Origin of the sequence: Klebsiella sp. GW_Kp182 (assembly GCF_040062275.1) — a bacterium.
Taxonomy (GTDB): domain Bacteria; phylum Pseudomonadota; class Gammaproteobacteria; order Enterobacterales; family Enterobacteriaceae; genus Klebsiella; species Klebsiella michiganensis.
On sequence record NZ_JBEAFQ010000046.1, the window covers coordinates 1 to 57,671 of the forward strand.

43 protein-coding genes and 1 pseudogene (1 of these 44 running past the window's edge) are annotated in these 57,671 nt (G+C 55.7%); 30 read left to right on the top strand and 14 right to left on the bottom strand.

Going from position 1 to position 57,671, the window contains the following annotated elements:
* The 8 genes from ftsK to ABLU88_RS19935 form a co-directional block, all read left to right on the top strand.
* Positions 1–2,610 (top strand): DNA translocase FtsK (gene ftsK, locus ABLU88_RS19900; protein WP_348837708.1); only part of this gene is annotated, 2,610 nt, incomplete at its 5' end.
* A 121-nt stretch (positions 2,611–2,731) separates the two neighbouring features.
* Positions 2,732–3,343, top strand: coding sequence for an outer membrane lipoprotein chaperone LolA (gene lolA, locus ABLU88_RS19905; RefSeq protein ID WP_004130911.1), 612 nt, complete (start codon positions 2,732–2,734; stop codon positions 3,341–3,343).
* An 8-nt stretch (positions 3,344–3,351) separates the two neighbouring features.
* Positions 3,352–4,695 carry a replication-associated recombination protein RarA gene (rarA, locus tag ABLU88_RS19910; protein WP_004849446.1) on the top strand — a complete coding sequence of 448 codons (1,344 nt, stop codon included), beginning with the start codon at positions 3,352–3,354 and terminating at the stop codon, positions 4,693–4,695.
* A gap of 91 nt (positions 4,696–4,786) precedes the next feature.
* Positions 4,787–6,079: a serine--tRNA ligase gene (gene serS / locus ABLU88_RS19915; protein ID WP_009653254.1), complete on the top strand. Its 1,293-nt coding sequence runs from the start codon at positions 4,787–4,789 to the stop codon at positions 6,077–6,079.
* Positions 6,080–6,280: 201 nt separating this feature from the next.
* Complete coding sequence (gene dmsA, locus ABLU88_RS19920; RefSeq protein WP_032720981.1) at positions 6,281–8,719, top strand: dimethylsulfoxide reductase subunit A; 2,439 nt, start codon at positions 6,281–6,283, stop codon at positions 8,717–8,719.
* Positions 8,720–8,729: 10 nt separating this feature from the next.
* Positions 8,730–9,347, top strand: a complete 618-nt coding sequence (locus ABLU88_RS19925; RefSeq protein WP_009653301.1) for a DMSO/selenate family reductase complex B subunit — start codon at positions 8,730–8,732, stop codon at positions 9,345–9,347.
* A gap of 1 nt (position 9,348) precedes the next feature.
* On the top strand, positions 9,349–10,212 hold the full coding sequence (locus ABLU88_RS19930; protein WP_285924811.1) for a dimethyl sulfoxide reductase anchor subunit family protein: 864 nt from the start codon (positions 9,349–9,351) through the stop codon (positions 10,210–10,212).
* Between the two features lie 274 nt (positions 10,213–10,486).
* Positions 10,487–11,635, top strand: coding sequence for an MFS transporter (locus ABLU88_RS19935; RefSeq protein WP_009653261.1), 1,149 nt, complete (start codon positions 10,487–10,489; stop codon positions 11,633–11,635).
* 39 nt (positions 11,636–11,674) lie between these two features.
* Here ABLU88_RS19935 and ABLU88_RS19940 read toward each other — a convergent pair whose 3' ends face one another.
* From ABLU88_RS19940 to ABLU88_RS19960, 5 genes are read right to left on the bottom strand one after another with little or no spacing between them, the layout of a single operon-like run.
* A complete protein-coding gene (locus ABLU88_RS19940; protein WP_025107511.1) occupies positions 11,675–12,112 on the bottom strand; it encodes a PTS sugar transporter subunit IIA in 438 nt (145 codons plus the stop codon).
* A 52-nt stretch (positions 12,113–12,164) separates the two neighbouring features.
* Positions 12,165–13,076, bottom strand: a complete 912-nt coding sequence (locus ABLU88_RS19945; protein WP_025107510.1) for a transketolase C-terminal domain-containing protein — start codon at positions 13,074–13,076, stop codon at positions 12,165–12,167.
* A complete protein-coding gene (locus ABLU88_RS19950; protein WP_154919380.1) occupies positions 13,076–13,873 on the bottom strand; it encodes a transketolase in 798 nt (265 codons plus the stop codon). Before ABLU88_RS19950 ends, ABLU88_RS19945 begins: the two co-directional genes overlap by 1 nt.
* 12 nt (positions 13,874–13,885) lie before the next feature.
* Positions 13,886–15,151, bottom strand: a complete 1,266-nt coding sequence (locus ABLU88_RS19955; protein ID WP_014228634.1) for a PTS ascorbate transporter subunit IIC — start codon at positions 15,149–15,151, stop codon at positions 13,886–13,888.
* Between the two features lie 17 nt (positions 15,152–15,168).
* Complete coding sequence (locus ABLU88_RS19960) at positions 15,169–15,444, bottom strand: PTS sugar transporter subunit IIB (RefSeq protein WP_014228635.1); 276 nt, start codon at positions 15,442–15,444, stop codon at positions 15,169–15,171.
* 122 nt (positions 15,445–15,566) lie between these two features.
* Here ABLU88_RS19960 and ABLU88_RS19965 point away from each other — a divergent pair, with 122 nt between their 5' ends.
* The gene (locus ABLU88_RS19965) at positions 15,567–16,424 is read left to right on the top strand and encodes a MurR/RpiR family transcriptional regulator (RefSeq protein ID WP_025107508.1); all 858 of its coding nucleotides are present in this window, start codon (positions 15,567–15,569) and stop codon (positions 16,422–16,424) included.
* A 54-nt stretch (positions 16,425–16,478) separates the two neighbouring features.
* On the opposite strand, the gene pflA is transcribed toward ABLU88_RS19965, so the two are convergent.
* The 4 genes from pflA to ycaO all read right to left on the bottom strand — a co-directional run bounded on the left by pflA (position 16,479) and on the right by ycaO (position 22,760).
* Positions 16,479–17,219 (bottom strand): pyruvate formate lyase 1-activating protein, encoded by a 741-nt coding sequence (gene pflA, locus ABLU88_RS19970; RefSeq protein ID WP_004871674.1) that lies wholly within the window; start codon positions 17,217–17,219, stop codon positions 16,479–16,481.
* A 203-nt stretch (positions 17,220–17,422) separates the two neighbouring features.
* Complete coding sequence (gene pflB / locus ABLU88_RS19975) at positions 17,423–19,705, bottom strand: formate C-acetyltransferase (RefSeq protein ID WP_014228637.1); 2,283 nt, start codon at positions 19,703–19,705, stop codon at positions 17,423–17,425.
* A gap of 51 nt (positions 19,706–19,756) precedes the next feature.
* A complete protein-coding gene (gene focA / locus ABLU88_RS19980; RefSeq protein WP_004849465.1) occupies positions 19,757–20,614 on the bottom strand; it encodes a formate transporter FocA in 858 nt (285 codons plus the stop codon).
* Positions 20,615–20,999: 385 nt separating this feature from the next.
* The gene (gene ycaO / locus ABLU88_RS19985) at positions 21,000–22,760 is read right to left on the bottom strand and encodes a 30S ribosomal protein S12 methylthiotransferase accessory factor YcaO (RefSeq protein WP_014228638.1); all 1,761 of its coding nucleotides are present in this window, start codon (positions 22,758–22,760) and stop codon (positions 21,000–21,002) included.
* Positions 22,761–22,874: 114 nt separating this feature from the next.
* On the opposite strand from ycaO, the gene ABLU88_RS19990 reads away from it, so the two are divergent.
* The 13 genes from ABLU88_RS19990 to ABLU88_RS20050 all read left to right on the top strand — a co-directional run bounded on the left by ABLU88_RS19990 (position 22,875) and on the right by ABLU88_RS20050 (position 37,954).
* A complete protein-coding gene (locus ABLU88_RS19990; RefSeq protein WP_014228639.1) occupies positions 22,875–23,567 on the top strand; it encodes a DUF421 domain-containing protein in 693 nt (230 codons plus the stop codon).
* 186 nt (positions 23,568–23,753) lie between these two features.
* Positions 23,754–24,842, top strand: coding sequence for a 3-phosphoserine/phosphohydroxythreonine transaminase (gene serC / locus ABLU88_RS19995; protein WP_004849472.1), 1,089 nt, complete (start codon positions 23,754–23,756; stop codon positions 24,840–24,842).
* 73 nt (positions 24,843–24,915) lie between these two features.
* Positions 24,916–26,199: a 3-phosphoshikimate 1-carboxyvinyltransferase gene (gene aroA, locus ABLU88_RS20000; RefSeq protein WP_014228640.1), complete on the top strand. Its 1,284-nt coding sequence runs from the start codon at positions 24,916–24,918 to the stop codon at positions 26,197–26,199.
* A 292-nt stretch (positions 26,200–26,491) separates the two neighbouring features.
* Positions 26,492–27,175 carry a (d)CMP kinase gene (cmk, locus tag ABLU88_RS20005; protein WP_004849475.1) on the top strand — a complete coding sequence of 228 codons (684 nt, stop codon included), beginning with the start codon at positions 26,492–26,494 and terminating at the stop codon, positions 27,173–27,175.
* A 137-nt stretch (positions 27,176–27,312) separates the two neighbouring features.
* Positions 27,313–28,986, top strand: coding sequence for a 30S ribosomal protein S1 (rpsA, locus tag ABLU88_RS20010; RefSeq protein ID WP_004100702.1), 1,674 nt, complete (start codon positions 27,313–27,315; stop codon positions 28,984–28,986).
* 150 nt (positions 28,987–29,136) lie between these two features.
* Positions 29,137–29,424: an integration host factor subunit beta gene (gene ihfB, locus ABLU88_RS20015; RefSeq protein WP_004100704.1), complete on the top strand. Its 288-nt coding sequence runs from the start codon at positions 29,137–29,139 to the stop codon at positions 29,422–29,424.
* A 215-nt stretch (positions 29,425–29,639) separates the two neighbouring features.
* Positions 29,640–31,895: a ComEC family protein gene (locus ABLU88_RS20020; RefSeq protein WP_109240765.1), complete on the top strand. Its 2,256-nt coding sequence runs from the start codon at positions 29,640–29,642 to the stop codon at positions 31,893–31,895.
* A 45-nt stretch (positions 31,896–31,940) separates the two neighbouring features.
* Positions 31,941–33,689: a lipid A ABC transporter ATP-binding protein/permease MsbA gene (gene msbA, locus ABLU88_RS20025; RefSeq protein WP_004849478.1), complete on the top strand. Its 1,749-nt coding sequence runs from the start codon at positions 31,941–31,943 to the stop codon at positions 33,687–33,689.
* The gene (gene lpxK, locus ABLU88_RS20030) at positions 33,686–34,666 is read left to right on the top strand and encodes a tetraacyldisaccharide 4'-kinase (RefSeq protein WP_025107505.1); all 981 of its coding nucleotides are present in this window, start codon (positions 33,686–33,688) and stop codon (positions 34,664–34,666) included. Before msbA ends, lpxK begins: the two co-directional genes overlap by 4 nt.
* 45 nt (positions 34,667–34,711) lie before the next feature.
* Positions 34,712–35,941 (top strand): winged helix-turn-helix domain-containing protein, encoded by a 1,230-nt coding sequence (locus ABLU88_RS20035; RefSeq protein ID WP_064375369.1) that lies wholly within the window; start codon positions 34,712–34,714, stop codon positions 35,939–35,941.
* A gap of 52 nt (positions 35,942–35,993) precedes the next feature.
* Complete coding sequence (gene ycaR, locus ABLU88_RS20040) at positions 35,994–36,176, top strand: protein YcaR (protein WP_004130952.1); 183 nt, start codon at positions 35,994–35,996, stop codon at positions 36,174–36,176.
* Complete coding sequence (gene kdsB / locus ABLU88_RS20045) at positions 36,173–36,919, top strand: 3-deoxy-manno-octulosonate cytidylyltransferase (RefSeq protein ID WP_032748911.1); 747 nt, start codon at positions 36,173–36,175, stop codon at positions 36,917–36,919. Before ycaR ends, kdsB begins: the two co-directional genes overlap by 4 nt.
* Before the next feature lie 141 nt (positions 36,920–37,060).
* Positions 37,061–37,954 carry a YcbJ family phosphotransferase gene (locus tag ABLU88_RS20050; protein WP_014228646.1) on the top strand — a complete coding sequence of 298 codons (894 nt, stop codon included), beginning with the start codon at positions 37,061–37,063 and terminating at the stop codon, positions 37,952–37,954.
* Here ABLU88_RS20050 and elyC read toward each other — a convergent pair.
* The gene (gene elyC / locus ABLU88_RS20055; RefSeq protein WP_048261063.1) at positions 37,931–38,710 is read right to left on the bottom strand and encodes an envelope biogenesis factor ElyC; all 780 of its coding nucleotides are present in this window, start codon (positions 38,708–38,710) and stop codon (positions 37,931–37,933) included. The genes ABLU88_RS20050 and elyC overlap by 24 nt on opposite strands.
* A gap of 121 nt (positions 38,711–38,831) precedes the next feature.
* Here elyC and cmoM point away from each other — a divergent pair.
* The 7 genes and pseudogenes from cmoM (at position 38,832) to ABLU88_RS20090 (ending at position 49,560) form a co-directional block, all read left to right on the top strand.
* A pseudogene (gene cmoM / locus ABLU88_RS20060) lies at positions 38,832–39,618 on the top strand (tRNA uridine 5-oxyacetic acid(34) methyltransferase CmoM).
* Positions 39,615–40,937: a chromosome partition protein MukF gene (gene mukF, locus ABLU88_RS20065; protein WP_014228648.1), complete on the top strand. Its 1,323-nt coding sequence runs from the start codon at positions 39,615–39,617 to the stop codon at positions 40,935–40,937. The pseudogene cmoM and the gene mukF overlap by 4 nt, the downstream one beginning before the upstream one ends.
* Positions 40,918–41,622: a chromosome partition protein MukE gene (mukE, locus tag ABLU88_RS20070; protein ID WP_004100725.1), complete on the top strand. Its 705-nt coding sequence runs from the start codon at positions 40,918–40,920 to the stop codon at positions 41,620–41,622. Before mukF ends, mukE begins: the two co-directional genes overlap by 20 nt.
* Positions 41,622–46,070 carry a chromosome partition protein MukB gene (mukB, locus tag ABLU88_RS20075; protein ID WP_348837725.1) on the top strand — a complete coding sequence of 1,483 codons (4,449 nt, stop codon included), beginning with the start codon at positions 41,622–41,624 and terminating at the stop codon, positions 46,068–46,070. Before mukE ends, mukB begins: the two co-directional genes overlap by 1 nt.
* 183 nt (positions 46,071–46,253) lie before the next feature.
* Positions 46,254–48,047 carry a L,D-transpeptidase gene (ldtD, locus tag ABLU88_RS20080; RefSeq protein WP_046878173.1) on the top strand — a complete coding sequence of 598 codons (1,794 nt, stop codon included), beginning with the start codon at positions 46,254–46,256 and terminating at the stop codon, positions 48,045–48,047.
* A 300-nt stretch (positions 48,048–48,347) separates the two neighbouring features.
* Complete coding sequence (locus tag ABLU88_RS20085) at positions 48,348–48,899, top strand: YcbK family protein (RefSeq protein WP_004130967.1); 552 nt, start codon at positions 48,348–48,350, stop codon at positions 48,897–48,899.
* Between the two features lie 13 nt (positions 48,900–48,912).
* Positions 48,913–49,560: an MBL fold metallo-hydrolase gene (locus tag ABLU88_RS20090; RefSeq protein WP_014837967.1), complete on the top strand. Its 648-nt coding sequence runs from the start codon at positions 48,913–48,915 to the stop codon at positions 49,558–49,560.
* A 59-nt stretch (positions 49,561–49,619) separates the two neighbouring features.
* Here ABLU88_RS20090 and ABLU88_RS20095 read toward each other — a convergent pair whose 3' ends face one another.
* The 4 genes from ABLU88_RS20095 to pncB form a co-directional block, all read right to left on the bottom strand.
* Positions 49,620–50,810 (bottom strand): amino acid aminotransferase, encoded by a 1,191-nt coding sequence (locus tag ABLU88_RS20095; protein WP_009653304.1) that lies wholly within the window; start codon positions 50,808–50,810, stop codon positions 49,620–49,622.
* Positions 50,811–50,997: 187 nt separating this feature from the next.
* On the bottom strand, positions 50,998–52,083 hold the full coding sequence (locus ABLU88_RS20100) for a porin (protein ID WP_014228653.1): 1,086 nt from the start codon (positions 52,081–52,083) through the stop codon (positions 50,998–51,000).
* A gap of 591 nt (positions 52,084–52,674) precedes the next feature.
* Entirely contained in the window at positions 52,675–54,075 is a 1,401-nt protein-coding gene (asnS, locus tag ABLU88_RS20105) for an asparagine--tRNA ligase (RefSeq protein WP_348837729.1), read from the bottom strand.
* Positions 54,076–54,378: 303 nt separating this feature from the next.
* Entirely contained in the window at positions 54,379–55,581 is a 1,203-nt protein-coding gene (gene pncB / locus ABLU88_RS20110) for a nicotinate phosphoribosyltransferase (RefSeq protein ID WP_025107499.1), read from the bottom strand.
* 327 nt (positions 55,582–55,908) lie between these two features.
* Between pncB and pepN the strand changes: the two genes are divergently transcribed.
* Positions 55,909–57,671, top strand: the 5' portion of a protein-coding gene (pepN, locus tag ABLU88_RS20115; protein WP_070596095.1) for an aminopeptidase N. The gene runs 853 nt beyond the window's last position; the window shows 1,763 of its 2,616 coding nt (coding positions 1–1,763); it begins with the start codon at positions 55,909–55,911; its stop codon lies beyond the right edge, outside the window.

Below are 57,671 nucleotides of genomic sequence, written 5' to 3' on the forward strand. Positions count from 1 at the left end.
TATCAGCCGGAACCGGCTTACCAGCCGCAGCATGCGTACCAGCCGGAACAGGCCCCGGTACAGCAGCCTGAGCCTTACGCCGCCTCCGTTGAGCCTGAGCCTCCGCAAGAGGAGGTGAAGCCTCAGCGTCCGCCGATGTACTACTTCGAAGAAGTGGAAGAGAAACGCGCGCGTGAACGCGAGCAGCTTGCCGCATGGTATCAGCCGATTCCGGAGCCGGTCAGTCCGGTTGCGACAAAACCGATCTCGCCTCCGCCTGCTCCGGCGGCTGATGTTGCCGCGGTGAGCGCGCTGGCGTCTGGCGTCCATCAGGCCACCGGGGCGGCCTCCGTCGCATCTGCCGCATCCAGCGCCGCGCCGCTGTTTAGCCCGGTGTCGGGCGGCCCGCGTGCGCAGGTAAAAGAGGGCATAGGCCCGAAATTGCCGCGTCCAAACCGCGTTCGCGTGCCCACGCGCCGTGAGCTGGCTTCCTATGGCATTAAGTTGCCTTCGCAGCGGTTGGCTGAAGAACGTGCGCGTCAGGCAGAGCATCAGCACTATGATGACGATGCGCTGACGGACGAGGAAGTTGCAGAGCTTGAGCAGGGTGAGCTGGCGCGTCAGTTCGCGGCTGCGCAAAATCAGCGCTATGGCGATAGCTACGCTGCGGAAGAGGCTGATGTAGACGAGGATTCTGCCGCTGAAGCCGAACTTGCCCGTCAGTTTGCCGCTTCCCAGCAGCAGCGCTACGCCAGCGAGCAGCCGCCGGGATCGCATCCGTTCTCTGCGGCGGATTATGAATTCTCGCCAATGAAAACGTTAGTTGATGATACGCCGAGCGAGCCTGTCTTCACGCCGTTGCCGGAAGTACAGCAGCCTGCCCCGCAGAATCAGCAGCCGGCCCAGCATTCGCAGCCCGTACAGCAGCCGATGCCGCACCCGCAGATGCCTCAGCCGCCGCAACATGCGCAGCAGCAGTCTTATCAACCCGCGCCGCAGCAGCCGGTTCACCATCAGCCGATGCCGCAGCAGGCTCCTGGCAGCTATCCGCAGCAGCAGGCTCCGCAGCAGCCGATCCCGCAGCCGCAGGAAAGTCTCATTCACCCGCTGTTGATGCGCAATGGCGACAGTCGCCCGTTACAGAAGCCGACAACGCTGCTGCCCTCGCTTGACCTGCTCACGCCGCCACCGGCTGAAGTTGAGCCGATCGATACCTTTGCGCTTGAGCAAATGGCGCGTCTGGTTGAAGCTCGTCTGGCCGATTTCCGCATTAAAGCCGATGTGGTGAACTACTCACCTGGCCCGGTTATTACCCGCTTTGAGCTTAACCTGGCGCCGGGCGTGAAAGCGGCGCGCATTTCCAACCTGTCGCGCGATCTGGCCCGTTCTCTGTCCACTGCGGCGGTTCGCGTGGTGGAAGTGATTCCGGGTAAACCCTACGTTGGCCTGGAGCTGCCTAACAAAAAGCGCCAGACCGTTTACCTGCGCGAAGTGCTGGATAATGCGAAATTCCGCGATAATCCTTCACCGCTCACGGTGGTCCTCGGGAAAGACATTGCGGGCGAACCTGTCACTGCCGATCTGGCGAAGATGCCGCACCTGCTGGTAGCGGGTACCACCGGTTCCGGTAAATCCGTTGGGGTCAACGCCATGATCCTCAGCATGCTCTATAAAGCGCAGCCGGAAGACGTGAAATTCATCATGATTGACCCGAAAATGCTCGAGCTGTCGGTCTATGAGGGAATACCGCATCTGTTAACGGAAGTCGTGACGGATATGAAAGACGCGGCCAATGCTTTGCGCTGGAGCGTCAACGAGATGGAGCGCCGGTATAAACTCATGTCTGCGCTGGGCGTACGTAATCTCGCGGGTTATAACGAGAAGATTGCTGAAGCCGCACGTATGGGACGGCCCATTCCGGATCCTTACTGGAAGCCTGGCGACAGTATGGATGCGACGCATCCGGTACTGAAAAAAGAGCCTTACATCGTGGTGCTGGTCGACGAGTTTGCCGACCTGATGATGACCGTCGGCAAGAAAGTGGAAGAGCTGATTGCGCGCCTGGCGCAGAAAGCGCGCGCCGCGGGGATCCATCTGGTGCTGGCGACCCAGCGACCGTCGGTTGACGTTATCACCGGCCTGATTAAAGCCAACATCCCGACGCGTATCGCCTTTACCGTATCGAGTAAAATTGACTCGCGTACTATCCTTGACCAGGGCGGTGCGGAATCTCTGCTGGGAATGGGCGATATGCTCTACTCCGCGCCTAACTCGACGATCCCTGTGCGCGTCCACGGCGCTTTTGTACGCGACGAGGAAGTTCACGCCGTCGTTCAGGACTGGAAGGCGCGCGGGCGTCCGCAGTATGTCGATGGCATCACCTCCGATAGCGAAAGCGAAGGCGGCGGCGGTGGCTACGAGGGCGGTGAAGAGCTCGATCCGCTGTTCGATCAGGCCGTCAACTTTGTGACGGAAAAACGCAAAGCCTCCATATCTGGGGTACAGCGTCAGTTCCGCATTGGCTATAACCGCGCCGCGCGTATCATTGAGCAAATGGAGGCTCAGGGGATCGTGAGCGAGCAGGGGCATAACGGTAACCGTGAAGTGCTGGCGCCGCCGCCTTTTGAGTAACCGCAAAGTTGGGTAAATAAGTGAAAATCAGCCTGTTCTGCTGTTTTACGGCCGTTGGCCGTTCTACATTAGCAGCAGACCAGGCTCCCGCGTCGGGAGTGACGCACATTAAGGAATAACAATGAAAAAACTCGCAATCACCTGTGCATTACTGTCCAGTTTTGTCGTCAGTCAGGTATGGGCGGATGCCGCCAGCGATTTAAAAAGCCGCCTTGATAAAGTGAGCAGCTTCCACTCCAGCTTTACGCAGAAAGTGACGGACGGCAGCGGTAATGCCGTGCAGGACGGGCAGGGAGACCTGTGGGTCAAGCGGCCTAATCTGTTCAACTGGCATATGACCCAGCCGGATGAAAGCGTGCTGGTGTCCGACGGCAAAACGCTGTGGTTTTACAACCCGTTTGTTGAGCAGGCTACCGCTACCTGGCTGAAAGATGCGACCAGCAACACGCCGTTTATGCTGATTGCCCGCAATCAGGCCAGCGACTGGCAGAACTACAACATTAAGCAGAACGGCGACGATTTTGTTCTGACGCCGAAAAACGGCAGCGGTAATCTGAAGCAGTTCACCATCAACGTGGGTCGCGACGGTACGATTCATCAGTTCAGCGCCGTGGAACAGGACGATCAACGCAGCAGCTATCAGCTGAAATCGCAACAAAATGGTGCCGTGGATGCATCTAAGTTCACCTTTACGCCGCCGCAAGGGGTTACGGTGGACGATCAACGTAAATAGAGGCGAACGTGAGCAACCTGTCGCTCGATTTTTCCGATAACGCGTTTCAACCTCTGGCCGCCCGTATGCGGCCAGAAAATTTAGCGCAGTACATTGGCCAGCAGCACCTGCTGGCGCCGGGTAAACCCTTACCGAGGGCGATTGAGGCCGGGCATCTACACTCGATGATCCTCTGGGGGCCGCCCGGGACAGGAAAAACCACCCTGGCCGAAGTGATTGCGCGCTACGCCAGCGCCGACGTTGAACGTATTTCAGCTGTGACCTCCGGGGTGAAAGAGATCCGCGAGGCCATTGAACGCGCGCGCCAAAACCGCAACGCGGGTCGCCGCACGATCCTGTTTGTCGACGAAGTGCACCGTTTCAATAAAAGCCAGCAGGACGCCTTTCTGCCGCATATTGAAGACGGGACCATCACCTTTATCGGCGCGACGACGGAAAATCCCTCCTTTGAACTCAATTCCGCGCTGTTATCCCGCGCGCGCGTTTATCTGCTGAAGTCGCTGACCAGCGACGACATCGAGCAGGTGCTCAACCAGGCGATGAGCGACAAAACGCGCGGCTACGGCGGGCAAAATATCGTCCTGCCGGACGAGACGCGCAAGGCCATCGCCGACCTTGTCAACGGCGATGCGCGCCGGGCGCTGAATACGCTGGAAATGATGGCCGATATGGCCGAAGCCGACGCCTCCGGCAATCGCGTGCTGAAAGTTGAGCTGCTGACTGAAATTGCCGGTGAGCGCAGCGCGCGTTTCGACAACAAAGGCGATCGCTTTTACGATTTAATCTCCGCGCTGCACAAATCGGTTCGCGGCAGCGCCCCGGACGCCGCCCTCTACTGGTACGCGCGGATTATTACCGCCGGCGGCGATCCGCTCTACGTTGCCCGCCGCTGCCTGGCGATTGCCTCGGAAGATGTCGGCAACGCCGATCCGCGCGCGATGCAGGTTGCGATCTCCGCCTGGGACTGCTTTACCCGTGTCGGACCGGCGGAAGGCGAACGGGCGATTGCTCAGGCCATTGTCTATCTTGCCTGTGCGCCCAAAAGCAACGCGGTTTACACCGCGTTTAAAGCGGCAATGGCCGACGCCCGCGAACGTCCCGATTACGACGTCCCGGTTCATTTGCGCAATGCCCCAACGAAGCTGATGAAAGAGATGGGCTACGGGCAAGAGTATCGCTATGCTCACGATGAACCGAATGCTTATGCCGCCGGGGAGCAGTACTTCCCGCAGGAAATGGCGCAAACGCGCTATTATAAGCCGACAAACCGGGGGCTGGAGGGCAAAATAGGCGAAAAGCTCGCCTGGTTAACCGAACAGGATCAAAATAGCCCGATAAAACGCTACCGATAATTGAGGCGTTGCGGTAAGGTTGTCACACTATTTCCGTGGTCGCGCTCTGCGGCCATTTTTCTTTTATTAATTCGATAAGCACAGGATAAGCATGCTCGATCCCAATCTGCTGCGTACCGAGCCAGACGCAGTCGCAGAAAAACTGGCACGCCGGGGCTTTAAGCTGGATGTAGATAAACTTCGCGCTCTGGAAGAGCGTCGTAAAGTTCTGCAGGTTCAAACTGAAAACCTGCAGGCGGAGCGCAACTCCCGATCGAAATCCATTGGCCAGGCGAAAGCGCGCGGGGAAGATATTGAGCCATTACGCCTGGAAGTGAACAAACTCGGCGAGCAGCTTGATGCCGCTAAGACCGAGCTGGACGCGCTGCTGGCGGAGATCCGCGATATCGCGCTGGCTATCCCTAATATCCCGCACGACGACGTTCCGGCCGGTCGCGACGAAAACGACAACGTTGAAGTCAGCCGCTGGGGAACCCCGCGCGAGTTCGATTTTGACGTTCGCGATCACGTCACGCTGGGCGAAATGCACGGAGGGCTGGATTTTGCCGCCGCCGTGAAGCTGACCGGTTCTCGCTTTGTGGTCATGAAGGGCCAGCTGGCACGCCTGCACCGCGCGCTGGCGCAGTTTATGCTGGATCTGCATACCGAACAGCACGGCTACAGCGAAAACTACGTCCCGTATCTGGTTAACCAGGACACGTTGTATGGTACCGGTCAGCTGCCGAAATTCGCCGGCGACCTGTTCCATACCCGTCCGCTGGAAGAAGAAGCCGACAGCAGCAACTACGCGCTGATCCCGACGGCGGAAGTTCCGCTGACCAACCTGGTTCGCGATGAAATCATTGATGAAGACGATCTGCCGATCAAAATGACCGCGCATACGCCGTGCTTCCGCTCTGAAGCCGGATCTTACGGCCGCGATACCCGCGGTCTGATCCGTATGCACCAGTTCGACAAAGTCGAGATGGTGCAGATTGTACGTCCGGAAGATTCCATGGCGGCGCTGGAAGAGATGACCGGCCACGCCGAGAAAGTGCTGCAGCTGCTGGGTCTGCCGTATCGTAAAGTGGCTCTGTGCACGGGCGATATGGGTTTCAGCGCATGCAAAACCTACGATCTGGAAGTGTGGGTGCCGGCGCAGAATACCTATCGTGAGATCTCTTCCTGCTCCAACGTCTGGGATTTCCAGGCGCGTCGCATGCAGGCACGCTGCCGCAGCAAATCTGACAAGAAAACTCGCCTCGTACACACGCTGAACGGTTCTGGCCTGGCGGTTGGACGTACGCTGGTCGCGGTGATGGAAAACTATCAGCAGGCGGATGGTCGCATCGAGATCCCGGAAGTTCTGCGCCCGTATATGCGCGGCCTTGAATTTATCGGCTGATTTTTCAACGCTCTTCTCAAAAGCGCCTGCGGGCGCTTTTTTTTTTACCCCCTTCTTGATACCGGGCAATAATCGCCTTCGCGATTACGAAGATACTCCCTTTGGATTAAACAGGATAAAAAACTAATAAAGGTTAATTTCGTTGTATATATAACTATATAACGGCATTAAGTTAATTGTGAGCAACCAAAGCGAGTATCTATGAAAACCAAAACCTCCGATGCTTTACTGGCTGCTGAGGTGAGCCGGCGTGGTTTAATGAAAACCACGGCGATTGGCGGGCTGGCGATGGCCAGCAGCGCTTTTACCTTACCCTTCACGCGCATTGCCCAAGCCGCAGACAACCTCAACCCCGCCAGCGAAACGGTCACCTGGAGCGCCTGTACGGTGAACTGCGGCAGCCGCTGCCCGCTGCGGATGCATGTGGTGGGTGGTGAGATAAAATATGTTGAAACGGACAATACCGGCGACGATAGCTACGACGGTCTGCATCAGGTTCGCGCCTGTCTGCGCGGCCGCTCGATGCGTCGACGCGTCTACAACCCGGACCGCCTGAAATATCCGATGAAGCGCGTGGGCAAACGCGGCGAGGGCAAATTCGAGCAAATCAGCTGGGAAGAAGCGTTCGATACTATCGCCAGCAATATGCAGCGTCTGATAAAAGAGTACGGTAATGAGTCCATCTATCTGAACTACGGAACGGGAACCCTCGGCGGAACCTTGACTCGCTCATGGCCACCGGGGAAAACCCTGATTGCCCGCCTGATGAACTGCTGCGGCGGCTATCTCAACCATTATGGCGACTACTCCACCGCGCAAATTGCCGCGGGACTGAACTACACCTACGGCGGCTGGGCCGATGGCAATAGCCCGTCGGATATCGAAAACAGCAAGCTGGTGGTGCTGTTTGGCAACAACCCCGGGGAAACCCGCATGAGCGGCGGCGGGGTGACCTACTACCTGGAACAGGCGCGGGAGAAATCCAACGCCAGGCTGATTATTATCGATCCACGCTATACCGACACCGGCGCCGGACGCGAAGACGAGTGGATCCCTATCCGCCCGGGAACCGATGCCGCGCTGGTCTCCGCGCTGGCGTGGGTGATGATTAACGAGAACCTCGTTGACCAGCCTTTCCTCGACAAGTACTGCGTAGGCTATGACGAGAAAACGCTGCCGGAAGGGGCGCCGGCCAATGGCCACTATAAGGCCTATATTCTCGGTCAGGGCAAAGACGGTATCGCGAAGACCCCTGAGTGGGCGTCGACGATTACCGGCATTCCCCAGGCGCGTATCGTCCAGCTGGCGCGCGAAATCGCCAGCGCTAAACCTGCCTATATTTCTCAGGGGTGGGGCCCACAGCGCCATGCCAACGGTGAGCTGGTTTCCCGCGCGATTTCCATGCTGGCAATCTTAACCGGCAACGTCGGGATTAACGGCGGCAATACCGGCGCGCGTGAAGGTTCTTACTCCCTGCCTTTTGAACGTATGCCGACGCTGGATAATCCGGTGGAAACCAGTATTTCCATGTTTATGTGGACCGATGCGATTGAGCGCGGGACGGAAATGACCGCACTGCGCGACGGCGTGCGCGGCAAAGATAAGCTCGACGTGCCTATTAAAATGGTCTGGAACTATGCCGGTAACTGCCTGGTCAACCAGCATTCAGAGATTAACCGTACCCATGACATCCTTCAGGATGACAAGAAGTGCGAGATGATTGTGGTCATTGATTGCCATATGACCTCCTCGGCGAAATATGCCGATATTCTGCTGCCGGACTGTACGGCTTCGGAGCAGATGGATTTTGCCCTCGATGCCTCCTGCGGCAACATGTCATACGTGATTTTTGCCGATCGGGCCATCAAGCCGCGTTTTGAATGCAAAACCATCTATGAGATGACCACGGAGCTGGCGAAGCGCATGGGCGTTGAGCAACGTTTCACCGAAGGCCGCACTCAGGAAGAGTGGCTGCGTCACCTCTATGAGCAATCCCGTAAAGCGATCCCGGCGCTGCTGCCGTTTGATGAATTCCGCAAGCAGGGAATCTTCAAACAGCGCGATCCGGAAGGCCACCACGTTGCCTATAAAGCTTTCCGCGAAGATCCCGCCGCCAATCCGCTCACGACGCCGTCAGGGAAAATTGAAATCTACTCTGCGCAGCTGGCGGAAATTGCCGCGACCTGGGAGCTGAAAGAAGAGGATGTTATCGACCCGCTGCCGATATACAGCCCTGGGTTTGAAAACTATGACGATCCGCTGGCGAAAAAATATCCGCTGCAGCTGACCGGTTTTCACTATAAAGCCCGCACGCACTCCACCTACGGCAACGTTGACGTACTGAAAGCCGCCTGCCGTCAGGAGATGTGGATCAACCCGCTTGATGCACAGAAGCGCGGTATCGCCAATGGCGATCGGATCCGCATTTTTAACGATCGCGGTGAAGTGCATATCGAGGCCAAAGTGACCCCGCGCATGATACCGGGCGTGGTCGCGCTGGGTGAGGGGGCCTGGTATAACCCGGACGCAGGCCGCGTGGATCAGGCTGGCTGCATTAACGTGCTGACCACCCAACGCCCGTCGCCGCTGGCGAAAGGCAATCCATCGCATAGCAACCTCGTCCAGGTTGAAAAGCTGTAAGGAGTAACCGATGACAACTCAATATGGATTTTTTATTGATTCCGCCCGTTGCACCGGTTGCAAAACCTGCGAACTGGCTTGTAAAGACTATAAAAACCTCACGCCGGAAGTGAGCTTCCGTCGTATCTACGAATACGCCGGCGGCGACTGGCAGGAGGATAACGGCGTCTGGCAGCAAAACGTCTTTGCCTATTACCTCTCTATTGCCTGCAACCATTGTGAGGATCCGGCCTGCACCAAAGTTTGCCCGAGCGGGGCGATGCATAAACGTGAAGATGGCTTTGTCGTTGTCGATGAAGATGTCTGTATCGGCTGTCGTTATTGCCATATGGCCTGCCCGTACGGCGCGCCGCAGTACAATGCGACAAAAGGTCATATGACCAAATGCGACGGCTGCCACGAGCGCGTCGCCGACGGCAAAAAGCCGATTTGCGTGGAATCTTGCCCGCTGCGCGCGTTAGATTTCGGCCCGATTGAAGAGCTGCGCCAAAAACACGGCCAGCTGGCCGCCGTTGCGCCGCTGCCTTCGGCCCACTTCACTAAACCGAGTATCGTGATTAAACCTAACGCCAACAGCCGACCGTGTGGAGATACCACCGGCTACCTGGCCAACCCGAAGGAGGTGTGAGATGGGGAGTGGATGGCATGAATGGCCGCTGATTGTTTTCACGGTCTTTGGTCAGTGCGTGGTGGGCGGCTTTATTGTGCTGGCTCTGGCGCTAATAAAAGGCGACTTATCGCGTGAACAGCAACAGCGCGTCGTGTGGAGCATGTTTGGCCTGTGGGTGCTGATGGGCGTGGGCTTTATTGCCTCAACCCTGCATCTTGGGTCGCCCATGCGCGCGTTTAACTCGCTTAATCGCGTAGGCGCCTCGTCGCTCAGTAACGAAATCGCCAGCGGGGCGCTTTTCTTCGCCGTTGGCGGCATTGGCTGGCTGCTGGCGGTGGTCAATAAGCTACCGGCGGGGCTGCGTCATCTCTGGCTGGTCATTACCATGGTGCTGGGGATTATCTTCGTCTGGATGATGGTCCGCGTCTATAACACTATTGATACGGTACCCACCTGGTATACGGTCTGGACGCCGCTTAGCTTCTTCCTGACGATGTTTATCGGTGGTCCGCTGCTGGGATATCTGCTGCTGCGCGTTGCCGATGTCAACGGCTGGGCGATGCGCCTGCTGCCGGCTGTGACCCTGCTGGCGCTGGTGATTAGCGCCATCGTGGTGCTGATGCAAGGCAGCGAGCTGGCGACAATCCATAGCTCTATTCAGCAGGCCTCGGCGCTGGTGCCGGCCTACGGCTCGCTGATGGCGTGGCGCCTGGTTGCGCTGGCGTTGGCGCTGGTCTGCTGGATTGCCCCCCAGCTCAAAGGCTACCAGCCTGCGCTGCCGATGCTGGGGCTGGCTTTTGTGCTGGTGCTGATCGGTGAGACGATCGGCCGCGGCGTCTTCTACGGCCTGCATATGACCGTTGGAATGGCAATCGCCAGCTAATCGCCCTTTATCGCGCCAGAAACCCTTATTCTGGCGCGATAAAAAGTGCGGTCGATTCATGAAATATTTCTACCGATATTCCCACCGCTATTTTCCAATAAATTAATAAAAACAATGGAATAATATAAATAACTATTCTGTTGTCGATCCGCTGGATAAAAAACTTCTATCGTTCCCCCGCAAACCGCGTCACGCCTGATTTCAGGCGGATTGACAATGTTTGCAGCAGTGGCATGATGCGCACGAAATCTGAACTCCATCACGGTTTATATCCATGACCATCTACACCCGGCCAGTGCAAATGCTGCTCTGTGGCCTGCTTTTGTTGACCCTGGCGATAGCGGTTTTAAATACGCTCGTCCCGCTTTGGCTCGCCCATGAAAATATGCCGACCTGGCAGGTCGGGATGGTGGGCTCGTCCTATTTTACCGGTAATCTGGTGGGAACATTGCTTGCCGGATGGGTAATTAAGCGTCTGGGCTTTAACCGCAGCTATTACCTGGCATCGGTTATTTTTGCCGTGGGCTGCGTGGGTCTTGGTATTACGCTGGGCTTCTGGAGCTGGTTCAGCTGGCGCTTTATCGCCGGCGTCGGCTGCGCGATGATTTGGGTGGTGGTGGAGAGCGCGCTGGTCTGTAGCGGCACTTCGCGGAGCCGGGGTCGCCTGCTGGCGGCGTATATGATGATTTATTACGTCGGCACGGTGCTGGGCCAGTTAATGGTCAGCAAGCTGCCGACGGATCTGATGAGCGTTCTGCCGTGGGTGACGGCGCTGGCGCTGGCGGCCATTCTGCCGCTGCTGTTTGCTCGCGTGGCGACTCAGGCCGATGAGCCGCACGAACCGGCGCGTATCTGGCCAATGTTAAGGCTGCGTCAGGCCCGTCATGGCGTCAACGGCTGCATTATTTCCGGCATTGTGCTCGGTTCGCTGTATGGCCTGATGCCGCTGTGGCTCAACCACCAGGGCGTTAGCGATTCCGGCATCGGCTTCTGGATGGCGGTGATGGTGAGCGCGGGTATCGTGGGGCAGTGGCCGATTGGCCGGCTCGCCGATCGCTACGGCCGTCTGCTGGTCCTGCGCGTTCAGGTGTTTGTGGTGATTCTCGGCTGTCTGGCGATGTTAAGCCAGGCCGCAATGGCGCCCGCGCTGTTCGTGCTGGGCGCTTCCGGCTTCACGCTCTATCCGGTGGCTATGGCCTGGGCCTGCGAAAAAGTTGAGCGTCATCAGCTGGTGGCGATGAACCAGGCGCTGTTAATGAGCTATACCGTGGGCAGCCTGCTTGGGCCGACGCTGACCGCCATGCTGATGCAGAACTTCTCTGACAATCTGTTGTTTATCATGATTGCCAGCGTGTCATTCATCTACCTGCTGACGCTGCTGCGCAAAGCGGGGCACCATCCTACGCCGGTGGCGCACGCCTGATTTTTCAGAACATAGCCAGGGCACGACCCTGGCTATAGATTAATGCGACGCAAGAAGCGCAATAAACTGTGCCCGGTTTTGCACCGTGCTGTATCGCTGAAGTCTTTCCCCCTCATCCAGCCAGCAGACTAACCGCTGGATAGTCTGGATATGCTGTTCACTATCGGCCGCCGCCAGTACGACTATCAGCCGAATGCCGGGATGCTCCGGAAAATCAACGGCCTCGCTACAGCAAAGCAGCGAAAGCGCGCTGTTTCTGCTCAGCACGCCGGCTTCCGGACGCGCGTGCGGTAGCGCAAACGCCGGGCTCAATATATACCAGGGGCCATCCTGCTCCGTGGCGCTGATAATAGCCCTGGCATAGCCCCCGGTGATTTTTCCCTGCTCCTCAAGCGGGCGGCAGGCGAGATGAACGGCGCTGCGCCAGCTCAGGCAGTCGCTGGTGAACTGACAGGCGGAAAATAGCCTCTCTTCCATAAACGTTCCCTTAAACGCGAGCCGACCGCCAACTGACCGGCTCGCCTGGTGGTTAGCGTAGCGCGTTAAACAGCGCGTCTCCCGAGATGCCATATTTCGCTTTTAGCTGCCTGCTATTACCCGATTCGGTAAATGTGTCCTGCGTTCCCAGACGCGTAAGGCGCGCCGGATGTGCCTTTTGCGCCAGGGTTTCCGCGATCAGGCCGCCGAGGCCGCCGTTGACGGTGTGATTTTCAAGCGTAGCGATAAGCGGGCAGCCTTCGACCAGCCGATAAAACGCCTGCTGGTTGAAGGGTTTGACGGTTGCAACGTGAATAAGCTTGCCCTTTTTGCCGCTGGCGAGCAGCTTTTCATAGCCGTCGGTAGCCTGTTCCAGTACCGTTCCTTCAAACAGAATCGCAAAATCCGTGCCGCTGTCGGCGATGGCGGCGATATCGCTGACCCGGGGAACGACGCTTTTGTCGCGAACCGGCATCGGCTCGCGCGCCACGCGAATATAAACGGGTCCCTTTATTTTTGCCGCCTGCTCGAAAGCCTCGGCGATTTCTTCCGCATCTGCCGGGGTCAGGACGGTTAATCCCGGAAGGACGCGGGTCAGCGCTAAATCCTCCAGCGCATGGTGCGAAGCGCCGTCCGGGCCATCATCCATACCGGGGTGGCTACCGACGAGTTTAATATTGGCTTTGGCATAGCAGGCCTGCCGCAGCTGGGTCCAGGCGGTGCCGGTGACGAACATCGCAAAGTTAACATAGAAGGGCATAAAGCCCTCCAGCGCCTGGCCGACCGCGAAGCTCATGGCGGAACCTTCCGCAATGCCCATTTCGAAAAAGGCCTCAGGATAGACGGCCTGAAACTGGTCGGTACGGGTAGAGCTGGCTAAATCGCTGTCGATAACAACAACGGGATAGCCCTTTTCTTTTAGCGCAATCAGGGCATGCCCGATCTCATCACGGGGTGCTTTCATCACTGTAACTCCTCCATCGCCTGCTGAAATTGTTCTTTGCTCGGGGTTTTTGAGTGCCAGTCGCCGTTGTTTTCCATATAGCTGACGCCGGAACCTTTGGTGGTGCGCGCCACGATGGCGACAGGTTTACCTTTCAGGTGACGGGATAGCATCAGGGTATCGGCAACCTGATGCATATCATTGCCGTTGTGCAGTTCCAGTACATGCCAGCCAAAGCTGCGGATTTTGTCCGCCAGCGGCTCGAGATTAACGACGTCATTGACCGGATCGTGGGAAGAGAAGCCGTTGTAATCGATGATGGCGACCAGATTATCCATTTTCATATGCCCGGCCTGCTGTAAGGTTTCCCAGATTTGGCCTTCATGCATTTCGCCATCGCCAATGATGGCAAATACCCGGTGCGGATCGTTGCGCCGCTTTTTGGCGACCGCCATACCAAAAGCAATCGACAGCCCCTGGCCAAGCAGTCCGGTTGTCGCATCGACTTCCGGCAGCGACTTAATGCTCGGGTGCCCCTGCAGGCGCGAGTTGATCTGTCGGAACGTATTGAACTCGCTGCGCTCGATCTTGCCTTGTTGATACAGCATGGCGTACTGCGCGGCGACGGCGTGGCCTTTACTCATCACCACGCGCGAGCGGGGGGAGGCGGCCAGATCGACTTCCTGGTAATAGAGCCAGGTAAGCACGTCGATTATCGACAGCGCCCCGCCCGGATGGCCAATTCCGGACTCGTAAATCATGGTGACGATCTCGCGGCGGGCGGCAAGCGCGTGGGATTTCAGTTCATCAATGTTCATGTTCATTCCTTCTTAGGGCAGCATTTTACCGATGTAGTACACGACCAGACCCAGAGCGACGAAGTCGGTTTCCGGGAAGCTGGTGCCTGAAAGACCGACGGATTCCATAATCGGGTAAATCAGCGCCGGGCCGATGCCGATCAGGATCCCGGTGATAAAGCTTCCGGCAATCGCGCCTTTCCAGCCGCCGGAGGCATTACCAAATACCGCTGCGGTCGCGCCAATGAAGAAGTAGGGAATGGCTACCGGGATAATCACGGTTTGGCCAAGGATCGCCAGAAAGCCCATCACCACCAGCCCGCCGACAAATGAAGAGATAAACCCCAGCACGGTGGCGGTCGGGGCGTAGGGGAAGACCACCGGGCAGTCGAGCGCGGGTTTGGCGTTAGGAATAAACTTCTCCGAGATGCCGAGGAAGGCCGGAACAATTTCTGACAGCAGCAGGCGTACGCCGGTAATGATGATGTACAGCGAAGCGGTAAAGGTCAGAGACTGAAAGAGCGGATAAACCAGCCAGTGCATCCCGCCTGCCGCTGCGGTGACCGCGGCTTTTCCGGCAGCGAGCGCGGCGATGTAGTAGAAGATGCTCACCGAGATCGACACCGAGACGATGTAATCTTTAAAGATCCCCAGCCAGCCGGGAAGATTCAGCTTTTCGGTGGATTGTTTCGGATCGCCGACCTTTGCGCCAATCCAGCCGGAGGCGGCGTAGGCCAGGGTGACGTAGTGCCCCATCGCTATCTCATCATTACCGGTAATTTTTCGCATCCACGGCTGCGCAATGGCCGGATAGAGGCAGGCGGCGAGACCCAGCAGCACGGAGCCGACAATGATGGTCGTCATGTCGCTGTAGCCCAGCGCCTTCAGCGTTACGGTAAGCAGCGCGGAGAGATAAAGATTATGTTGCCCGGTAAGAAAGATGTATTTAAACGGCGTCACGCGGGCAAAAAACAGGTTCCAGCCAAAACCAATCACCATGATCAGCGACACGCACATGGCGAATTTGGTTTGCGCCAGTCCGGTTAGCGCTTCTGCCAGCGGCATGACGCCCTTCAGGCCAAAGCCATCGCTGAATAAGGTCTGAAAGTTACCCAGGGAAGTGACTGCCAGACCGGCGCCGCCGGCAAAAACCAGAAAGCCGACGATGGTTTTGAAGGTGCCGGAAAGGACTTTTTCAATCGGCTTGCGTTGGATTAACAGGCCGATTAATGCAATAAAGCCAACTAAAAGTGGGGTTACGCCCAGAATGTCGAATACAATAAATCTGAGGAAATCCATATTGCCTCCGGGAGAGGTTAGTTGCTTTGAACGATGTCGGTGAGCGCAGACTCCATCTCTTCACTGTTCATCAGGTCGGTGATGCCGACCGCTCTGAATCCGGCGGCTTCGACTTCGTCGGTGAGATCGCGCATAGTGATGACAAAATCAATATCTCGCCAGGTGCGTAACCCTGAGAGGACATCGTGCTCCAGCTCGATATTCCAGCCGTGCTTGTCGATGATTTTTTGTGCTTTGATTTTGAGCATTAAGGAGCTGCCCATACCGGTACGACAGACTATGAGACCTTTCATTCGATGTTCTCCTGTTTGTAAAAATAATTATTTTTATTTATTTGTATGAGATAATAATTATTATCTTTGCAGCAGGACGAAAGATGTGACTGTGTTTGCATTTTGAGCAAATAAGGCAAAACATGAGCCAGATAGACAATAACTTGTTGATAAGCATAAGAAACGGAGCTTCAGGGCTAAGCCCGATACTGGAGAAAGTTGGCCGTTTTATTACGGAAAATCCTGACTTTGTGATGCGTCACACGATTTCAGAACTGGCCGACTCCATTGATACCAGTGAGGGGAGTATCACCCGTTTTTGTCGGGCCTTTGGTTTTAAAGGTTTCTCGGATTTCAGAACCGCGCTGGCGATGGAGCAGGGCGCCGCGCGCTCGGAAGACCACGGTACCAACGAGAGCGAAGAGATTGCGCCGGTGCTGGCGAGCATTCGCGACAGTAATGCCATTGTCGATAACCAGGAGCTGAAAGCCGCGGCCGACTGGCTTAACACCCTGAACAGCATTGCTATCTATGCCGTGGGCACGGCGGTGCCGGTGGCGTTGTTCCTGCAGATGAATTTAATCAATATGGGTAAGGCGGCCAGCTTTATCGATCGCTCCTATCCGGCGGCGATGCCGCTGCTTTCGGATAACCAGAAAACCGGCATTATTGTGGTGCATAGCGAACAGGCGTCGGCGGATATGATGCAGGCCCTGTCGCTGGCAAAGCAGCAGGGCGTTAAAATTTTATCGCTGACCCGCGGGACGTTTGCGCCGCTGGCCCGTTTATCTGACTGGAATCTTCAGGCGGCGGTGGCTTTACAGGGGGAAGGGGAGTCGGGGTTTGCGGAAATCGCTGGCGCAATGATGGTGGCCGACCGGATCCTCAGCGCGCTGGAAGAGCAGGATGAACGCTATGCGGAATACCGAAAAGCGCATCAGAAGCGCATTTTCTCGATTGAGAGCGTGGCGAATAAGCTGTCGGAATATTTTATGTCCTGACGCTGATTTTGTTGAGGAAACACCCGGTAGCGCAATCTCTACCGGGCGGGGATTTTAGTACATCACTTTATGACCGTACTGTTCCAGAATGCCCTTCACGCGTTCCATGGTCTCTTTCTTTGGCGGATGGACGCCGTCCAGCTTGTACTCTTCGCCCATGGCTACCCATTTGTGCTTGCCCAGCTCGTGGTACGGCAGCAGTTCGATTTTCTCGACGTTGCCCATGTCACGAGTAAACTCACCCAGGCGATGCGCGGAATCATCATCGTCGGACCAGCCCGGAACCACAACGTAGCGGATCCAGACGTTGATGTTTTTGTTTGACAGGTAACGGGCAAACTCCAGCGTCCGATGGTTAGAGACACCAACCAGATTCTGGTGAATTTCATCATTCATTTGCTTGAGGTCGAGCATCACCAGATCGGTGACTTCCAGCAGTTCATCAATAACCGGGTCGTAGCGGCGCACAAAGCCGTTGGTATCGAGACAGGTATGAATACCTTCTTTCTTACAGGCGCGGAACCAGTCGCGAACAAATTCGGCCTGCAGGATAGCCTCGCCGCCGGATGCCGTCACGCCGCCGCCGGAAGCGTTCATAAAGTGGCGATAGGTCACCACCTCTTTCATCAGCTCTTCAACGGTAATCTCTTTGCCGCCGTGGGTATCCCAGGTATCGCGGTTGTGGCAATAGAGGCAGCGCATCAGGCAGCCCTGGAAGAAGGTGATAAAGCGGATCCCCGGGCCATCGACGGTGCCACAGGATTCAAAGGAGTGAATGCGACCAATTGTTGACATTGCGGTGATATCTCCGAATTTGGCCCATCCGGGGCCTATGTAGATGCACAGCTCAAAGGCTATGTCGAGTCTGTTTTGGCTGTTATCCATAAAGTATAGACAGCAGACAAAAGAGACTGGGGCAGGATGATATTGCTAAAAAGGCCCCACTTGCGTGGAGCCTTTATTGTACGCTTTTTACTGTACGATTTCAGTCAATACCATTACATGGTCTGAGTGAAGGTACGAGTAATAACGTCCTGCTGCTGCTCTTTCGTCAGGGAGTTAAAACGTACTGCGTAGCCGGATACGCGGATGGTCAGCTGCGGATATTTTTCCGGGTTTTCCATCGCGTCGAGCAGCATTTCGCGGTTCATGACGTTGACGTTCAGATGCTGACCGCCTTCGATGGACGCTTCGTGGTGGAAGTAACCATCCATCAGGCCGGCGAGGTTAGTTTTACGAACTTCGTCGTCTTTACCCAGCGCGTTCGGCACGATAGAGAAGGTGTAAGAAATACCATCTTTCGCGTAAGCAAACGGCAGTTTCGCAACGGAGGTCAGAGAGGCAACAGCACCTTTCTGGTCACGGCCGTGCATCGGGTTAGCACCCGGTCCGAACGGAGCGCCAGCGCGACGACCGTCAGGGGTGTTACCGGTTTTCTTACCATACACAACGTTAGAGGTGATGGTCAGAACGGACTGAGTCGGGATAGCGTTGCGGTAGGTGTGCAGTTTCTGAATTTTCTTCATGAAACGTTCAACCAGGTCAACGGCCATATCATCGACGCGAGAGTCGTTGTTACCAAACTGCGGGTATTCGCCTTCGATTTCGAAGTCGACAGCCAGACCGTTTTCGTCACGAATCGGTTTAACTTTCGCATATTTGATTGCAGACAGGGAGTCAGCCGCAACGGACAGACCTGCGATACCACATGCCATGGTGCGGATAACATCACGGTCGTGCAGCGCCATCAGGGAAGCTTCGTAGCTGTACTTGTCGTGCATGTAGTGGATGATGTTCAGCGCAGTGACGTACTGTTTAGCCAGCCAGTCCATGAAGTGATCCATGCGGTCCATCACTTCGTCGAAGTTCAGAACGTCGCCTTTGATCGGTTCAGATTTAGGACCAACCTGCATTTTCAGTTTTTCATCAACGCCGCCGTTGATTGCGTACAGCATGGTTTTCGCCAGGTTAGCACGCGCGCCGAAGAACTGCATTTGCTTACCAACAACCATCGGGCTTACGCAGCAAGCGATAGCGTAGTCATCGTTGTTGAAGTCAGGACGCATCAGGTCATCGTTCTCGTACTGCAGAGAAGAGGTATCGATGGACACTTTCGCGGCGTATTTTTTGAAGCTCAGCGGCAGTTTTTCAGACCACAGAATGGTGATGTTCGGCTCCGGAGACGGCCCCATGGTGTACAGGGTGTTCAGGAAACGGAAGCTGTTTTTGGTGACCAGAGTACGGCCGTCAACGCCCATACCGCCGATAGATTCGGTTGCCCAAATCGGGTCGCCAGAGAACAGTTCATCATATTCAGGGGTACGCAGGAAACGAACCATACGCAGTTTCATGACCAGGTGGTCAATCATTTCCTGTGCGTCTTGCTCGGTGATTTTACCGGCTTTCAGGTCACGTTCGATGAAGATGTCCAGGAAGCTGGAGGTACGACCGAAGGACATTGCCGCGCCGTTCTGAGATTTAACGGCAGCCAGGTAGCCGAAGTAGGTCCACTGGATAGCTTCCTGAGCGGTGGTTGCCGGACCAGAGATATCGCAGCCGTATTTTGCCGCCATTTCTTTGATCTGACCCAGCGCACGGTGCTGTTCAGAGATTTCTTCGCGCAGACGAATAGTTCCTTCCAGATCTTCGCCGTTTTCCAGTTTCTCTTGCAGAGAGACGAACTGAGCGTATTTGTCTTTCATCAGGAAGTCGATACCGTACAGCGCAACGCGACGGTAGTCACCGATGATACGACCACGGCCATAGGCATCCGGCAGACCGGTCAGAACGCCAGATTTACGGCAGTTCAGGATGTCTTTGGTGTAAACGTCAAACACGCCCTGGTTGTGAGTTTTGCGGTATTCAGTGAAGATTTTCTTCAGCATCGGGTCCAGCTCGCGATTGTACGCTTTGCAGGAACCTTCTACCATTTTGATGCCGCCGAACGGGATAATCGCGCGTTTCAGCGGAGCTTCAGTCTGCAGACCAACGATTTTCTCGAGACCTTTCTCGATGTAGCCAGCGTCATGAGAAGTGATGGTGGATGCAAGGGAAGTATCAAAATCAACAGGCGCGTGAGTGCGGTTTTCCTGTTTAACGCCTTCCATTACGGTGTCCCACAGCTTGGTGGTCGCGTCAGTTGCGCCAGCCAGGAAGGACTCGTCACCTTCGTACGGGGTATAGTTTTTCTGGATGAAGTCGCGGACGTTGACTTCGTTCTGCCAGTCACCTTTCGCAAAACCTTCCCAGGCTGTGGCTAACTTTTCATTAAGCTCGGACATGTAACACCTACCTTCTTAAGTGGATTTTTTATTTACTGCCTGAAACAACCCTTAGTGATGGTCGTCGCCACGCAGGTAAATGACCCAGTATGTCAACCCAACCAGCAGACCACCGCCGATGATGTTCCCGATAGTTACCGGAATCAGGTTATCAGTGATGAAGTTCATGACGGTCAGGTGAGAGAAACTTTCCGGAGTTGAACCGACAGCGGTCCAGAATTCCGGGCTTGCAAAGTCGCGGATAACGATACCCAGCGGGATCATAAACATGTTCGCGATACTATGCTCAAACCCGCTGGCAACAAACATTGCCACCGGTAAAACCATAATCATGGCTTTATCCATCAGGCTGCGGCCGGAGTAGCTCATCCATACCGCAAGGCAGACCATCAGGTTTGCCAGGATACCCAGGCACACGGCTTCAACAAAAGTATGGTGCATTTTGTGGTCGGCGGTTTGCAGAACGTTAAGTCCCCATTGACCGTTGGCAGTCATATATTCGCCTGAAAGCCACATCAGCAATACAAAGAGTAAGCAACCAATCAGGTTACCAACATAGACGTTGAGCCAGTTTTTCGCCAGTTGACCCCATGTGATTCTTCCGCTGGCTTTCGCGACAACGATAAGAACGGTTGAGGTAAACAGGTCGGCACCGCAAATAACGCAGAGAATCAAACCTAGTGAGAAGCAGATGCCTCCAATCAGTTTGGCAACCCCGAATGGCATCCCGGCCGTGCCGGTTGTCGCGGTAATATAGAAAACAAAAGCGATAGAGATGAAGACACCTGCGGTGATCGCCAGATAAAACGTCTTTATCGGATGTTTTGTCGCTTTATAGACACCCGCTTCTTCGGCGACTTTCGCCATGGCAGCAGGGAGTAAAAGATCAAAAGGGTTGTCAGCTTTCACACTAACTCTCTCTTTATGTAAGTTGGCGGTGAGATACTAACAAAGCATTATAGAAGGGAATTTGATGTAGATCATATCCTACCGGAACTATAGGCCTTTTGAGTGTGTGGATTTGCCTTAATGTTGGTTTAAGTTGTTGTTTTTTAATAAAAAAATAAATTTTAAAATTTACAAATAATGTTGATTATTTTCATTTTACCCCCGTTTTTCGGTTAATTAAAATGGGGTATTTTTATTAAAATTAACAATATTTGCGGTGGGATTTTATTATTTCTCACCACTAATTAACTTTATGGCTACAATCGGGCTTTGGGGTTGCGGAAAACATAAAAATGGGGGCCTTCGCCGGCCCCCATCATAGGGTTATTCAGGCAGTAAAGCGCGCTTATTTACCCCAGAATGCTGCTTTTGCGCGCTGCAGCTTTTCGTAGGCTTTCAGCAGCGACTGATGAGCCGGGAACGCGAGCAGGTCGCTGTCTACTGCCTGCAGGCCGTAGAACGGCGCTTCTCCGCTCAGCGCGGCGCTGGCGGCTTCTACGGCATCGGCGCCGTACATGCGTACAAAAGCGTTCAGATACTGCAGCGGCTGGCGCTCCTCTTCCTGGCTCAGCAGCAGCAGGGTTTGCAGGCAGCGGTAGTAATTAGCGCGCTCGGCGCTAAAGATTGAAGCGTTGAACTCCATGGTCCACTCGGTCCAGATTAGCGCCTGCTCGAGATCGCCGCCCGCCAGCGCGAGCATGGCTTTCAGCTCGCCAATGCGCAGCGTATACCAGCCGTTGTCTTTGCCGGTCGCCAGACCCAGCAGTTCGCGCACGCGGGTGAAGTCATCAAGGCCTTCATCATCCATTTGTTCGATAAGCGCCAGATAATCTTCTTTTTCCCACTCGCTTTCCGGCAGGGAAAGAATCGTTTCCCGCAGAGGCGCGCCCATGCTGTTATTTGCCAGCCAGAGGTCTTCCGCCGGATAAATATCAGACATGCCCGGGACAATGATTCGGCAGGCGTAGACGCTCAGGTGTTCGTAATCGGCGATGTAAACTTCTTTATCTTCTTGTTTAAAGATAGCCATCAGGGTGGCGAACTCTTCCTCCGTGGTTCCGGAGAAGCTCCAGTCCACGAACGGGTAGTCGGCATCCTGCTTAAACATATCCCAGGAGATCAGGCCGCTGGAATCGATAAAGTGCGTTTCAAGGTTCGCATGTTCGGCAACTTCTTCATCGTCGAAGGTGGGTGGCGTGAAGACGTCGAGATCTTTCAGGCTGCGGCCCTGGAGCAGTTCGGTAACGGTACGTTCCAGCGCCACGCCGAAATCGGGATGCGCGCCGAAAGAGGCGAAACAGGTGCCGTTAGCTGGGTTAAACAGCACGACGCAGATAACCGGATATTTGCCGCCGAGCGAACCGTCATAAGCGAAAATCGGGAAACCTTCGGCCTCCAGCTTATTGATCGATTCAACTACGCCCGGATAGCGCGCCATCACCTCCGCCGGGATCTCCGGCAGACTGATGCTTTCGGCGATAATGCGGTTTTTAATATGCCGTTCGAACACTTCTGAGAGGCCCTGAACGCGGGCTTCGTTGCGGGTGTTGCCCGCGGACATCCCGTTAGAAACGTACAGGTTGCCGACAATATTCATCGGAATATAGACCGTTTCACCATCAGACTGGCGGGTGAACGGCAGACCGCAGACGCCGCGATCGTCATTCCCTGACTGCAGATCGACCAGCATGCTGGCGGTTAACTGATCGTCAGGATCGTAGAACGCGCGCAGGCGGGTATCCAGCAGGCCTTCCGGTACTTCGTCATCGTCGGTTAACGGGAACCATTTTTCATTCGGATAGTGAACGAAGGGACCGTTGGCGATAGTCTCGCCCAGCCAGAAGTCGGCAAAGAAATAGTTGGTCGAGAGACGCTCAAAGTACTCTCCGAGCGCGGAGGCCAGCGCGGCTTTTTTGGTGGCGCCTTTGCCGTTGGTGAAGCACAGGGCGCACTCTTTATCGCGGATATGCACTGACCAGACGTGCGGAACCGGGTTGAGCCATGAGGCCTCTTCAATATCGAATCCGAGGTCGTGCAACTTCTGCTGGAAGCGAGCGATGGAATCTTCCAGGGCGGCATCTTTGCCGGGAATAAATGTTTGAGTCATGGCAGTCACTTTTATCGTACGTAAAGCGCGCAATGATACGGGTTTTAGATGACGGGTGCTATCTCCATCGTCTGGCTATGCTTATGTCACTCAATAACTGTTCAGGCGTTAATCATGAAGACATTTGACTGGCATCGTATGGCACTGGATAAAGTGCCCGTGGAATTTCTGGCCGAGGTGGCATTACGGAGCCTCTACACCTTCGTACTGGTATTTATTTTTCTCAAGATAACCGGTCGGCGGGGCGTTCGTCAGATGTCACTGTTCGAAGTGCTCATCATTTTGACCCTCGGTTCGGCCGCGGGCGACGTCGCATTCTATGATGACGTTCCGATGCTGCCGGTACTGGCGGTTTTTATCACTCTGGCCCTGCTGTACCGATTGATTATGTGGCTGATGGGGCATAGCGAAAAACTGGAGGATCTGCTGGAGGGTAAGCCGATTATTGTTGTGGAAAACGGCGAGCTGGCCTGGGAAAAACTGCAGGCGGAAAACATGACCGAATTTGAGTTTTTTATGGAGCTGCGAATCAGCGGGGTTGAGCAACTGGGGCAGGTGCGGCTGGCTATTCTGGAAACCAACGGGCAGATCAGCCTCTATTTCTATGAGGATGACGATGTTAAAGCCGGACTCTCCATTCTTCCTTCCCGCTTTACCGATCGTTTTACCACGATACCCCGGGACGACGAGTATGCCTGCGTTCGCTGTAGCGCAATCCTTACGCTACGAGCCGGGGATAAACAATTATGCCCTCGCTGCGCAAATGCAGAATGGTCGAAGGTCAGCCGGGCAAAAAGAGTCACCTGACAGCAATTATGTCGGTTTTATGACGTCAAGCTGGCAGATTCTTTTGTGTGAGCGAGGCCGCATTTCCCCGACGCTCAGTTTTAGCCATTGCGGTGCGTGTCACTGAATGATAAAACCGATAGCCACAGGAATAACTTATGCCCGCGACGGTTCGCGGGTAAATAACATAGCAAGTGGTGAGGGGAAATGGCTCAGGTCTATAACTTCAGTTCAGGCCCGGCAATGCTGCCGGCGGAAGTACTCAAACTGGCACAAAAGGAACTGTGCGACTGGAACGGTTTGGGGACGTCGGTGATGGAAATCAGCCACCGTGGTAAAGAGTTCATTAAGGTGGCTGAAGAAGCGGAACAGGATTTTCGCTCCCTGCTCAATATTCCTTCCAACTATAAAGTTTTATTCTGCCACGGCGGCGGTCGCGGACAGTTTGCCGGTATCCCGCTGAACCTGCTTGGCGATAAAACCGTTGCCGACTACGTCGATGCCGGCTACTGGGCGGCCAGCGCGGTAAAAGAAGCGCATAAATACTGCACGCCGAACGTGATCGACGCCAAAATCACCGTTGACGGCCTGCGCGCGGTTAAGCCGATGAGCGAATGGCAGCTGACCCCTGGCGCGGCCTATCTGCACTACTGCCCGAACGAAACCATTGACGGTATTGCCATTGAAGAAGCGCCAAACTTTGGCGACGATGTGGTCGTCACGGCGGATTTGTCATCGACGATTTTATCCCGTGAAATTGACGTCAGCCGCTATGGCGTGATCTACGCGGGCGCGCAGAAAAACATCGGTCCCGCAGGTCTGACGCTGATTATTGTGCGCGAAGATCTGCTGGGTAAAGCCAGCGTAGCCTGCCCGTCGATTCTTGATTACTCCATCCTTTCCGCCAATGACTCCATGTTTAACACGCCGCCGACGTTTGCCTGGTACCTGTCAGGTCTGGTGTTTAAATGGCTGAAAGAGCAGGGCGGCGTTGCCGCTATGGATAAAATCAACCAGCAGAAAGCCGACCTACTGTATAGCACCATCGATAACAGCGGTTTCTATCGCAACGATGTCGCTGCGGCGAACCGCTCGCGCATGAACGTGCCGTTCCAGCTGGCGGACAGCGCGCTTGATAAACTGTTCCTCGAAGAGTCCTTTGCCGCAGGTTTGCATGCGCTGAAGGGCCACCGCGTCGTGGGCGGCATGCGTGCTTCCATCTATAACGCCATGCCGCTGGCGGGCGTGAAGGCGCTGACCGACTTTATGCAGGACTTCGAACGCCGTCACGGTTAATCGCCGCCGCGTTTTTTCATCCCCGCAGCCGGTCTGCGGGGTTTTTATTCTGTTTGTTTGAGAGTTGAGTTTAATGGAATCCCTGACGTTACAACCCATCGCACGCGTAGATGGCACGATTAACCTGCCCGGGTCCAAGAGTGTCTCTAACCGTGCCTTGCTGCTGGCGGCTTTGGCCCGCGGCACGACGGTGCTGACCAACCTGCTGGATAGCGACGATGTACGCCACATGCTGAATGCCCTGAGCGCGCTGGGAGTTCATTACACCCTGTCTTCCGATCGTACCCGCTGTGAAGTCACCGGCAACGGCGGCCCTCTGCAGGCGGCTGAAGCATTAGAACTGTTCCTCGGTAATGCCGGAACGGCGATGCGTCCGCTGGCGGCGGCGTTATGTTTAGGCCGTAACGATATTGTGCTGACCGGCGAGCCGCGAATGAAAGAGCGGCCGATTGGCCACCTGGTTGACGCGCTGCGTCAGGGCGGGGCGCAGATTGATTACCTGGAGCAGGAAAACTATCCGCCGCTGCGCCTGCGCGGCGGTTTCAGCGGCGGCCAGGTTGAAGTGGACGGCAGCGTTTCCAGCCAGTTTCTGACCGCGCTCCTGATGACCGCCCCGCTGGCGCCTCAGGATACCGTCATCGCGATTAAAGGCGATCTGGTTTCCAAACCTTATATTGATATTACGCTGCACCTGATGAAAACCTTTGGCGTTGAGGTTGAAAATCAGTCTTACCAGCGTTTTATCGTACGCGGCAATCAACACTACCGCTCGCCGGGCGACTACCTGGTTGAAGGCGATGCCTCCTCGGCATCCTACTTCCTCGCCGCCGGCGCGATTAAGGGCGGAACGGTGAAAGTCACCGGTATCGGCCGCAACAGCGTCCAGGGCGATATCCGTTTTGCCGATGTGCTGGAAAAAATGGGCGCAACCATCACCTGGGGCGATGACTTCATTGCCTGCACCCATGGTGAACTGAACGCCATCGATATGGATATGAATCATATTCCGGATGCGGCGATGACCATCGCCACGGCGGCCCTGTTCGCGAAGGGCACCACGACGCTGCGCAACATCTATAACTGGCGTGTCAAAGAGACCGATCGTCTGTTTGCGATGGCCACGGAGCTGCGTAAAGTGGGGGCAGAGGTGGAAGAGGGGGAGGATTACATCCGCATTACTCCGCCCGCGAAGCTCCAGTTTGCTGAGATCGGCACCTATAATGACCACCGTATGGCAATGTGCTTCTCGCTGGTGGCGCTTTCCGATACGCCGGTCACCATCCTTGACCCGAAGTGTACGGCGAAAACGTTCCCGGACTACTTTGAGCAGCTGGCGCGAATCAGTACGCTGGCCTGAATAACGCGCGTTTAAGGTAAAAACGCCGGCCATCGTGTCGGCGTTTTTTTATGCCCGCGAGTTAAATCGGCAAGCCCTGGCGCAGTACATTCGCGCTGGCATCGCCGCAGATTAACGGTAAAACGGCATCATCTTCCGGGCTGTTGCTCTGTCAGCCCGCTATAATTGCACAATTCTTCCACAGGAGATTTCCTGTTATCCGTAATTTACAAGCAATGCTCACTTTCCGTTGAAGAGATGCGTATAATGCGCGGCGTTTATATATTGATGCGCCTTGCTGAAGGAGAAAAAGATGACGGCAACAGTTCCGGTAATCACCATTGATGGGCCTGGCGGTGCGGGCAAAGGCACCTTATGCAAGGCAATGGCAGAAACGCTGGGCTGGCATCTGCTCGACTCTGGGGCGATTTATCGCGTGCTTGCTCTTGCTGCGCTACATCATCATGTGGATGTTGAATCCGAAGAGGCGCTGGTGCCGCTGGCTGCGCACCTGGATGTTCGTTTTGTCTCCACTAACGGTAGCCTGGAAGTGGTGCTGGAGGGGGAGGACGTTAGCGCTGAGATTCGCACTCAGGATGTTGCCAACACGGCCTCTAAAGTGGCGGCTTTTCCCCGCGTGCGTGAAGCGTTGCTGCGCCGCCAGCGGGCCTTTCGCGAATTGCCAGGCCTGATCGCCGACGGACGCGATATGGGCACCGTCGTATTCCCTGATGCGCAGGTGAAAATTTTCCTTGACGCCTCCGCGGAGGAACGTGCTCATCGCCGCATGCTTCAGTTGCAGGAGAAGGGCTTTAGTGTTAACTTTGATCGCCTTTTATCCGAGATAAAAGAGCGCGACGATCGCGATCGCAATCGTACAGTCGCGCCGCTGATCCCGGCTGCCGATGCTTTAGTTCTTGATTCAACAGAACTAAACATTGAGCAAGTGATTGAAAAAGCGCTACACTATGCGCGCGAAAAACTGGCTTCCGCTTAATCGTCTTATCGATAAAGCACAACAGCCTCCGAATTATAGCAGTACCCCCGCAGCAATGGAGTGTTAGCGGGTATGTTAAACAACCCCATCCGGCATGGAGCCAGGTGGACGTTAAATATGAAACCTGAAGATTAAACATGACTGAATCTTTTGCTCAACTATTTGAAGAATCCTTAAAAACAATCGAAACCCGTCCGGGTTCCATCGTTCGTGGTGTTGTTGTTGCTATCGACAAAGACGTAGTACTGGTTGACGCCGGTCTGAAATCTGAGTCTGCCATTCCGGCAGAGCAGTTCAAAAACGCCCAGGGCGAGCTGGAAATCCAGGTTGGTGACGAAGTTGACGTTGCTCTGGATGCAGTAGAAGACGGCTTCGGTGAAACCCTGCTGTCCCGTGAGAAAGCTAAACGTCACGAAGCTTGGATCACGCTGGAAAAAGCTTACGAAGACGCTGAAACTGTAGTCGGTATTATCAACGGCAAAGTTAAAGGTGGCTTCACTGTTGAGCTGAATGGTATTCGTGCGTTCCTGCCGGGCTCCCTGGTAGACGTTCGTCCGGTGCGCGATACGCTGCACCTGGAAGGCAAAGAGCTTGAATTCAAAGTCATCAAGCTGGACCAGAAACGTAACAACGTTGTTGTTTCTCGTCGTGCCGTTATCGAATCCGAAAACAGCGCAGAGCGCGATCAGCTGCTGGAAAACCTGCAGGAAGGCATGGAAGTTAAAGGTATCGTTAAGAACCTCACTGACTACGGTGCATTCGTTGATCTGGGCGGCGTTGACGGCCTGCTGCACATTACCGATATGGCATGGAAACGCGTTAAGCATCCGAGCGAAATCGTAAACGTTGGCGACGAAATCACTGTTAAAGTGCTGAAGTTCGACCGCGAACGTACTCGTGTATCTCTTGGCCTGAAACAGCTGGGCGAAGATCCGTGGGTAGCTATCGCTAAGCGTTATCCGGAAGGTACCAAACTGACCGGTCGCGTGACCAACCTGACCGACTACGGCTGCTTCGTTGAAATCGAAGAAGGCGTTGAAGGCCTGGTTCACGTTTCCGAAATGGACTGGACCAACAAAAACATCCACCCGTCCAAAGTTGTTAACGTTGGCGATGTAGTGGAAGTTATGGTTCTGGATATCGACGAAGAACGTCGCCGTATCTCCCTGGGCCTGAAGCAGTGCAAAAACAACCCATGGCAGCAGTTCGCGGAAACCCACAACAAGGGCGACCGTGTTGAAGGTAAAATCAAGTCTATCACTGACTTCGGTATCTTCATCGGCCTGGACGGCGGCATCGATGGCCTGGTTCACCTGTCTGACATCTCCTGGAACGTTGCAGGCGAAGAAGCAGTTCGTGAATACAAAAAAGGCGACGAAATCGCAGCAGTTGTTCTGCAGGTTGACGCAGAGCGCGAGCGTATCTCTCTGGGCGTTAAACAGCTCGCAGAAGATCCGTTCAACAACTGGGTTGCACTGAACAAGAAAGGCGCAATCGTAAACGGTAAAGTCACTGCAGTTGACGCTAAAGGCGCAACCGTAGAGCTGGCTGACGGCGTTGAAGGTTACCTGCGCGCTTCTGAAGCTTCCCGTGACCGCGTTGAAGATGCAACTCTGGTTCTGAGCGTTGGCGACGACGTTGAAGCTAAATTCACCGGCGTTGATCGTAAAAACCGCGCAATCAGCCTGTCTGTTCGTGCGAAAGACGAAGCTGACGAGAAAGATGCAATCGCAACTGTTAACAAACAGGAAGATGCAAACTTCTCCAACAACGCAATGGCTGAAGCTTTCAAAGCAGCTAAAGGCGAGTAATCTTAGTCTTTCGGGTTACAACAACCTGAATTACGACGAGTTTACTTGACAGATTGCAGGATTCGTCCTGTAATCAAGCACAAAGGGCGGCTACGGCCGCCCTTGTTTAAGCTGTTAGCTAATTTTGCCTTGAAGGAAACCGGAGGAATAATGACCAAGTCAGAATTGATAGAAAGACTTGCCAGCCAGCAATCTCACATTCCTGCGAAAGCAGTGGAAGATGCTGTTAAAGAAATGCTGGAGCATATGGCCTCAACGCTTGCTCAAGGCGAGCGCATTGAAATCCGCGGTTTCGGCAGCTTCTCTCTGCATTATCGAGCACCCCGCACCGGGCGTAACCCAAAGACTGGCGATAAAGTTGAACTGGAAGGTAAATACGTTCCCCACTTTAAGCCGGGCAAAGAATTACGCGACCGCGCCAATATTTACGAAGAGTAAGTTTCGCCGATCGGTGACAACATACTTAAACGTTAAAAAAGCACCTTCGGGTGCTTTTTTTATGCCTTTAAATCTCTCTTTGAAGTGACCTCACAAAACGCGGGTTCTGTTGCGTTAACGCGGTAGATTTTGCGGATGGCGCGGCGCAGTTCCTTTCCTTGCCTGGCGACACACTCCCCGTTTAGCGTAACACTCCCTCTGACAGGGAGGTGCTAATGCGTTTACCACAACTTGCCGGCTGTGTGATTATCGGTATTCTGCCACTGCTCTGGCTGCCAGTGCTGCCCGGGCGGTGGGTTATCTGGGGGCTCATGGCCCTGGCGCTACTCATTGCGCAATGTCGACGCAGACCTGCGCAATATGCGGCATTGATAACGCTGTTTTTTGTCTGGGGAGCCCTCAGCGCAGGCGAGGTGCTGTGGCCGACGGAGAGGTTAACGGACAGGAATCGCCAGGTTGACGTTGAGCTAACCGCAACGGACGGGCAGACAACGCATCAGGGGAAGATTATCCGTCTGGATGGGCGACGGCTGTTTCCTGCGCCAGGGATTAGCCTCTACGGCAGCTACCTGCCAGAAACGCCCTGCGCAGGTCAGGTTTGGGCAATGACGCTGCGCGCGCGTCCGGTACACGGACAGCTCAACGATGGCGGGTTTGATAGCCAGCGTCATGCATTGTCGCAGCATCGTCCGTTAACCGGACTCTTTATCACCGCTGACGTTCGGGTGCGGACCTGTAGTTTGCGGGCGCGTTATCTTGCTTCGCTGAATCAAACGCTGAACGCGTTGCCGTGGCAATCGGTGATGCTAGGGTTAGGCATGGGGGAGCGTCTGGCGATACCGCGCGAGATAAAGACCCTGATGCAGGAAACCGGGACATCGCACCTGATGGCGATTTCTGGCTTACATATCGCGCTAGGGGCTTCATTGGGCTGGTTGCTGCTCAGAGGTGTGCAGTTTTTTCTCCCGTGCCGCTGGCTTGGCTGGCGGGCGCCGCTGCTCGTTGGCCTGGCGAGCGCGATTTTTTACGCCGGGCTGACCGGCATGCAGCCACCCGCGTTGCGCACCTGCGTCGCGCTGGCCGCCGGCTGCGCGCTGCGGCTATCCGGAAAACGCTGGTCGCCATGGCAGCTATGGGTCTGCTGCATTGGCGCAATACTGTTTGCCGATCCGCTGGCGGTGTTGTCCGAAAGCCTCTGGCTTTCCGCGTTTGCCGTTGCGGCGCTTATCTTCTGGTATCAGCTGGCGCCGCTGCCGGGCGGCAAAAGGAGCGGGCTACTGCGTCAAAGCCTCGCGTTATGTCATCTGCAGATCGGTTTAATGTTTTTACTTGCTCCTCTACAGATCGCACTTTTTCACGGTATCAGCCTGACGTCCGTACTGGCCAACTTGATTGCCGTGCCGCTGGTGACCTTTGTCGTTGTCCCGCTAATTCTGACCGCGATGTTTTTACACCTCTGCGCGCCGTTTATCATTGAGATGGCGGTCTGGCAATCGGCGGACCGTGTTCTGGCCGCGCTATTCTGGTTCTTACGACAGCTACCGCCCGGCTGGCTGGCGCTGGATGCGCGCTGGCTTGGGATAAGCTTGCTGCCGTGGCTGGCGTTAATCGTCTGGCGTTTTCATGCGTGGCGCACGTTGCCCGCGTTTTGTTTAGCATTGCTCGGGCTATTGAGCTGGCCCTTCTGGCGGAGCACGGCTGCTAACGAATGGCGAGTCACCATGCTGGATGTCGGGCAGGGGCTGGCAATGGTGATTGAACGCGAGGGCGCGGCGCTTCTCTATGATACCGGCCTGGCCTGGCCCGAGGGAGACAGCGGTCAGCAGATCATTATTCCCTGGCTACGCTGGCATCATTTGCAGCTTGAAGGCGTCGTTCTCAGCCACGAGCATCTCGATCACCGCGGCGGGCTAAATTCGGTGTTAAAGGCGTGGCCCCGGATATGGGTGCGAAGCCCTTTAGGCTGGGCGGGTCATTTAGCCTGCCAGCGCGGAGAAACCTGGCAGTGGCGGGGTTTAACCTTTCGCGCGCTCTGGCCGCTGCCCGGAGCGACAGCGCAGGGGAATAATCGCTCGTGCGTGGTGCGTATTGATGACGGTAAACACAGTATTCTGCTGACCGGGGATATCGAAACGCCCGCGGAACGGGCGATGATTAGCCGCTACTGGCAGCATCTTACGTCTACACTTATCCAGGTCCCCCACCACGGCAGTAATACCTCGTCGGGAATCGCCCTGCTGCGGAGCGTTGGCGGAGAAGCTGCGCTGGCTTCCGCTTCGCGCTATAACGCATGGCGCATGCCATCAACCAAAGTGATTCAGCGCTACCGAAAACAGAGCTATCAGTGGTTCGACACGCCGCATCAGGGGCAAATTACGGTGGTTTTTTCTCCGGATAGCTGGCAAATCCATGGCTTACGGGATCAAGTTTTACCGCGATGGTATCATCAGTGGTTTGGCGGGAAGGCGTAGAACGGGTAGAATATGCGGCTATTTCAACACAAGCTGGTTTATTGAATGCAGAACGATAAAGATCTCTCCACGTGGCAGACCTTCCGCCGACTCTGGCCGATTATAGCGCCGTTTAAACCCGGGCTAATCGTGGCAGCGGTAGCGTTAGTGCTTAACGCGGCTAGTGATACCTTCATGCTATCGCTTCTTAAACCGTTATTGGATGATGGTTTTGGTAAAACGGATCGCTCGGTGCTGATATGGATGCCGCTGGTGGTGATCGGGTTGATGGTTCTGCGCGGCATTACCAGCTACGTTTCGAGCTACTGTATCTCCTGGGTTTCCGGCAAGGTCGTGATGACGATGCGCCGTCGTTTATTCAGCCACATGATGGGGATGCCGGTTGCCTTCTTTGACAAACAGTCCACAGGGACGCTGCTATCGCGTATTACCTATGATTCCGAGCAGGTCGCGTCTTCTTCCTCCAGCGCGCTGATTACCGTTGTGCGCGAAGGCGCGTCGATTATTGGCCTCTTCGCGATGATGTTTTATTACAGCTGGCAGCTGTCATTGATTCTGATCGTGCTGGCGCCGATCGTGTCTATTGCGATTCGCGTGGTCTCGAAGCGTTTTCGTAATATCAGCAAGAATATGCAGAACACCATGGGCCAGGTGACGACCAGCGCAGAGCAGATGCTGAAAGGGCATAAAGAAGTGCTGATGTTTGGCGGTCAGGCCGTCGAAACCAAACGTTTTGATAAAGTCAGCAATAAAATGCGCCTGCAGGGGATGAAAATGGTCTCTGCGTCGTCAATTTCTGACCCGATTATTCAGCTGATCGCCTCTCTGGCCCTGGCTTTCGTGCTTTATGCTGCCAGCTTCCCGAGCGTAATGGAGACGCTGACGGCGGGTACCATCACCGTTGTCTTCTCTTCAATGATCGCCCTGATGCGCCCGCTGAAATCACTGACTAACGTCAACGCGCAGTTCCAGCGCGGGATGGCCGCTTGCCAGACGCTTTTCGCTATCCTTGACTCCGAGCAGGAGAAAGATGAAGGCACGCGGGTTATCGAACGCGCGAAGGGCAACCTCGAATTTAAAAACGTCACCTTCAGATACCCGGGACGTGAAGTCGCCGCGCTGCGCAATATAGACCTGAATATTCCGGAAGGGAAAACCGTGGCGCTGGTAGGGCGCTCGGGTTCGGGTAAGTCGACCATCGCCAGCCTGATTACGCGGTTCTACGATGTCGATGATGGGCAGATCTTACTTGACGGCCACGATCTGCGTGAATACACCCTGAGCTCCCTGCGCGATCAGGTTGCGCTGGTGTCGCAAAACGTTCATCTCTTTAACGATACCGTAGCGAATAACATCGCCTACGCGCGTACCGAAGAGTACAGCCGCGAGCAGATAGAAGAAGCCGCTCGTATGGCTTATGCCATGGACTTTATCAACAAAATGGACAATGGCCTGGATACGATTATCGGGGAAAACGGCGTTATGCTTTCCGGCGGTCAGCGCCAGCGTATCGCTATCGCTCGCGCCCTGCTGCGTAACAGCCCGATACTGATCCTCGACGAAGCCACGTCGGCGCTGGATACCGAATCGGAACGCGCTATTCAGGCGGCGCTGGACGAACTGCAGAAAAACCGCACCTCGCTGGTGATTGCCCACCGTCTGTCGACGATTGAGCAGGCCGACGAGATCGTGGTGGTGGAAGATGGCCAGATCGTTGAACGCGGCAGCCATACCGACCTGCTTGAGCACAAGGGCGTTTACGCCCAGCTGCATAAGATGCAGTTCGGCGCATGATTGCACGCATCTGGTCCGGTGAGTCGCCCTTATGGCGGCTGCTGCTTCCGCTCTCCTGGCTCTATGGCCTGGTGAGCGGGTTGATACGGCTGAGCTATAAACTCGGTTGGCAAAAAGCCTGGCGAGCGCCGGTGCCGGTGGTGGTGGTGGGTAATCTGACCGCGGGCGGTAATGGTAAAACGCCGGTTGTCGTCTGGCTGGTGGAACAGCTCCAGCAGCGCGGTATTCGCGTTGGCGTCGTTTCACGCGGCTACGGCGGTAAAGCGGTGAGCTATCCGCTGCTGCTGAATACGGCTACCCCCACAGCGGAAGCGGGCGATGAGCCGGTGCTGATTTACCAGCGTACCGGCGCGCCGGTTGCCGTCTCGCCGGTACGCAGCGATGCGGTACAGGCCCTGCTCGCCGCCCACGATCTTCAGCTTATCGTCACAGATGATGGCCTGCAGCACTATAAGCTGGCGCGCGACAAAGAAATTGTGGTGATTGACGGCGTGCGCCGTTTTGGCAACGGCTGGTGGCTGCCTGCCGGCCCCATGCGCGAGCGCGCTTCGCGTTTACGCAGCGTGGATGCGGTTATCGTTAACGGCGGTCTCGCCCGTCCGGGAGAGATCCCGATGCAGCTTCGCCCCGGGCAGGCGGTAAATCTGCTGACCGGCGAACGCCGGGATGCGGCGGCGTTGGACAACGTGGTGGCGATGGCCGGAATCGGCCACCCGCCGCGCTTCTTCGCCACCCTTGAAAGCTGCGGCGTCAGTCCGGTAAAAACCGTCGCCTTAGCCGATCATCAGGCATTGGCGCAGAGCGCAGTCGCCGCGCTGGCGACGCCGCAGCAAACCCTGCTGATGACCGAAAAAGATGCGGTGAAGTGCCGCGAATTTGCTCAGGCAAACTGGTGGTATCTTCCGGTCGACGCGATAATGACTGACCAACGCGCGCAGCGGTTGCTCACGGACTTAGTTACCCTGGCGCAACGCTAATCGTCGTATCACCGCTTGCGCCGGAACCCTTAACGGAGAAGCTGCATGCCGGTATTGTCCCTCTCGCTTAAAGAAGCCCGCCATCTTCACCTTGCCGCTCAGGGGCTGCTAAAAAAGCCCCGTCGCCGCGCAAAGCCCGGGGATATTCTGCAGACCATTAAGCAGATGTCCCTGCTGCAAATCGATACCATCAACGTTGTTGCGCGCAGTCCTTATCTGGTGCTGTTCAGCCGCCTCGGCCACTATCCGCAGCGCTGGCTGGACGAGGCGCTCCGCGCCGGCGAGCTGATGGAGTACTGGGCGCACGAAGCCTGCTTTTTACCGCGCAGCGACTTTTCACTGGTGCGTCACCGCATGCTGACGCCGGATAAAATGGGCTGGAAATATCACAAAGCGTGGATGACCGAACACGCCGAGGGCATTCAGGCGCTGTTGGCGCATATAGCCGAAAATGGCCCGGTTCGCTCGGCCGACTTCGAGCATCCGCGCAAAGGCGCCAGCGGATGGTGGGAGTGGAAACCGCATAAGCGCCATCTTGAAGGCTTATTCACCGCCGGTGAAGTGATGGTTATCGAGCGGCGTAATTTTCAGCGCGTTTACGATCTGACGCAGCGGGTCATGCCGGACTGGGACGATGAGCGCGACGGGCTCTCTCAGGAGCAGGCTGAAGCCATGATGTTACGTAATAGTGCTCGCAGCCTGGGGGTTTTTCGCGCGCAGTGGTTGGCGGATTATTATCGTCTGCGTCAGCCCCCGCTGCCGCTACTGCTGGCGAGCTGGCAGGAGGAGGGGCTGGTGGTGCCGGTTAACGTTGAAGCGCTGGGCGAAATGTGGCTCCACCGTGATGCTCTGGCGCTGCTGGAATCTTCTCCCGGCGGTAGGCTCGCCGCCAGCCGCAGCGCGGTGCTTTCGCCTTTCGATCCGGTAGTCTGGGATCGCAAACGAGCGGAACAGCTGTTTAACTTTACCTATCGCCTGGAGTGCTACACGCCCGCGCCGAAACGGCAGTATGGCTATTTCGTATTACCGCTGCTGCACCAGGGGAGACTGGTTGGCAGAATGGATAGCAAAATGCACCGCAAAACCGGCGTTCTGGAAATTATCGCCCTGTGGCTGGAGGAGGGCGTCAAGGTGACGTCGGGTCTGGAGAGCGGGCTAAAACGCGCCATTGATGATTTTGCCCTCTGGCAGGAAGCCACGCGGGTGAGCTGCGGGAAGCTGCCGGCGGAACTTTTTGCCGGGCGGCAACAGGGTTGGGAAATTGACGCTGCCTGAGCCCACGTGTGATATGCTGCTGAAGAATCTATTCGGTCCATCTGGAGGAATCATGGATCACCGTTTACTTGAAATTATCGCCTGTCCGGTTTGTAACGGTAAGCTGTATTACAGCCAGGATAAGCAAGAACTGATCTGCAAACTTGATCGCCTGGCTTTTCCGCTGCGTGAAGGCATTCCCGTACTGCTGGAAACCGAAGCCCGCCCGCTTCCTGTAGAAGAGAGCCAGTCATGAGTTTCGTGGTTATTATCCCCGCGCGCTTTGCTTCTACCCGCCTGCCAGGGAAACCGCTCCAGGATATCAACGGCAAGCCGATGATTGTCCATGTTCTGGAACGCGCTCGCGAATCCGGGGCCGAGCGGATTATCGTTGCTACCGACCATCCAGACGTGGCCCGCGCGGTGGAAGCCGCCGGCGGTGAAGTCTGCATGACCCGTGAAGATCATCAGTCTGGTACCGAACGCCTGGCCGAGGTGGTTGAAAAATGCGCCTTCAGCGATGACACCATCATTGTGAATATTCAGGGCGATGAGCCGATGATCCCGCCCGCGATCGTGCGCCAGGTAGCCGAGAATCTGGCTGCCAGCACCAGTGGTATGGCAACCTTAGCGGTGCCAATCCACGATGCGGAAGAGGCGTTTAATCCAAATGCGGTGAAGGTCGTCATGGATGCTGAGGGCTACGCGCTCTATTTTTCCCGCGCCACCATTCCGTGGGATCGCGATCGTTTCGCTAAATCCCGCGAGGCTATCGGTGATTCGCTGCTGCGTCATATCGGTATTTATGGCTATCGCGCCGGTTTTATTCGTCGCTATGTGAGCTGGGCGCCGAGCCCGCTGGAGCAAATAGAGATGCTCGAGCAGCTGCGCGTGCTGTGGTATGGCGAGAAAATCCATGTCGCGGTGGCGGAAGTGGTTCCCGGTACAGGTGTCGATACGCCGGAAGATCTGGAGCGCGTTCGCGCGGAGCTGCGTTAATCCCCCAATCCCCTCCGCCAGGAGGGGATATCCCCAGGCCGTTATTCCATACTTTTTTACGTCAATTTTGATCTCACCCGATGACAACCCCGGCCCAGGCGCTCATTATGAAACCGGTAGTATTCATAGGGGTAATCAGAAATGGAACAGTTGCGTACCGAGCTGAGCCACCTGCTGGGTGAAAAACTAAGCCGCGTGGAGTGCGTCAGCGAGAAACCGTCGTCGGCGCTGTGGTCGCTATATGATGCGCAGGGAAACCCAATGCCGCTGCTGGCGCGCAGCTTTACGACGCCCGGGGTGGCGCGTCAGCTGGCGTGGAAGATATCAACCCTGGCGCGAAGCGGCACCGTCCGTATGCCGGTTGTCTACGGCGTGATGACGCACGACGAGCATCCGGGTCCCGATGTACTGCTGATTGAACGACTGCGCGGCGTCTCGGTTGAAGCCCCCGCCCGCACGCCGGAGCGCTGGGAGCAGCTGCAGGAGCAGATCGTGGAAGCGCTGCTGGCCTGGCATCGTCAGGATAGCGGCGGCTGCGTCGGGATGGTCGATAGCACTCAGGAAAATCTCTGGCCGTACTGGTACCGCCAGCGCGTGGAGGTGCTATGGAGTACGCTGAATCTTTATCAGGATACCGGCCTGACGATGCAGGACAAACGCATCCTGTTCCGCACGCGCGAATGCCTTATGGATTTGTTTAAAGGTTTCAATGATAACTGCGTGCTGGTACACGGTAGCTTCACGCTGCGCAGCATGCTTAAAGATCCGCGCAGCGATCAGCTGCTGGCGATGGTGGGGCCGGGCATGATGCTCTGGGCGCCGCGGGAATACGAGCTTTTCCGTCTGGCCGAGAGCGGTCAGGAAGAGGAGCTGCTGTGGCACTATCTGCGCCGGGCGCCGGTGGCGGAAGCGTTTCTCTGGCGGCGCTGGCTGTATCTGCTGTGGGACGAAGTGGATAATCTGGTGAATACCGGACGCTTTGACCGCGTCCGGTTTGACCTGGCGGCAAAATCAATCCTGCCCTGGCTCGCCTGAAGAACCTTTTAGCCACTGCCAGATGCGGCCTAACGTTTCGTAACCCACCCGATCGCTATGCATGAGCCAGACGGGCGAAGGAATAGCCCGCTCCCACGGGTTAAGCGGTGACTCAATCGCCAGCTGGTTGGCCGGCGCGGGCAGGGGAGTTAGCCCGGCGCGGCGAAAGAAAAGCATCGCCCGCGGCAGATGAGAGGCGGAGGTGACCAGCAGGAACGGCGCATCGCCTATCGCCATCTTCACCGCAGCGGCTTCCTCTTCGGTATCTTTTGGTTTATCCAGGACAAGGATTTCGCTGCGCGGTATGCCCAGGCTCTCTGCCACTCTGGCCCCGGCTTCTGCCGTACTGACCGGATTTGTTTTTGCCGCTGCGCCGGTAAAGATGAGTTTCGAGCCCGGATTTTCATACCACAGGCGGATCCCCTCCGTCAGCCGCGGCAGGCTATTATTGATGAGATTGGAACTGGGCGCCCAGTCCGGGTTCCAGGTGTAGCCTCCGCCAAGCACGACCACGTACTGCACGCGCTTTTCACCTCGCCACGTCGGGTACTTATCTTCAATTGGCTTGAGCAGGCTATCGGCGACCGGTTGCAGGCTCAACAGCAGCAACAGCAGCCAGCCGAGGCTGACGCAGAGCTTGCCGGTACGCTGGAAACGGCTAAACCACAGCAGGGCTATGCCGAACGCAATGAGCAGCAGCAGCAGGGGAAGCGGCAGCATCATACCGCCTAAAACCTTTTTCAGCGTAAAAAGCATGCCGTACGGTTCCTTTTTTAACCATATAACCAAAGATATGCCCGGATCTTACAACAGATCGCTTCATTCTCCGCGCGGGTATGACAAAATAGCGGCTTTGTGTTGGCGTGTGGAGTCACCCGTGCAGGATCGTAATTTCGATGATATTGCTGAAAAGTTTTCGCGCAATATATACGGCACCACCAAAGGCCAGCTGCGGCAGGCGATCCTCTGGCAGGATTTGCAACCGCTGCTGGACCGGCTGGGGCCTGGGCCATTGCGAGTTCTTGACGCGGGCGGCGGCGAAGGGCAGACGGCGATCAAAGTGGCGGAAATGGGGCATCACGTCACGTTATGCGATCTCTCTGGTGAAATGGTGGCTCGTGCCCGGCAGGCGGCTGCCGATAAAGGTGTGATCGACAACATGCATTTTGTACAATGCGCGGCTCAGGATATTGAGCAGCATTTGGAAAGTCCGGTCGATCTGATACTGTTTCATGCGGTGCTGGAGTGGATAGCCGAACCACAGGCGATGTTGCGTACCCTGTGGTCGATGCTGCGCCCCGGCGGCGCGTTGTCGCTGATGTTCTACAATGCTAACGGTCTGTTGATGCACAATATGGTCGCCGGAAATCTCGACTATGTGCAAATCGGCATGCCGAAAAAGAAAAAACGCACGCTGTCGCCGGGCTATCCGCGCGATCCGCAGCAGGTTTACGGCTGGCTGGAAGAGATTGGCTGGCAGATTACCGGCAAGACCGGCGTGCGGGTGTTTCATGATTATCTGCGTGAAAAACACCAACAGCACGATAAATTTGCGGCGCTGCTGGAGCTGGAAACGCGCTACTGTCGCCAGGAGCCGTATATTAGCTTAGGCCGTTATATTCACGTCACCGCGCTTAAGCCGCAGATGCAAGGATAAACTATGAGTGAATTTTCCCAGACAGTCCCCGAACTGGTTGCCTGGGCCAGGAAAAATGATTTTTCTATTTCGCTGCCGGTCGACAGACTCTCTTTTCTGCTGGCGATTGCCACGCTGAACGGCGAGCGGATGGAAGGGGAAATGACCGAGGGAGAACTGGTGGATGCGTTCCGCCACGTGAGTGATGCGTTTGAGCAGACCAGCGAAACCATCAGCCAGCGCGCCAATAATGCCATTAACGATATGGTGCGCCAGCGTCTGCTGAACCGCTTTACCAGCGAAATCACCGAGGGTAACGCTATTTATCGCCTGACGCCGCTGGGCATTGGGATCACCGACTACTATATTCGCCAGCGCGAGTTCTCCACCCTGCGACTGTCGATGCAGCTCTCCATCGTTGCCAGCGAACTCAAGCGCGCCGCCGACTCGGCAGAAGAGGGCGGCGATGAGTTCCACTGGCATCGTAACGTTTTCGCTCCGCTGAAGTACTCGGTAGCGGAAATCTTTGACAGCATTGACCTGACTCAGCGAATCATGGATGAGCAGCAGCAGCTGGTGAAAGATGATATTGCCCAGCTGCTGAACAAAGACTGGCGGGCGGCGATCTCCAGCTGCGAGCTGCTGCTGTCGGAAACGTCCGGCACCCTGCGGGAACTGCAGGATACCCTGGACGCGGCGGGCGATAAGCTGCAGGCAAACCTGCTGCGTATCCAGGATTCGACCATGGCGCGCGACGATCTGAATTTTATCGATCGTCTGGTGTTCGATCTGCAAAGCAAGCTGGACCGTATCGTCAGCTGGGGGCAGCAGGCGATTGACCTGTGGATCGGCTACGATCGCCACGTGCATAAATTTATCCGTACCGCCATTGATATGGATAAAAACCGCGTCTTCGCACAGCGTCTGCGTCAGTCGGTGCAAACCTACTTCGACGCCCCCTGGGCGCTCACCCATGCGAATGCCGATCGTCTGCTTGATATGCGCGATGAAGAGATGGCGCTGCATGATGAAGAGGTCACCGGGGAACTTCCAACGGATCTGGAGTACGAAGAGTTTAACGAAATTCGCGAACAGCTGGCGGCGCTGATTGAAGGACAGCTGGTGGTCTATAAAGAGAAGGGACTGCCGCTGGATCTTGGCCTGGTGGTACGCGAATATCTGTCGCAGTATCCGCGCGCGCGCCACTTTGACGTCGCGCGTATTGTGGTCGACCAGGCGGTACGTTTGGGCGTAGCGCAAGCAGATTTCACCGGACTGCCGGCAAAATGGCAGCCGATTAATGATTACGGAGCCAAGGTACAGGCGCATGTCATCGACAAATATTGAACAAGTGATGCCGGTTAAACTGGCGCAAGCGTTGGCTAATCCGTTATTTCCGGCGCTGGATAGCGCCCTGCGCGCGGGCCGTCATATCGGCCTTGACGAGCTGGATAATCACGCATTTTTAATGGATTTTCAGGATTACCTGGAAGAGTTTTATGCTCGCTACAACGTCGAGCTGATTCGCGCGCCGGAGGGTTTTTTCTATCTGCGCCCGCGGTCGACCACGCTGATCCCGCGCTCGGTGCTCTCCGAGCTGGATATGATGGTGGGTAAAATTCTCTGCTATCTCTACCTCAGCCCGGAGCGTCTGGCCAACGAGGGCATCTTCACTCAGCAGGAGCTTTACGACGAACTGCTGACCCTCGCAGACGAAGCCAAGCTGCTCAAGCTGGTCAATAACCGTTCTACCGGGTCCGACCTTGACCGCCAGAAGCTGCAGGAAAAAATGCGCGCTTCGCTCAACCGCCTGCGCCGCCTCGGCATGGTGTGGTTTATGGGCCATGACAGCAGCAAATTCCGCATCACCGAATCGGTGTTTCGCTTCGGCGCCGACGTGCGCGCCGGTGACGATCCGCGCGAAGCCCAGCTGCGTATGATCCGCGACGGTGAAGCGATGGCGCTGGAAAATCGCCTGCAGCTTAATGATGAGAATGAAGAGAATCAGCCGGATAGCGGGGAGGAAGAGTAATGATTGAACGCGGTAAGTTTCGCTCGCTGACGCTGGTTAACTGGAACGGTTTTTTTGCCCGTACCTTTGATCTTGATGAATTAGTGACCACGCTTTCCGGCGGTAACGGTGCCGGTAAATCCACGACCATGGCCGCCTTCGTCACCGCACTGATCCCGGACCTGACGCTGCTGCACTTTCGTAACACCACGGAAGCGGGGGCGACCAGCGGCTCGCGCGATAAAGGCCTGCACGGTAAGCTGCGCGCTGGCGTCTGCTACTCCGTGCTGGACGTGATCAACTCCCGCCACCAGCGCGTGGTGGTCGGCGTTCGTCTACAGCAGGTCGCCGGTCGCGATCGTAAAGTCGATATCAAGCCTTTTGCGATCCAGGGCCTGCCAACCTCCATCCAGCCAACTCAGCTGCTGACCGAAACCCTTAAAGAACGCCAGGCGCGCGTGGTGACGCTCAACGAGCTGAAAGATAAGCTCGAAGCGATGGAAGGGGTGCAGTTCAAGCAGTTTAACTCTATTACCGAGTATCACTCGCTGATGTTCGACCTGGGCGTGGTGGCTCGCCGCCTGCGTTCGGCTTCGGACCGTAGCAAATACTATCGCCTGATCGAAGCCTCGCTGTACGGCGGTATTTCGAGCACCATTACCCGCTCGCTGCGCGACTACCTGTTGCCGGAAAACGGCGGCGTGCGTAAGGCGTTCCAGGATATGGAAGCGGCGCTGCGTGAAAACCGCATGACGCTGGAAGCTATCCGCGTGACGCAGTCGGACCGCGACCTGTTCAAGCATCTGATCAGCGAAGCCACCAACTACGTTGCCGCCGACTATATGCGTCACGCTAACGAGCGACGCATTCATCTCGACAAGGCGCTGGAGTATCGTCGCGATCTGTTCACCTCCCGCGCTCAGCTCGCGGCGGAACAGTATAAGCACGTCGATATGGCCCGCGAGCTGCAGGAACATAACGGCGCGGAAGGCGATCTGGAAGCCGATTATCAGGCCGCCAGCGACCATCTGAACCTGGTGCAGACCGCTCTGCGCCAGCAGGAAAAAATCGAGCGCTATGAAGCGGATCTTGATGAACTGCAGATTCGCCTCGAAGAGCAAAATGAAGTTGTCGCGGAAGCGGTTGACCAGCAGGAAGAGAACGAAGCCCGCGCCGAAGCCGCCGAGCTGGAAGTGGATGAGCTGAAAAACCAGCTTGCCGACTACCAGCAGGCGCTGGACGTGCAGCAGACTCGCGCGATTCAGTACACCCAGGCGCTGCAGGCGCTGGAGCGGGCAAAAGCCCTCTGCCATCTGCCGGATTTAACGCCGGAGAGCGCCGACGAGTGGCTGGAAACTTTCCAGGCGAAAGAGCAGGAAGCGACGGAGAAAATGCTGTCGCTGGAACAGAAGATGAGCGTGGCGCAAACCGCGCACAGCCAGTTTGAACAGGCTTACCAGCTGGTGGTGGAGATCAACGGCCCGCTGGCGCGTAATGAAGCCTGGAACGTGGCGCGCGACCTGCTGCGCGAAGGCGTTAATCAACGTCATCAGGCCGAACAGGCGCACGGGCTGCGCAGTCGTCTGACGGAGCTTGAACAGCGTCTGCGTGAACAGCAGGATGCCGAACGCCAGCTCAATGAGTTCTGTAAGCGCCAGGGCAAACGCTACGATATCGACGAGCTGGAAGCCCTGCACCAGGAGCTGGAAGCCCGCATCGCATCCCTTTCCGACAGCGTTTCCACCGCCAGCGAACGGCGGATGACCCTGCGTCAGGAGCTGGAACAGCTGCAGTCGCGGACGCAAACGCTGATGCGCCGCGCGCCCATCTGGCTGGCGGCGCAGAACAGCCTCAATCAGCTGTGCGAGCAGAGCGGCGAGCAGTTTGAGTCAAGCCAGGACGTCACCGAATATCTCCAGCAGCTGCTGGAGCGTGAACGCGAAGCTATCGTGGAGCGCGATGAAGTCGGGGCCCGCAAGCGCGCTATCGACGATGAAATTGAGCGTCTTAGCCAGCCGGGCGGTTCAGAAGATCAGCGCCTGAACGCGCTGGCGGAACGTTTTGGCGGCGTACTGCTGTCGGAAATCTACGATGACGTGAGTCTCGATGATGCCCCGTATTACTCCGCGCTCTACGGTCCTTCCCGCCACGCCATTGTGGTACCGGATCTGTCGCTGATTGCCGATCAGCTGGAAGGTCTCGAAGATTGTCCCGAAGATCTCTACCTGATCGAGGGCGATCCGCAGTCCTTTGATGACAGCGTATTCAGCGTCGATGAGCTGGAAAAGGCGGTGGTCGTTAAGATTGCCGATCGTCAGTGGCGCTATTCACGCTTCCCGACGCTGCCGCTGTTTGGCCGCGCCGCGCGTGAAAGCCGCGTTGAAACGCTGCACGCCGAGCGCGAAAGCCTGTCCGAGCGCTTTGCGACCCTGTCGTTTGATGTGCAGAAAACCCAGCGCCTCCATCAGGCGTTCAGCCGCTTTATCGGTAACCATCTTGCGGTGGCCTTTGAGGACGACCCGGAAGAAGAAATCCGTAAACTGAATACGCGTCGCGGCGAACTGGAGCGGGCGCTGACCGCCCATGAGAGCGATAACCAGCAGAACCGGGTACAGTATGAGCAGGCAAAAGAGGGCGTATCCGCACTCAACCGCCTGCTGCCGCGTCTGAATTTGCTGGCCGATGACTCGCTGGCCGATCGCGTGGATGAGATCCAGGAACGCCTTGACGAAGCGCAGCAAGCCGCGCGCTTCGTCCAGCAGCATGGGAATCAGCTGGCAAAACTGGAGCCGATCGTTTCCGTGCTTCAAAGCGACCCGGAGCAGTTTGAACAGCTGAAAGAAGATTACGCCTATTCGCAGCAGACTCAGCGCGACGCGCGTCAGCAGGCATTTGCGCTGACCGAAGTGGTGCAGCGTCGCGCCCACTTTAGCTACTCCGATTCTGCAGAGATGCTGAGCGGTAATAGCGATCTGAACGAGAAGCTGCGCCAGCGTCTGGAGCAGGCTGAGGCGGAGCGCGCCCGTACCCGCGAAGCGCTGCGTACCCACGCCGCGCAGCTCAACCAGTACAACCAGGTGCTGGCATCGCTGAAAAGCTCCTACGACACCAAGAAAGAGCTGCTCAACGACCTGCATAAAGAGCTTCAGGACATTGGCGTGCGCGCCGACTCCGGCGCCGAAGAGCGTGCTCGTCTGCGCCGCGATGAGCTTCATGCTCAGCTCAGCAACAACCGCGCGCGGCGGAACCAGCTCGAAAAAGCATTGACCTTCTGCGAAGCGGAAATGGATAACCTGACCCGCAGGCTGCGCAAGCTGGAGCGCGATTACTGCGAAATGCGCGAACAGGTGGTCAGCGCTAAAGCCGGCTGGTGTGCGGTCATGCGCCTGGTGAAAGACAACGGCGTGGAGCGTCGCCTGCATCGTCGCGAGTTGGCCTACCTTTCGGCAGATGAACTGCGCTCGATGTCGGATAAGGCGCTCGGCGCGCTGCGTCTGGCGGTCTCGGATAACGAACACCTGCGCGATGTACTGCGTATTTCTGAAGATCCGAAACGCCCGGAGCGTAAAATCCAGTTCTTTGTCGCCGTTTATCAGCATCTGCGCGAGCGTATTCGCCAGGATATCATCCGCACCGACGATCCGGTGGAAGCGATTGAGCAGATGGAGATCGAACTCAGCCGTCTGACGGAAGAGCTGACCAACCGCGAGCAGAAGCTGGCCATCAGCTCCCGCAGCGTGGCCAATATTATCCGCAAGACTATCCAGCGCGAGCAAAACCGTATTCGTATGCTCAACCAGGGGCTGCAGAGCGTCTCCTTCGGCCAGGTCAACAGCGTGCGTCTGAACGTCAACGTGCGGGAAACCCACTCGATGCTGCTGGACGTGCTGTCAGAACAGCATGAACAGCATCAGGACCTGTTTAACAGCAATCGTCTGACCTTCTCGGAAGCGCTGGCGAAGCTGTATCAGCGCCTCAATCCGCAGATTGATATGGGGCAGCGTGCGCCGCAGACCATCGGTGAAGAGCTGCTGGACTACCGCAACTATCTGGAGATGGAAGTGGAAGTTAACCGTGGTTCTGACGGCTGGCTGCGCGCGGAATCCGGTGCGCTATCGACCGGTGAGGCTATCGGTACCGGGATGTCGATTCTGGTGATGGTGGTACAGAGCTGGGAAGATGAGTCCATGCGCCTGCGCGGTAAGGACATTTCGCCGTGTCGTCTGCTGTTCCTTGATGAAGCGGCGCGTCTGGATGCTCGCTCTATCGCGACGCTGTTCGAGCTCTGCGATCGTCTGGAGATGCAGCTGATTATCGCGGCGCCGGAAAATATCAGCCCGGAAAAAGGTACCACCTATAAGCTGGTGCGTAAGGTCGTGAATAATCACGAGCACGTGCACGTCGTCGGGCTGCGTGGCTTCGCACCGCAGCTGCCCGAAACGCTGCCGGGAACGGCAAATGCTTCATAGGATGGTACAATAACCAGCCAAAGGGCGACGCGATGTCGCCCTTTTTGTTATCCGTTCCTGTATTTTAGGATTGTATAATCTTTTAACTTCTTTACATTTGGGAAGGCAAAAGCGTTTTCGTCTTCATATACTGAAAGTAAGCCCCATTTTAGCGGGCAGCAATGTGTTAACAGGGGGCAAGGGATGTTGCTAAAGAAACGGTATGGTCGTCAATTGTCTGCGCTCAGCCTGAGCCTGGCGTTTGCATTTGCTCCACTGTTCAATGTCCAGGCTGAAGAGCCTGAAGTGGTACCATCGGATAGCTCTGCCACCATCAGCGAGCTCTCTTCCGCGCTAAGCCAAAGCGCAAACCAATCCGCGGCGGTCGCCCAAATGGCCGGCGAGCAGGCGCTTTCTGCCGATGCGGCAGCGAAGAGCCGCGCCGGGATTCAGGCGGTACTGCCGTCCGGTTATCAACCCGTGTTTATGAATCCGCTGGTATCGCTGTATGCGTCCAGGGATATGAAACCGATGTGGGATAACCGCGAGGCGGTGCAGGCGTTTCAACAGCAGCTGGCTGAGGTTGCTATCGCCGGTTTTCAGCCGCAGTTCACCACCTGGGTTGAGCTGTTGACCGACCCGGCAGTGAACGGTCTGGCGCGGGATGTCGTTCTGTCTGACGCCATGATGGGCTATCTGCATTTTATTAGCGGTATTCCGACTCAGGGCAACCGCTGGCTGTATGGCACGAAACCGTATGCCATGTCGACGCCGCCTCTGTCGGTGATTAACCAGTGGCAGGTGGCGCTGGATAACGGTTCGCTGCCGCAGTTTATTGCGGGTCTGGCTCCGCAGCATCCGCAGTATGCCGCAATGCATCAGGCGCTATTAGCTCAGGTTGCCGATTCCCGTCCCTGGCCGCAGCTCACCGGTAAGACGTCGCTGCGCCCGGGGGAATGGAGCAACGATGCCGGCGCGCTGCGCGAAATTTTACAGCGCACCGGTATGCTGGATGACGCGGCAAAAATTTCGTTGCCCGGCGATGAGGTGGTGAGTCCGTCCGCCGGGAAAAAGGCCAAGAGCAGCGGCCGTGGCGTTTACGATCGCCAGTTAGTGGAGGGCGTTAAGCGCTTCCAGGCGTGGCAGGGACTGGGCGCAGACGGCGTGATTGGTCAGGCGACCCGCGACTGGCTCAACGTTTCTCCTGCGCAGCGCGCCGGCGTGCTGGCATTGAATATCCAGCGTTTGCGCCTGCTGCCGGGTAATCTGGCGACCGGAATTATGGTGAATATTCCCGCCTTTTCGCTGGTCTATTACCAGGACGGTAGCCAGGTGCTGGCATCGCGGGTTATCGTTGGCCGTCCGGACCGCAAAACCCCTATGATGAGCAGTGCGCTGAACAACGTTGTGGTCAACCCGCCGTGGAACGTTCCGCCGACGCTGGCGCGCAACGATATTCTGCCGAAGGTGCGCAATAACCCAGGCTATCTTGAGCAGCACGGCTATACGATGATGCGCGGCTGGAATAGCAAAGAGACTATCGACCCGTATCAGGTGGACTGGGAAACGATAACCGCATCGAATCTGCCGTTCCGCTTCCAGCAGGCTCCCGGCGCGCGCAATTCGCTGGGGCGCTATAAATTCAATATGCCAAGTTCAGATGCGATATATTTGCACGATACGCCCAATCACAATCTGTTCCAGCGTGATGGACGCGCGCTGAGTTCCGGGTGCGTGCGCGTGAATAAAGCCTCAGAACTGGCCAATATGCTGCTTCAGGATGCTGGCTGGAATGATGCGCGTATTTCAGATGCGCTTAAACAGGGGAATACCCGCTACGTTAATATTCGCCAGAATATCCCGGTTAATCTCTATTATTTGACCGCGTTCGTCGGCGCTGATGGACGTACACAATATCGAACAGATATTTACAATTACGATCTCACCGCGCGATCCAGCGCACAAATTCTACCTAAAGCTGAACAATTAATCAGATAAATGAAGTAGTTCAACGGATTTGGTTGTCCTACCTCTGTGTGAAAACGGGCCTTGCACGCTGCAAGGCCCGAGTTTACTGGGGTTAGGCTACCTTGACGTTGGCAATAATGCCCGGTAAGGTGCCTTTCGTGCGCCAGAAGTGCATATACATATAATCCTGCAAAGGCGCTGTGGCAGTAAGCAGCCCGTTCTCCATAGCTGATATTTATTAGCCGTAGGGGAGCGAGCGCGTGCTGGCGGCTAACGGGCGCATTGCGGGAAAAGTATATTACGATTCATTTACCTGTAGACCTGATTATCATGGACAAATTTGACGCTAATCGCCGCAAACTGCTGGCGTTAGGTGGAGCCGCGCTCGGTGCTGCTGCCATTCTGCCTGCGCCGGCATTTGCCACCCTCTCGACCCCCCGACCGCGTATTTTGACGCTGAACAACCTGCATACCGGTGAATCACTCAAGGCGGAGTTTTTCGATGGCAGAGGCTATATTCAGGATGAATTAGCAAGACTTAATCATTTTTTCCGTGATTATCGCGCGAATAAGATTAAGTCCATCGATCCCGGTTTGTTCGATCAACTCTATCGTTTGCAGGGATTACTTGGTACCAACAAGCCTGTCCAGCTTATTTCCGGTTATCGTTCTGTTGATACCAATAATGAGCTTCGCGCGCGTAGCCGGGGTGTGGCAAAACACAGCTACCACACTAAAGGCCAGGCCATGGATTTTCATATTGAAGGCATTTCGTTAAGCAATGTTCGCAAAGCCGCGTTATCTATGCGCACAGGTGGTGTAGGATACTACCCACGTAGCAACTTTGTGCATATTGATACCGGGCCAGTACGGCACTGGTAACGAAAGGAGCCTCATGAACTATCGTATTATTCCGGTTACCGCGTTCGCGCAGAACTGTTCTTTAATCTGGTGTGAACAAACCAAACTGGCGGCGCTGGTCGATCCCGGCGGTGATGCTGAGCGAATCAAACAGGAAGTCGCGGCGGCAGGCGTTAGCCTGATGCAGATTCTGCTCACGCACGGTCATCTCGATCACGTTGGTGCGGCGGCGGAGCTGGCACAACATTATGGCGTGCCGATTATTGGGCCGGAAAAAGAAGATGAGTTCTGGCTGGAAGGACTACCGGCGCAGAGCCGGATGTTCGGTCTGGAAGATTGCCAGCCGCTGCAGCCGGATCGCTGGCTGAACGAAGGCGATACGGTCAGCGTGGGGAATATTTCCCTACAGGTGCTGCACTGCCCAGGCCATACGCCGGGGCACGTGGTCTTCTTCGATCCTGCTTCCCGACTGTTGATTTCTGGCGATGTGATTTTTAAAGGCGGAGTAGGGCGTAGCGACTTCCCTCGCGGCGACCATAGCCAACTGATCGATGCGATTAAGCGCAAGCTGTTGCCGCTGGGCGATGACGTGTCGTTTATTCCGGGTCATGGACCGATGTCGACCCTTGGCTATGAGCGTCTGCACAACCCATTCCTGCAGGATGAAATGCCGGTCTGGTGACCGAAGCCAGCATATAAAAAAGGCCGCACATGCGGCCTTTTGTTTGCCCTGCGCTGAGGTTACAGTACGGCAACAATCGCTTCGCACAGCGGCGCCATGTTGTCGGGCGTCATACCGGCGACGTTTATACGTCCGGACGCCACCGCGTAAATTCCGAACTCTTCACGCAGACGCAGTACCTGCTCTTTGGTCAGGCCGCTGAACGAGAACATCCCGTTTTGCTGAATGATGAAAGAGAAATCGCGGCTGGCGCCTTTTTCCTGCAGGGTATTAACGAACAGCAGACGCATACGCTGGATGCGTTGACGCATGTCGGTCAACTCTTGCTCCCAGATGGCGCGCAGCGCGTCATTGCTGAGAATGGTCGCCACTACCGAGGCGCCGTGAGCGGGCGGATTTGAGTAGTTCGCGCGGATAACCGACTTCATCTGGCTGAAAGCGCGGTCTACCGCTTCCTGGTCAGCGGCGACCAGCGTACAGGCGCCCACGCGCTCGTTGTACAGGCCGAAGTTTTTCGAGTAGGAGCTGGCAACCAGCAGCTCTTTATGCAGAGCGGCGAAAGCGCGCAGGCCTTCAGCATCTTCTTCCAGGCCGCGGGCAAAGCCCTGGTAGGCAAAGTCAAACAGCGGCAGCCAGCCTTTCTCTACGGAGAGCTGCGCCAGCTGTTGCCACTGCTCCAGCGTCGGATCGATACCGGTTGGGTTATGGCAGCAGCCGTGGAACAGAACCACGTCGCCGGCCTGCGCTTCGTTCAGGCTGGCCAGCAGCCCGTCGAAGTCGAGTTTGTGATTAGCGGCATCGTAGTAGGTGTATTCGCGCACTTCCAGCCCGGCTGAATTGAACACGCTTTTATGGTTCGGCCAACTGGGGTTGCTCACCCAAATACGTTTAACGTCGGTGTTCTTCGCCAGAAAATCGGCGGCGACGCGCAGGCCACCTGTACCGCCGGGCGTTTGCGCGGTGCGGGCGCGTTTATCATTGATAATTGCGCTTCCTTTCCCGAACAGAAGCTCCTGGGTGCAGCGGCCAAATTCCGGAATACCATCGATACCCAGATAATTTTTAGTGGTTTCATTTTCCAGCAGATACTGCTCTGCTTTTTTCACGCTAGTCAGGACCGGTGTTTTACCCGTTTCATCTTTATAAACACCAATTCCAAGATTAATTTTTGTTGGGCGGTCATCGGCACGAAACAGATCGGCCAGGCCCAGAATTGGGTCGGCAGGGGCGGCGGTAATGTTCTCAAACATGACGAGGTTCCATTGTGATTACTGAAGGGAAATCCGCTATCAGGTTAACGGGAGTTATGTTAATTGCCAACCGTTTGCGACAAAAAGCGAGAAGGTTTTTGAAAGTTACGATCTTCCTCTCAGGAAAGCAGAAAAGCAGGACCGAAGTCCTGCTTTTTAGGCATATCACGAAGGGGTGTACTGCAGATTAGAACTGGTAAACGATACCCACTGCGGCCTGATCGTCGGTCGCAACGCCAGCGGCTTTGGTGTAATCGTTGTCGTTCAGCTGGTTGAATTTATACGCAGCGTAGACGTTCATGTTTTTGTTGAAGTAGTACCAGGTACCCACTTCGACGTATTTAACCAGGTCAGCATCGCCGCCGGAGAAGCCAGCGCGAGAGCGCAGGTCTTTACCTTTAGTCTGTACGTAGCCGATGGACGGACGCAGGCCGAAGTCGAACTGATACTGAACAACGGCTTCGAAGTTCTGAGTTTTGTTAGCGAAGTAGTTGCCTTCGTTTTCCGGCGTCATGTTGTAAGTCTGAGAGTACATGACCGCAGCATAGACGTTGTTCGCGTCATACTTAGCGGAGGTTGCCCATGCTTCAGCTTTTTCGCCCTGACGGTCAGCTTTCTGATCGCCGCTACGGTTGGAGTTCGCATAGCCTGCAGACAGCGCAATGCCGTTGTCAAACGCGTAGGTTGCCGCGGTGCTGAAGCCGTCGCCGTTTTGTTTCTTAACATCACGGCTAGAAGCGTCGTTTTTACCCTGGTACTGCAGCGCGAAGCTCAGGCCGTCAACCAGACCGAAGAAGTCAGAGTTACGGTAGGTGGCTACGCCGTTGGTACGCGCGGTCATGAAGTTGTCGGTGTAGCTCCAGCCGTCGCCGCCCCATTCAACCAGCATATCGGTTGCCGCTTCAACGTCGTAGATGGCGCCGTAGTTACGACCGTAGTCGAATGAACCGTATTCACCGGCTTTTAAGCCTGCGAAAGCCAGACGAGTTTTGGTGGTCTGTTTACCTTCAACATTGGACGCATCCATGTTGTATTCCCACTGACCGTAGCCAACCAGCTGATCGTTGATCTGGGTTTCGCCTTTCAGGCCGATACGGGCGTAGGTGGTATCATCGCTGCTGGTGTCGCCGTTGGTGGTCCAGACGTGCTCGCCAACCATTTTTCCGTAGAAGTCCAGTTTGTTGCCGTTTTTGTTATAGATTTCTGCAGCGTTAGCTGCACCGGCTACCAGCAGGGCAGGAATTACCGCTGCCAGAATTTTGCGCTTCATCATTATTTATTACCCTCATTTATATTTTTTTATGAACACTTGCCACTGCCGTCAATAAGTTTCGTCAATAAAAATTTACAGAACTATTGATGATAGTTTGGTGTCTGGAGGCATCTTTCCATTCAGAACAACGTTTCGCTAGCCTGAAAATGCTACCAATATCGCATATGAGTAACAAAAGGAAATTCTATGTAACTAAATATGTATTTTTGGGAACTTTGTGAACTCAATCAACATTCCGCACCTGTTCGCCGATTAAATCACCTTTCTTTATATATCTATATGAATTAATTATGATTAATTTAGATAAGAGAGGGTTTGTGCATTTTACGTCAGCATTTTGCTTTATTTTTATTCAAATCTTGTCGTTGCAAGTTGTGCTGTGACTGGTTAAAAAACGAGCAATATAATCAGCATGTTTGCCAATTTATGAACATAAGGTGCGGTTTTAATTAGCGGTCGCTAATGAAATAGTGCGTAACATAATTGTGAATCAGGATGGTTGATGTTTAAGTTTCCTGATATTCGTTAACGTAAATTGACATAAAAAAAGGCCAGCTTGCGCTGGCCCTGGATGAAAATTGCAGAAAAAAATCAGAAAGTCGCGTTACGCGGGGTCCGCGGGAACGGAATGACGTCGCGAACGTTCTGCACGCCGGTCACGTAGGCGATAAGACGCTCAAAGCCCAGACCGAAACCGGAGTGCGGTACGGTGCCGTAACGGCGCAGGTCGCGATACCACCAGTAGTCTTCTTTATTAAGACCCATTTCCGCCATACGCGCGTCAAGCACGTCCAGTCGCTCTTCACGCTGGGAGCCACCGATAATTTCACCGATGCCCGGCGCCAGAACGTCCATTGCGGCGACGGTTTTACCATCTTCGTTAAGGCGCATATAGAACGCCTTGATGTCTTTCGGGTAGTTTTTCACCACCACCGGAGCTTTAAAGTGCTCTTCCGCCAGATAGCGTTCGTGCTCGGAGGAGAGATCCACGCCCCAGTAGACCGGGTTTTCGAACGACTTACCGCAGTTTTCCAGAATGGTGACCGCGTCAGCGTAATCAACCTGGGCAAAATCAGCGGAAACGAAACGCTGCAGGCGGTCGATAGCGTCTTTATCAACGCGTTCGGCAAAGAACTGCATGTCGTCTGCGCGCTCTTCGAGAACGGCTTTGAAGACGTACTTCAGCATCGCTTCCGCCAGACCTGCCACATCGTTCAGGTTAGCAAAGGCGACTTCCGGCTCCAGCATCCAGAACTCCGCCAGGTGACGGCTGGTGTTGGAGTTTTCCGCACGGAAGGTCGGGCCAAAGGTGTAGATTTTGGACAGCGCGCAGGCGTAGGTTTCGCCGTTCAGCTGGCCGGAAACGGTCAGGAACGACTCTTTGCCGAAGAAATCTTTATCGAAATCGACTTTGCCCTGTTCGTTGCGCGGCAGGTTTTCCAGATCCAGCGTTGACACGCGGAACATCTCGCCGGCGCCTTCAGTGTCGGAAGCGGTAATCAGCGGAGTCGAAACCCAGAAGAAGCCCTGCTCGTCGAAGAAACGGTGCAGCGCCTGCGCCAGGGTATGGCGAACGCGCGCCACCGCGCCAATCAGGTTGGTGCGCGGGCGCAGGTGGGCAACTTCACGCAGGTACTCGATGCTATGGCGTTTAGCCGCCATCGGATAAGTATCAGGATCTTCCACCCAGCCGCTGACTTCCACGTGGCTGGCCTGGATTTCAAAGCTCTGGCCCTGGCCCTGAGATGCCACGACTTTACCGGTCACCACGACCGAGCAGCCGGTGGTCAGGCGCAGCACTTCCTGATTGTAATTGGGAAGAGAATTACTAATAACGGCCTGTACAGGATCAAAGCAGGAACCGTCATAGACGGCGAGGAAAGAAAAGCCAGCTTTAGAATCTCGGCGGGTACGCACCCATCCGCGCACGGTGACTTCGCTGTCAACGGCAACGCGGCCCTGGAGTACGTCGGCTACAGGCACAACGCTCATAATAGTCTCTCTTGTTAGTCCAATAGAAAAATCTGTATTCCCCTGCAACAGGGGGATATCTATGTTACCTGTCATCTTCCATCAGACAAGTAGATTTCGCACAAGAAAGGGGGGTTTTAGGAAATAAATAAGGAGATAGCCTACTTTGCTGCGTGAGAGCCTGATATTCAGAGAGATTCGTTCATTGCGATTATCCCATGCAGGGCGACCGGGGTTCTTAATGCTTGATAACGTCTCGGGGTGATAAGCGGAGGCGAATAAAAATGCGCCCGTTTTGGCGGACGCATTTTGTCTTTATATGACCTAGCTGGCTTTTTTAACCGGCGGTAGATCGAAGGCTTTGCGCAGCGCGCGGACGAAAGCTTTATCGTGACAAATCGTTTTACCCGGGCTATCCGAAAGTTTCGCCACCGGTTTACCGTTGCACTCCACCAGCTTGATAACAATATTGAGCGGCTTCACCTGAGGAATATCGCAGGTTAAACGCGTGCCGATACCGAAGCTCAGATTCACCCGCGATGAGAAGTGGCGATAGAGATCAACCGCTTTTGTCAGGTCGAGATTATCGGAAAATACCAGCACTTTGCTCAGCGGGTCGATGCCCAGCTTTTTGTAGTGGGCGATAGCCTTCTCGCCCCATTCCACCGGGTCGCCGGAGTCGTGGCGCAGCCCCTGATAGCGGGTCGCAAACTCCGGCCCGAAATCGCGCAGAAAAGCGTCCATCGTAATGCAGTCGGTCAGCGCAATCCCCAGCCGATCGGGATACTCTTCCAGCCAGGCAGCGAGAGCCGCGCGCTGGCTGCTCGCCAGGTTCGGGCTGATCTGCTGATGCGCCTGGAACCATTCGTGAGCCTGGGTCCCCATTGGGGTCAAATTCAAACGCCGCGCCAGATCGTAATTGCTGGTACCGGTGAACCAGGATTCTTGCTGAAGACGCTGAACAATCGCCTGCTGCACCTCGCGGGAGAAGCGGCGGCGGGTACCGAAATCCATCAGGCGGAAGCCCGACATATCGATATCAGCAGTGAGGCGGTTAAAGTCAGTCAGCTTATGCTCAAGGGTGTCCAGCGCGAGATCAACGCTGATTTCCGGCGAGCGATAGCGATGTACCAGCTCGCTTATCACCGCCAGCAGCGGAACTTCCCACATAATAACTTCAAGCCAGGGGCCGGAAAGGCGAATATTCAACTTGCCGTTGTCATTGATGACCGTGACCTGGCGCGGGTCGTAGCGGAAGCCGCGTAGCCACTCGAGATAGTCTGGCGCAAAGAAGGGCAGGCTCGACAACCAGTGATATTCATCGTCTTGCAGTCTCAGGTCGCGCATCGTCTCAACCTGCTCGCGAATCGCATCGGCGTAGATGCCGAGCAGATCGTCCCCGCGGCAGCGGAACTCCGCCGCAACCTGTACATCATTGTAGCGGTGGAAGACAGCCTGCTGCATGTGCAGCTTGTAGGCATCCGTATCAAGCAACGAGTGCAGTACAGGAGAAGTGAATTGGGTCATGGTGCGCAGTAGCATCCTCTCACTGGAGCGTTTCCATCAAAACCAAAGCGGTAAAAGGAGGCGGAGTATACCTGTAATACCCGACGCTGTCCCGCGGTGACGGCTGATGGCGACGCTGACGGTCATTTGCGAGGCCTAGTTTAATATATTGAACACGCATCACACCACAAGCTTTGCGCCTGGTCGAGCGCATTTCGTGCCTCTTGTGTTATCAAAATGTAGCAATTTTCATGTTTAGCATTGAAAAGATGAAGATTCTGCATAGCGAGATTTGCGCAACAGGAATAGACTGAGTCGACACTTTACAGGACACGCTAAAGGTTTTTTATGACACAACAGCCCCAAGCCAAATACCGCCACGACTACCGTGAGCCGGAGTATCTGATTAGCGATATCGATTTGACCTTTGACCTGGATGCCGCGAAAACCGTTGTGACGGCTGAGAGCAAGGTCTCCCGCCACGCGGCTACGTCTGATGTGCCATTGCGTCTGGATGGCGAAGACCTGACGTTGGTCTCTCTGCGGATTGATGGTCAGCCGTGGAGCGACTACAAGGAAGAAAATAACCAGCTGGTGATTAGCGGGTTGCCGGAACATTTCACTCTGACCATCGTCAATGAAATCAGCCCGGCGGCGAATACCGCGCTGGAAGGGCTATATCAGTCCGGCGAAGCGCTGTGTACCCAGTGCGAGGCGGAAGGCTTCCGCCACATTACCTGGTATCCGGACCGCCCGGACGTTCTGGCGCGCTTCACCACCAAAATCATCGCCGATAAAGCAAAATACCCGTTTCTGCTCTCCAACGGTAACCGCGTGGCCCAGGGCGAGCTGGAAAATGGCCGTCACTGGATCCAGTGGCAGGACCCGTTCCCAAAACCGTGCTACCTGTTTGCGCTGGTGGCCGGTGATTTTGACGTCCTGCGCGATACCTTCAAAACCCGTTCGGGGCGTGAAGTGGCGCTGGAGCTCTACGTTGACCGCGGTAACCTTGACCGCGCGCCGTGGGCGATGACCTCGCTGCAAAATTCGATGAAGTGGGACGAAACCCGCTTTGGTCTCGAGTACGACCTCGACATCTATATGATTGTCGCCGTCGACTTCTTCAACATGGGCGCCATGGAGAACAAAGGCCTTAACGTCTTTAACTCCAAATACGTACTGGCGCGTACCGATACCGCGACCGATAAAGATTACCTGGATATCGAGCGCGTGATTGGTCATGAATACTTCCATAACTGGACCGGCAATCGCGTGACCTGCCGCGACTGGTTCCAGCTCAGCCTGAAAGAGGGGCTGACCGTCTTCCGCGATCAGGAATTCAGCTCCGACCTCGGCTCGCGCGCGGTGAACCGCATCAATAACGTACGCACCATGCGCGGTCTGCAGTTTGCCGAAGACGCCAGCCCGATGGCGCATCCGATTCGCCCGGATAGCGTGATTGAGATGAACAACTTCTATACCCTGACGGTGTATGAGAAGGGAGCGGAAGTGATCCGCATGCTGCATACCCTGCTGGGCGAAGAAAATTTCCAGAAAGGCATGCAGCTCTATTTTGAGCGCCACGACGGCAGCGCCGCGACCTGCGACGACTTTGTCCAGGCGATGGAAGACGCTTCCAACGTCGATCTGTCCCACTTCCGCCGCTGGTATAGCCAGTCCGGTACGCCGATTGTCACCGTCCATGATGACTACAACCCGGAAACGGAGCAGTACACGCTGACCATCAGCCAGCGCACGCCGCCGACCGCTGAGCAGGCGGAGAAGCTGCCGCTGCATATTCCGTTCGACATCGAGCTGTACGATAACGAAGGCAAGGTAATCCCGCTGCAGAAGGGCGGTCACCCGGTGCATCACGTGCTGAACGTCACCCAGGCGGAGCAGACTTTTGTTTTCGACAACGTTTACTTCCAGCCTGTCCCGGCGCTGCTTTGCGAGTTTTCCGCGCCGGTGAAGCTGGAGTACAAATGGAGCGATCAGCAGCTGACCTTCCTGATGCGCCACGCGCGGAATGATTTCTCCCGCTGGGACGCGGCGCAGAGCCTGCTGGCGACCTATATCAAACTCAACGTCAACCGTCACCAGCAGGGGCA

Bases quoted from the DNA above. Each gene is read 5' to 3' on its own strand.
- mukE (WP_004100725.1), top strand. From the start codon at position 40,918: ATGTCATCGACAAATATTGAACAAGTGATGCCGGTTAAACTGGCGCAA.
- serS (WP_009653254.1), top strand. From the start codon at position 4,787: ATGCTCGATCCCAATCTGCTGCGTACCGAGCCAGACGCAGTCGCAGAA.
- dmsA (WP_032720981.1), top strand. From the start codon at position 6,281: ATGAAAACCAAAACCTCCGATGCTTTACTGGCTGCTGAGGTGAGCCGG.
- ABLU88_RS19955 (WP_014228634.1), bottom strand. From the start codon at position 15,151: ATGGATTTCCTCAGATTTATTGTATTCGACATTCTGGGCGTAACCCCA.
- ABLU88_RS19940 (WP_025107511.1), bottom strand. From the start codon at position 12,112: ATGGAAGAGAGGCTATTTTCCGCCTGTCAGTTCACCAGCGACTGCCTG.
- ABLU88_RS19935 (WP_009653261.1), top strand. From the start codon at position 10,487: ATGACCATCTACACCCGGCCAGTGCAAATGCTGCTCTGTGGCCTGCTT.
- ABLU88_RS19950 (WP_154919380.1), bottom strand. From the start codon at position 13,873: ATGAACATTGATGAACTGAAATCCCACGCGCTTGCCGCCCGCCGCGAG.
- lpxK (WP_025107505.1), top strand. From the start codon at position 33,686: ATGATTGCACGCATCTGGTCCGGTGAGTCGCCCTTATGGCGGCTGCTG.
- ABLU88_RS19925 (WP_009653301.1), top strand. From the start codon at position 8,730: ATGACAACTCAATATGGATTTTTTATTGATTCCGCCCGTTGCACCGGT.
- ycaO (WP_014228638.1), bottom strand. From the start codon at position 22,760: ATGACTCAAACATTTATTCCCGGCAAAGATGCCGCCCTGGAAGATTCC.
- serC (WP_004849472.1), top strand. From the start codon at position 23,754: ATGGCTCAGGTCTATAACTTCAGTTCAGGCCCGGCAATGCTGCCGGCG.
- pncB (WP_025107499.1), bottom strand. From the start codon at position 55,581: ATGACCCAATTCACTTCTCCTGTACTGCACTCGTTGCTTGATACGGAT.
- msbA (WP_004849478.1), top strand. From the start codon at position 31,941: ATGCAGAACGATAAAGATCTCTCCACGTGGCAGACCTTCCGCCGACTC.
- kdsB (WP_032748911.1), top strand. From the start codon at position 36,173: ATGAGTTTCGTGGTTATTATCCCCGCGCGCTTTGCTTCTACCCGCCTG.
- ABLU88_RS19990 (WP_014228639.1), top strand. From the start codon at position 22,875: ATGAAGACATTTGACTGGCATCGTATGGCACTGGATAAAGTGCCCGTG.
- ABLU88_RS19960 (WP_014228635.1), bottom strand. From the start codon at position 15,444: ATGAAAGGTCTCATAGTCTGTCGTACCGGTATGGGCAGCTCCTTAATG.
- ABLU88_RS20090 (WP_014837967.1), top strand. From the start codon at position 48,913: ATGAACTATCGTATTATTCCGGTTACCGCGTTCGCGCAGAACTGTTCT.
- ABLU88_RS20085 (WP_004130967.1), top strand. From the start codon at position 48,348: ATGGACAAATTTGACGCTAATCGCCGCAAACTGCTGGCGTTAGGTGGA.
- ABLU88_RS19965 (WP_025107508.1), top strand. From the start codon at position 15,567: ATGAGCCAGATAGACAATAACTTGTTGATAAGCATAAGAAACGGAGCT.
- mukF (WP_014228648.1), top strand. From the start codon at position 39,615: ATGAGTGAATTTTCCCAGACAGTCCCCGAACTGGTTGCCTGGGCCAGG.
- mukB (WP_348837725.1), top strand. From the start codon at position 41,622: ATGATTGAACGCGGTAAGTTTCGCTCGCTGACGCTGGTTAACTGGAAC.
- pflB (WP_014228637.1), bottom strand. From the start codon at position 19,705: ATGTCCGAGCTTAATGAAAAGTTAGCCACAGCCTGGGAAGGTTTTGCG.
- pflA (WP_004871674.1), bottom strand. From the start codon at position 17,219: ATGTCAACAATTGGTCGCATTCACTCCTTTGAATCCTGTGGCACCGTC.
- cmk (WP_004849475.1), top strand. From the start codon at position 26,492: ATGACGGCAACAGTTCCGGTAATCACCATTGATGGGCCTGGCGGTGCG.
- lolA (WP_004130911.1), top strand. From the start codon at position 2,732: ATGAAAAAACTCGCAATCACCTGTGCATTACTGTCCAGTTTTGTCGTC.
- ABLU88_RS20020 (WP_109240765.1), top strand. From the start codon at position 29,640: ATGCGTTTACCACAACTTGCCGGCTGTGTGATTATCGGTATTCTGCCA.
- ABLU88_RS20050 (WP_014228646.1), top strand. From the start codon at position 37,061: ATGGAACAGTTGCGTACCGAGCTGAGCCACCTGCTGGGTGAAAAACTA.
- ABLU88_RS20095 (WP_009653304.1), bottom strand. From the start codon at position 50,810: ATGTTTGAGAACATTACCGCCGCCCCTGCCGACCCAATTCTGGGCCTG.
- asnS (WP_348837729.1), bottom strand. From the start codon at position 54,075: ATGAGCGTTGTGCCTGTAGCCGACGTACTCCAGGGCCGCGTTGCCGTT.
- elyC (WP_048261063.1), bottom strand. From the start codon at position 38,710: ATGCTTTTTACGCTGAAAAAGGTTTTAGGCGGTATGATGCTGCCGCTT.
- ABLU88_RS20035 (WP_064375369.1), top strand. From the start codon at position 34,712: ATGCCGGTATTGTCCCTCTCGCTTAAAGAAGCCCGCCATCTTCACCTT.
- ycaR (WP_004130952.1), top strand. From the start codon at position 35,994: ATGGATCACCGTTTACTTGAAATTATCGCCTGTCCGGTTTGTAACGGT.
- ABLU88_RS19930 (WP_285924811.1), top strand. From the start codon at position 9,349: ATGGGGAGTGGATGGCATGAATGGCCGCTGATTGTTTTCACGGTCTTT.
- ABLU88_RS19945 (WP_025107510.1), bottom strand. From the start codon at position 13,076: ATGAAAGCACCCCGTGATGAGATCGGGCATGCCCTGATTGCGCTAAAA.
- ldtD (WP_046878173.1), top strand. From the start codon at position 46,254: ATGTTGCTAAAGAAACGGTATGGTCGTCAATTGTCTGCGCTCAGCCTG.
- ABLU88_RS20100 (WP_014228653.1), bottom strand. From the start codon at position 52,083: ATGATGAAGCGCAAAATTCTGGCAGCGGTAATTCCTGCCCTGCTGGTA.
- aroA (WP_014228640.1), top strand. From the start codon at position 24,916: ATGGAATCCCTGACGTTACAACCCATCGCACGCGTAGATGGCACGATT.
- ihfB (WP_004100704.1), top strand. From the start codon at position 29,137: ATGACCAAGTCAGAATTGATAGAAAGACTTGCCAGCCAGCAATCTCAC.
- rpsA (WP_004100702.1), top strand. From the start codon at position 27,313: ATGACTGAATCTTTTGCTCAACTATTTGAAGAATCCTTAAAAACAATC.